This window comes from Actinoplanes sp. GCM10030250 (assembly GCF_042666575.1).
Lineage (GTDB): Bacteria > Actinomycetota > Actinomycetes > Mycobacteriales > Micromonosporaceae > Actinoplanes.
The window spans coordinates 664,741-717,651 of record NZ_JBHTDO010000001.1 but is presented as its reverse complement, the minus strand read 5'-3'; the positions used below and the strand labels follow the sequence as shown (position 1 = coordinate 717,651).

Genomic DNA, 52,911 nt, shown 5'->3' with positions numbered 1-52,911 from the left:
CACGACCAGCGAACGACACTGAGCTTCACTTCGCAGCGCTGATCAACATCGATTCAGCAGATCGTGTTAGGAGCTCTTAGGAATTCGCGGCTTTTTGCAGCATCTGCTGGTGGCGAGCAATCATCGGAGCTGCTTTCTCGGCGAGGTCCTTGACCGCCGGGTCGGCGCCCTTCTGGGTCTGTGTCGAGGTCAAGGCAAGCGCTTCACGGCGAGCCGACAGCTCGTTGGAAATGTAGTACTCGTCGAAGGTGTCGGCCCCGGCGGCCTCGTAGCGCTTGGTAAGCGCCTGTTGCTCGGCGGTAGGCGCACTGGGCAGAACAATCCTGAGTGTGCGAGCCGTCTTGTATAGGTCGGCATCCAAGTGAATGTGGTCACGCATGAAAGTGGCGGCCAGGTTCTTCACTTCCGGATCCGTCGTCTTCCGCCACGCAATCTGGCCGGAGGCGATCTCGGCGAGATTGACTTGATGCGCCGCGCGAATGAACGCGGCGTCCTGGGCGGAGGGGTCCGCCTGTGCAGCAGTGGCGGGAAGACCAGCCAGGGAACTGGCCATGCCGAGCGTCGCAAAGATGCTGCGGAAAAACATCGCTTTCTCCTTTTGATCGGGCAGGCCCAGACTATCCGGGAAACACGAGACGCCTTCTGAAATCCGCAGAATGCCGGCAGCTCGCGAGGCCCGGATGACCGCTGTTTCCGACGGCCGTCAGGTGACACCTCCCAGGTGGCACTCAGCAAACCCTCAGAATCTTCTTTCGCGTTCCAGCCCGCCATATCCATACCATTGGGACTATTGGGTTTCGAGGTCCGCCGACGCGACTTCGGTGGACGATCAGCCGAAACTGAGGGACTTCGATGAGCACTGAACATCACCCACAAGACACCGAACCCGACCCCATGACGCGGACCCGCTGGAGCCGGGGCCGGATTGCCACGGGAACCGCGGGGCTGGCGGCAATCCTGGGGGTCGGCGCCTACCTGGTGACCGACAACGTCGTGAACAACGAACAGAACACCGCAGGCCAGGAAGTCCGGCAAATCGCCCCCGTCGCCACGGATCCCGCAACACCGGCGGCCACCGACGCCAGTCCGACCCCGTCGGCCCAGCCCAGCTCGGCCGGATCATCCTCACCCGTACCGACGGCGGACGCTTCAGGCTCGCCGCTCCCTTCCGAGGTCGTCGAGGAGATCAGAGAGGCGCGGCGGAAGATGGCGGAGGACGGCGTGCCGATCAAGCCGCCGGTCGTTCCGAAGGCAGCCGCGGCAGCCGCGCCCCCGGTGGAGATGACCACGAAGGGCTCGCTCAAGGAGGGCGGAATCATCCGCACTCTGACGGCGCGCGGGGATCTCACCGGGCAACGGGAGCTGGCCTACGTGGCCGGCGGGGTCAAGGAGTACCGGGGGGTTTCGTGCTCGCAGACCTTCCAGTTCAGTACCAACCCCAAGCCGGAGAAGAAGGACAACCTGGTGATGTGCTGGCGGACCAGCGCGAAAAAGAGTGTCGCCGTCATGGTGGTCGACCCGAAGGGAAAGCCATCGAAGGACAAGGCCGTGGACGCCATCGAGAAGAACTGGCGCAGCATGGGTTGAGGTTGCACACGTACAAAGCGGTGGCCCGGAGTCTTCACTCCAGGCCACCGTTGTTTCTTGGATCGCTGAGAGGTACGGATCAGAACGGCGCGACGGTAAAGCTGGAGCCGCTCGACACAATCGAGTAGTCGTAGTCCAGCGTGTTGAGGTCCTCACCCGAGTTGACCACGGTCACCGTGTAGGTGCCCGCCGGCACCTCGGTGCCCGCCGCGATGGTCGGGGCATTGCCGGAGACCGCGGAGATGGAAGCTGTCAGGTCAAGCGTGCAGATGATCTCGGTGTCACTGATCGGCAGAACAGTGTTGCAGTACGTGACTGCCTTCACGACCAGGGCATCAGTGTCGGTGCTGAATGTCTGGGCGTTCCACGTGTTGTCGGTCAGCAGCACATACGCGCGGTTGGCCGCCAGAGCGGAGCCCGAAACAGTGCCGAAGACGAGGGAGCCGAAGCCCGCCCCAGTAATGTCCAGAACCGGCGTGGTGTCGGTCGCCGCGACGTTCGGCGTGACGGTGATGCCGTAGCTGTAGGTGTACGGCGTGTTGGTCGTGCTCTTGGTGCCCGCCGCCGTGGTGACGCTCAGGTTCACTGGACCCGGTGAGTGAGCACTGGTGGTACCGGTGAACTCGGTCGAGCTGATCGCCTTGATGTTGTTGATGGGACTGCCGCCGAGTGAGGCGGACAAGGTCGCACCCGCGGTCATCGGGATACCGGTCACGTCCGAGATGGTGATCGTCGAGCCACCCTGTGCCGGGCCGGAACCCGAGGTCGCCGCCGAGGCGGATCCGACCGCGAACTTCGCGGTGGAAAGGTCCAGCACCGGAGCCACCGAGTAGATCGCGGGAGCGGTGATCATCGTGGCACCCGCGCTGGAGCTGGCGTACGCGCAGAGGTTCCAGTTCGTCGTCACGTCACCGGTACCGACGACGACGGTCTGCGGCATGGTGGCCGCGATCTTCGTGCCGGAAATCTTCGTCACTGCCGCCGCGTAGGGCTCACCGGACAGGCTTACCGGGTACGTGTTCGGGCAGGCGCCGCGGGTGACCAGTGCAGCCGGCGCCGAGCCGGCGAAGACGACGCTCGTGCCGGGGGTCGCAACCGTGACGGTCGTCTCGACTCCGGAGCTACCGCCGGTCGGGTTGATGGAGATGGCCGGCAGCGTCTTGTCAAAGGTGGCGAACGTGGCGGCGCTCCGTGCAAGGAGAGCACTGGTGTTCGTCGTACCCGCGTACGAGCAGATCAGGTAGGGGGTACCCGCCGTGACAGCCGGAACTGTCACGGTCAGGACGCTGGTGGAGGTCTTCGCCGTCGTGGCGACGATGTTGTTGTTCCCAGCCGCGGTGTACGTGGCGGGACATGCCGTCACGCCCGAGACGAACTGCGTGGAGTAGGTGGCTGCCGTGAACGGCGCGCCGCTGTTGGTCAGCGTGATCTTCTCGGCCACCTGGCCATTGTTGGAGTTCAGTGAGCCGTACGGCACGGCCGTCAGGACGGTCGACGATGTCGCGGCGGGAGATCCGAGAGTGGACGCGTAGTCATCCCAAAAGCAGAGCTTCCAGCTGCCCGCCGTCAGTGCCGGGGTGACGAGCGTCGCGCTGTCGTTGTCGACCCGGGTCACGGTTCCTGCGTCGACGGCGGTCGCACTGACCGCGGGAATGGCACCCGAGCAGGTGACGGTGCTGGGAACGAAACGACCCGAGTAAACTTCGGTGTTCGCATTGGTGAAAGCATTGGTACCGGTCACTGTGATCGTCGTGCCGGCAGCCGTCGGCGCCTGGGTCGGCGTGAAGGTGACAGTCACGGTGGTCGCAAAGGCGGGCAGTGCCGTCGCCGCGACGACCGCTGCGGTGGTCACCGCCACGGCTACACCGGCACGCACCGCTGGCATGCCGATTCTCTCCTGGGACTTGCGCTTGCGCATGCGAGGGTCCTCCTACGGTCTTGCGAACCGCGTTCTGGGGTTTGGGTGGGCCCGCGCACTCGCTTGGACGGCGGGCCGTCTCGCGGGAAGCGTAACGTGGCTATTGCGAGGAATTGTCGGAAATGGAGAAGTTGACCAGGGGTCCGGCACTTAACCGGATACACGGCAACGGCCCGGGGCAGACGCCCCGGGCCGTTGTTCTGAGCTGCGATTATTCAGTAATTACGAGGCCGCCAGCGTGAAGGACGAGTTGGCCGACACAGTGCTCTGGCTGTAGCTCGTCAGGGTCGTGTCGACGCCCATGGTGCCGGTCGTGACAAACGTCAGGGTGTACGCCCCCGCCGGAACCCCAATCGGGTCATACAGGTCCACCGTGGGCCCGCCCGTTGTGGTCGCGGCTGCGGAAAGAGTGACGCCAGCACCATTCGCCAGAATCCCCTCGATTGTGGTTCCCGGCGTGATACCGGTACCGGCGATGACCCTTCCGATGTCCGCGCTGGTGAAGGAGTCGCTGGGAGCCGTGAGCGTGACCGTCGACGACACATTGCCGACAACGACGCTCCTCACAGGAGCCGCGCCGATCCGCGCCGTTACCGTGGCGTTGACAGTAGCCGACGCCTGCTTCGAGATGATGGCCTGCGTTGCAGACAGCACGTCCACGATCGTGGAGCCAGCCGGAACCGCATCGGTGCCACCGGTCTGAGTGATCGGCTTGCCCACGTCGTCTGCAGCGAAGGCCGCAGTCGACGCCGAGCTGATCAGGCGGCTGTTCTGAGTAGTCGCGATGTCGGTGGCCGAACGCGCGATCGCGATCTCAGGAGTGATCGTGCCGGCAGCGCTCACCTTCTGGTCCAGGCGCAGGGTACAGATCAGTTCGTTGTCGCTGAGCGGGAGCACGTCGCCGCACTCGGACACCTGACCGTTCACCTTGGCGCCTGCCCCGTTGTTCGCCGGGTTGTAGGTGCCCTTGGTCAGGTAGATGTGCGCCTTGGCAGCGGCGGTGCCCCAGTCGGCAGAAAGGAAGCCGATGCCCTTGACCGCGACGGTGACCGCCTTCATGTCGGTCGAGGCCGCGTTAGGGGTGACCGCGATGGCGTTGAGGAACGAGTACGAGTTCGCCAGCGACTTGCTGCCGGCCGGAGTGTTCACCACGATCGACACGTTGCGCTCCACGCTGTGCATCGGCGTGCGCGCAGTGAAGGTGGTTTCGTTCACAGGCGTGATGTCGGCGAGCGGAAGGCCGCCCAGGGTCGCAGTGATCGATCCCGCACTCGTCGGGAAGGCGCTACCACTGACGGTGATGAGGTTTCCGCCCATCGCGCTTCCGGAAGAAGGACTGACCGCAGTCACGTTCGGCGCGACAGACGCCGTGTACGGCACCGTCGCGATCATCAAGCTGCTTCCGCCGGTGCCGTTGTACACGCAGAGGTTGAACGGGGTGGGAACCGACGGCGCTCCCGAAGCCAGAGCCGGAACGGTGACTGCCAAGCGGTTGTCCGACGCCTTCCGGATCTTCCCGGCAGCGGGATGAACGATGGCGTAGCTGGACGCCGCGGTGAAGGTCCGCGGGCAACGCTCGCTCGAGTTGAACGTCACGCCCGGCGACGAGACACCCAGCAGGAACGGCGAGGTCGAGTCGACCGAGATGCCGTTCCCTCCAGCCCACGGGCCGACCGAACTGCTGACGGTCGCCGGAGGCAGGGTCACCGCATATCCCGTGGACGATGCACCGACCAGGGTGCCGCCGCTCGCAGTACTGCTGTAGAAGCAGGCGAGATAGCTCGTGTTAGGACCGGTGCCGACAGCACCGGCGGGCACCGTCGCGGTCGCCGACGTAGCCGAGGGCCGGGTCAGCGCCGCTGCCAGGTTGCCGGGTGTGCCATAGGTGGCAGCACAACCGATGGCCGGGTCGGTGAACACAAGGCCCACAGCGGTGGAGAAGAGATTGGTGGTGCTCGGGGAGGTGAACGTGATGGTGTTACCGCCGCCGCTGGGACCGTTGGCCGGCGAGAACGTGATTGCCGGAGTGACCGTGAAGGTTCCGCCGCCGGTGTTGTCATTGACCGCGGCAGTGCTGGCGGTCGTGCCGTTGTAGACGCACACCTTCCAGTCCCGGGCGGCACCACTGTTCAGCGTCACCGTGGTGGGAACTGTGAACGTGGCTTCGTCGCTGTCGATCTTCGTCGGGCTGGTCGCGACGACGACGGTCTGCCCTGTGATGGACGTCGTGTAGTTCGGGCAGGTGGTCGTCCCGGCGGCAAATCCGGTGGTGAAGATCGCGGCGGGGTTTCCCGTGTCGAACGGCGTACCAGCCGCGTCAATCTTGATCGTTGTGCCGGCAGGTCCGCCGATCGGCAACAGCGAGTCGAGCGCGGCGGCGAATGCCGCCGGTGCTCCGACAAAAATCGAAGCGCCTAAGGCCCCTGTTGTGGTGAGACCGGCACAAAGCAGCCGGGCTCGGCTTCTTGATGTGCTACTGCGCATGCGAGGTCCTCCTACGGGCCCGAGGGCCGCGTCGCTTGATTGGTAGGGCCCAGGCGCTCGGTAATCCGACGCGGGCCGTCTCGCCGGAAGCGTAACGATTCGCGAGGATTCATCAGGTAATACTCAGAAACCTCCTTATATGTCAGACAGATGGTTCGGACGTAGGTAGCGCTTGACAACAGAAACCACGCGAGCTAAGTTCGCCTCAGTTCGAGTAATACTCATAGCGAGTAAAACTAGAGTCGAGAAGTACTCAGGGCGAGGAGGACCACGGGAATGGACGAGGCGAGTTTTCTGGCGGGGTACGACCCCGGCGCCTACCCGTCGATCGCGGTGACTGTGGACGTTGTCGCCCTGACGATTCGGGAGGGGAAGCTCTGCGTGCTGCTTGTCGAGCGTGGAGCGCGGCCCTACGCCGGGCAGCGGGCACTCCCCGGTGGCTTCGTCAAGCGCGAAACCCTCGACGAGGCCGCCAGGCGGGAGTTCGCCGAGGAGACCGGGCTCAACCCCGGGCAGGGCGACCTCGACCGTGTCCACCTCGAACAGCTCAAGTCCTACGGCACCCCCGACCGCGACCCCAGGATGCGTGTCGTCTCCGTCGCCTACCTGGCGTTCGCTCCGGAGCTGCCTGAGCCCACCGCCGGTTCCGATGCCGCCGGTGCCTACTGGGTGCCGGTCGACGAGGCCAAGGACCTCGCCTTCGACCACGACGAGATCCTCGCGGACGGGCTCGAGCGGGCCCGCTCCAAACTCGAATACACCCCGCTGGCCACCGCCTTCACGCACCCGGACTTCACGATCAGCGAGCTGCGGCAGGTCTACGCCGCGGTCTGGGGCGAGGAGCTGCACGCCGGCAACTTCCATCGCAAGGTGCTGTCGGTGCCGGGCTTCGTGGAGGGGACCGGTGAGACCACGGCACGCGGCGGGGAGCGGGGCGGGCCGCGGGCGAAGCTCTACCGCGCCGGCGACGCGCGGCTGCTGCATCCAGCGCTGCTGAGACCTACACGGGAGGACCGGGTTCGATGAAAGAGCCGCAGGAGGCGCAGGTCAGACCGGCTCACTACCGGGGACGCCACAGGAGAAGGCTGAGGAGGCGACGGAGCCGATGACCTTCGAGGACGCCACCACGAGGATCATGACGGCCACCCGGTTCAGTGATCTGACGGACGAGAACGACCTTACGAAGGCGTACCGGAAATGGGTGCGGCTCGTGCACCCGGACACCGTTACTGCCCAGCGGCGCGCGACCGCGACGCAGGCAATGGCGAAGCTCGCCGATCTCTACAACAACCAGGGGAGCAGGAGCAACCTGTTCGCCTCCGGCGACATCGCCGAGCTCTATCACGGGGACGGCAACACGCTGATCAAGGTTCCGCGGAACCCGGCGGACAACGACCTGATGATCACCGAGGCCGAGGCTTTGCACCAACTGCACCACAAAGGTGACCCGCGGTTCCGCGCCTACGCGCCGCGGCTCGTCGACAGCTTCGTGCACGAGGACAACGAACGAATCCGGCGAAACGTCAATGTGATCAAGCGGCAGCGTGGCATGCGAAGCGTGCACGAACTCAAGCCTGACCTGGTGACGGGCATCTGGATCTGGCGGCGGCTGCTGACGGCGATCGGCTGGGCGCACCGCGCCGGCGTCGTCCACGGTGCCGTGATCGAGAGCCATGTGCTGATCCACCTGCATGATCGCGGTCTGGTTCTTGTCGATTGGTGCTATGCGGGACATCGACCTCAGGCGATAGTGAAAGCAGCAAAGCCTGCTTACCCGCCGGAGGTGCTGAAGGACAAGAGCGCGAGCGCGGCCACCGACATCTACATGGCAACCGGCCTCATGACGCGCCTTCTCGGCGCTCAGATGCCGCAGGCGTTGAGAAATTTCGCCACCGGCTGCTCCTACGACTCACCGAGGATGCGGCCGCAGGACGCCTGGGAGCTCCTGGCCGAGTTCGACGAGATCATTCCCCAGCGGCACCGGAACTGAGGAGAAGGCAATGGGAAGCGGACGATGGTCCACTGACGTCTACACCGCGGCGGCCGACTACCGTGCCGCGTCCGGCAAGAGCGCGTTCGCGTACAGCGACAGCGGTGCTCGCCGGGTGCACGAGGAACTGGACCCCGACGGGGTTTTCATGCGCGAGAGCCGGGACAGTACGGAGCACCCGTTCAGCACGCCGATCGCCGTTCTGTTCGACGTGACCGGCTCGATGGGCAACGTGCCGCGGGTCCTGCAGACCAAGCTGCCGCAGCTGCTGGGCCTGCTGACCAGGAAGAACTACGCGATCGACCCGCAGATCATGTTCGGCGCGATCGGGGACGCGACCTGTGACCGGGCGCCGCTTCAGGTCGGCCAGTTCGAGTCGGACAACCGGATGGACGACGACCTGGCGAAGATCGTCCTGGAGGGCGGTGGCGGCGGGCAGAAGCACGAGTCCTACGAGCTGGCGCTCTACTTCATGGCCCGGCACACGGTCCTGGACTCGATGATCAATCGCGGTCGTCGCGGCTACCTCTTCATCATCGGCGACGAGATGCCCTACCCGAAGGTCAAGCCGCGTGAGGTGAAGGCCGTGATCGGCGACGACCTCCGCGAGCCGATCAGCATCGAGCAGATCCTGCACGAGCTCAAGCGCAAGTACGACGTCTACTACATCCTGCCGACGGCGGCCGGCTGGGGCGGCGACAAGGAGGTGCTCGAGCGCTGGCGTGAGCTGCTCGGGCAGAACGTTCTGGAACTCGACGACCTGGACGCGGTCTGCGAGACCATCGCGCTGACGGTCGGCCTCGGCGAGGACGCGATCGACCTGGACGCGGGCATGTCGGACCTGGCGGACGTCGGTTCGGCGTTCGGCGGATCGGTCGGCCGGGCGCTCGCTCCGCTGCAGCGCACCGCGGTGGTGCGCGACGCACCGTTCGAGATCACCGCCGGCCCGGGCGGAAACCAGCGACTGTGAGCCGGGAGCACGTCGCCGTCGTCGACCTCGGCTACGGCGACGCCGGCAAGGGAACCATCGTCGACGCGCTCTGCGCCTCTGATCAAAAGCGGGCAGTCCTGCGCTTCAACGGTGGCGCGCAGGCCGCCCACAACGTCATCACCGAGGACGGCAGGCACCACACGTTCGCCCAGTTCGGTTCCGGCACGCTGCGCGGGGTGCCGACCCACCTGACCCGCTTCATGGTGGTCGATCCCCTCGCACTGGCGGCCGAGGCGCGGGCACTGGGAGACCCGTTTCACCTGCTCACGGTGGATGGTGACGCACTGCTCGCCACTCCGTGGCATCGTGCCGCGAACCGGCGCCGGGAGAGGGCACGCGGCGGGGATCGGCACGGTTCGTGCGGGATGGGCGTCGGGGAGACCATGGCGTACGCCTTGGAGCACCCCGACGCTCCCAGGGTCGCCGACACCCTGTCCGCCACCCGGCTCCGCGCCCGCCTCTCCGCGGTCCGCGACGACATCGGCGAACCCGGCGACGTAGAACTGAACGACGTGGTCGACGCCTTCACCGCCTTCGCCCGGACCGTCCGCATCGTCGGCACCGAGTTCACCGACCGGCTCCTCGCCGAGGGCCCGTGCGTCTTCGAGGGCGCGCAGGGTGTCCTGCTCGACGAGTGGCGCGGCTGGCACCCGCACACCACCTGGTCGGCCACCACCTTCGACAACGTCGCCGCGCTCTGCCCGTCGTTCCGCCGGCTCGGTGTGGTGCGCACCTACACCACCCGGCACGGCGCTGGCCCGTTCGTCACCGAGGCACCGGAGCTGGACCTGCCGGAGGCGCACAACGGCCGCGACGACTGGCAGGGCACCTTCCGGACCGGCCACTTCGACGCCGTCGCCCACCGGTACGCGGTCGAGGTCGCCGGCGGGATCGACGCGCTCGCGGTGACCCACCTCGACGCGCCCGCGCGCTGCCCCGGCCTCCGCATCTGCCCGTCCTACCGGCTCGGCGGCGAGCCGTGGGACCGGATCGAGCCCGGCCCGCCCCGCGACCTGGTATATCAGCGCCAGCTCACAGAAATGCTGCTCCGGGCCAGTCCGGATGCACTTTACCGGCCGGACGACTGGGCCACCGAAATTGGTGCACTGCTGGGTTCACCGGTATTCCTGGAGTCTTACGGGCCGAGATCATGCGACAAGCGGGAAAGGGCTATCGTGTGAAATGCCAGGCCCGGGACCAGGGAAGACTCACCTAACAAATGGTGAGGGTTGCCTTACCTAATGGTTCGAACGTTTACCGGCGACATCATTTGGATAAGTGGAAACAAGTTCGATGGAGGGTTATGGTCGGCGTGAGGCCATTGATATTCCAGGGAGCTGGTAACCATGACGCAGATGATGAACATGCCGCGAGTGCAGACGTGTACCGTCGCTTCGTGCGGTTACAACCACGACGGGTGTACGGCGTTCGCCATCACCATCGGAAGCATGAGCAGCGCGGAGTGCGACACCTTCATCGGCTCGGGTGAGCAGGGTGGCATGGGCGTGGCAACCGCCCAGGTCGGTGCCTGCAAGCGCGCCGACTGCACCTACAACGAAAACCTCGAGTGCCGCGCCCCGGCGATCACCGTGGGCGCCTCCGCCGAGCGGGCCGACTGCTTGACCTACCAGCAGAGCTGACCCGGCGCGACAACTTATCGGGCCCTTCGCGTCGCTGCATTCCAGCGACCCGGAGGGCTCCTTCGCGTGTACGCCCCCGGGCTTACCTGCGGATACGCTCAATGGCGTATTGCCCACCCGTCGAGCCGGGTCGATGCTTGTGGACATCGGCTCGAAGGGGGAAAGTCCGATGCGCACCGCCTATCGCATCATCGCCATGCTCATTCCGATCTTTGTCCTGGTGCAGCTCACCGTGATCGCCGGAGCGTGGTTCCTGGTTCTCAACGATCTCGACTCCGGGAGCGTCCTGGACAAGAACACCGTGGACAACTGGGCACACGTCGTCCACAGCCAGGTCGGCATGATCGTCATACCGCTGCTCGGCCTGAGCCTGCTGATCGTGTCGTTCTTCGCCCGGGTCCCGGGCGGTATCAAGTGGGCCGCGATCACTCTCGGCGTGATCTTCCTACAGGTCTTCCTGGCCTTCGCCGGCTTCGCGGCACCCCTGGTGGGCCTGCTTCACGGCCTGAACGCCGCGGCGGTCGCCGCGGTCGCCGAGGTCGCTGCTCGCAAGGCGAAGGTCACCACCACGGCGCCGGCCCAGCCGGCCGTCGTCGCCTGAGCCGGTGCGCACCGGCTTCCGGGCCGCCATCGCCTCGGTGGCGGCCCTCGCTGTGCTCGGTCCGCTCGGCTGGTACTGGTACGACAGCCTGGTCCCCGGCACCTACGACATGGCCGCCATGGGTTACGCCGACAACGGCGGCGGCCCGCCCGTGGATCATCGCCACACCGGCGGGCTCAGCGTCGCCGACCTGCGCGGTCCCTCGGGCCGGCCGGACGTCAGCGTCACGCTCGCCGCCCGGCGCGACGGCGGCGCCTACACCCTCAACGGCTCCTCCCCCGGCCCGGAGATCCGCGCCGGGCAGGGCCAGCTGATCGAGGTGACCCTGGTCAACGAGTCGGTACCGGACGGTGTGACCCTGCACTGGCACGGCGTCGACGTGCCGAACGGTGAGGACGGCGTCGCGGGGATCACCCAGGACGCGGTCGGTCCCGGCGACAGCCACGTCTACCGCTTCGTCGCCGAGGACGCCGGCACCTACTGGTACCACTCCCACCAGGTGTCTCACGAGCAGGTGCGCGGCGGCCTGTTCGGGGCGCTCGTCGTGACACCGAAGGGGGGCATCACGGCGAGGGACCCGGTGGTCGCGGTGCACACCTACCAGGGCCGTCGCACGATCAACGGCTCTCCGGGCCGCACTCCCCTCGACGCGGCGCCGGGCGAGACCGTGCGCGCCCGGGTGATCAACACGGATGCCGGTCCGATCCGGGTCTGGGTGAGCGGCACGGCCTACCGGGTGGTCGCCGTCGACGGCCGCGACGTGCACGAACCGGCGGCGATCACCGGCAAGGCCGTGCTGGTCACGGCCGGGGGGCGGGTCGATCTGGAATTCGCCGCGCCCGGCCGGGTGGACACCGGCGGCGGCGCCGCAATCGGATCGGGTGAGGCCTCGGCGGAGCCGCGCGAGCTTGTCGATCTTTTGGCGTACGGGCGGAGCACTCCACTCGGCTTCGACCCGGCCCGGGCCACCCGCGTGTTCGACTACCGCATCGGCAGGCGGTTCGGCTTCCTCGACGGCGTACCCGGTCTGTGGTGGACGGTGAACGGCAAGCTCTTCCCCGACGTCCCGATGTTCATGGTCCGCACCGGTGACGTGGTCCGGATGACTATCAGCAACAACAGCGGCGAAGTCCACCCGATGCACCTGCACGGCCACCACGCGGTGGTGCTCAGCCGCAACGGGACGGCCGCGACGGGCAGTCCGTGGTGGGTCGACTCGCTGGACGTGGGCGACGGGGACAGCTACGAGATCGCGTTCGTCGCCGACAACCCGGGCATCTGGGCGGACCACTGCCACAACCTCGAGCACGTCCCCGAGGGCCTGGTCGCCCACCTGGCCTACGAGAACGTCAGCACGCCGTACCGGGTGGGCGGTGACGCGGGGAACGTCCCGGAGTGACTACAGGTACATGCCGCCGATCTGGGGCTCCTTCTTCGGGACGGTCACCGGTGCCGCACCGGTCCTCAGGGCGTAGAGCTCGGCGAGGGTGGCACCCTCGGGGCCGACACCGGTGGAGGATCCGAGCCAGGCAACGGCTTCCGCGTACGGAAGACGCCCGACCTCGATGCTGGCAAGGCACCGCCCCGGCCGGACCACAGCGGGGTGAAGGGCCGACAGGTCCTCGTTGGTGGTGATCGCGATGAGCGCGTTGCGGCCCTGGCCGAGCAGCCCGTCGGTGAGGTTGAGCAGCCGGGACAGTGCCTGGCCGGCGCTCGCCTTGGCCTCACCACGGATCAGCTCGTCGCAGTCCTCCAGCATCAGCAGCCGCCACGTCTGCGGGCCGTCGTCGCTGCCCAGCGCCACGTTCATCAGGTAGGCCGGGTCGGCGAAGAGGCGCTCCGGGTCGAGCACGCAGTCGACCTGGCACCAGGACCGCCACTGCTGCGCCAGCGCCCGCAGCGCGGTGGTCTTGCCGGTACCCGGCTCGCCGTGCAGCAGCAGGAGCCGGCCGTTGACCGCCGAACCGTCGACGGCCATCAGCCGCTCCAGGGTCTCGGCGACCGGCCGGGCGTAGTTGGGGCGGATCTCGTCCCAGGCGGTGGCGCCGATCTCCCGCTCGGTCCGGCGCGGGCCGTGCGGGCCCTGGTGCCAGAAGCCGATCGGCACGCTCTCGGCGGCGGGCGCCGGTTCGTCGCAGGCGTCCGCGACCGCTTCGGCGAGCACCTGCTCGGCCAGCTCGGCGCTGATCGCGGTGACCGCGACCCGGGCACGGCGGCTCTGCTTCCAGCGGGTGACGTGCAGCGACCAGCCCTCGCCGACGCTGAGCCGGCCGTGACCGTCGTCGTCCTTGGCCTCGCGGACCAGCCGAGCACCCTCGGTGGTCAGCGGCGCCTCGGCGCGAAGGTTCTCCAGGTACTTCGTACGGCCGAAGGGCTCACGCCCGGTCACGAACGCGTCGAGGGCCATCAGGTCGACGACGTCGACCAGGCGATCGTCGTCGTCGACGGAACCGGCGAGGGGAAGGCTGAAGCCGGTCGGACCCGCCGGGCGGGCGGCCGGGGCCCGGTCGACGGGCTGGTGCGGTACGCGCATCAACCCATGATCGGAGGCACCGGCCTTCTCGGCATCCCGTTTTCCCACGGCCTCACCGAGGTGTCAGCAGGAACACCGGGATCAGGCGATCGGTCTTGGTCTGGTAATCCGCGTAGGGCGGGTAGGCGGCGACCGACCGCTCCCACCAGATCTCCCGCTCCTCGCCCTCGAGCTCCCGGACGTCGTAGTCCTTCTTGTCCGGCCCGTCCTGCAGCTCGACGTGCGGGTTCTTGCGGATGTTGTAGACCCAGACCGGGTTCTTCGGGGCGCCGCCCAGCGAGCCGACCACGGCATACTCGCCGTCGTGCTCGACGCGCATCAGGGCGGTCTTGCGAAGCTGGCCGGTCTTGGCGCCGACGCTCGTCAGCACGATGATCGGCCGGTCCATGATGGTGTTGGACTCGGCGCCATCGGTCGCCTCGTATTTCTCGGCCTGCTTGCGAGCCCAGTCGGAGGGGCTCGGTGCGTATTCACCAGTCAGCGGCATGATCGCCAGTTTAAGCCAGTCGCGCTGATTGTTGCGAAGGGAAAGGGGTCAACTCACACCTTTCCACCTCCAACATATAGCAGACTGGGGGGCTTGCGGCAAGACCCGGTTCGTCCCGCAAACTCGCAGGTCGAAGCCTAAATGGGGGTCCAGCAATGCACGGTGTGTTCGCCCTGCCCGCCAACCTCGCCGCCAAGGACGACCCGGCACTCATCGCCGGCGACGAGAAGCATTTCGCCGCGATCGCCGAGAGCCTGCGGCGCTCGATCGCCGAACTGACCGACCGCCTGGAGACCGAGCGCCGGGCACCCGCCGGCAAGGGACGGCAGGCGGTGGACCGGGACGACGCGGTCCGCCGGCTGACCGCCCGACTGCGCACGCTGCGCCGCTTCAGCCTGGACCTGTGCCTGGGCCGCATCGTCGCCGCGGACGGGACCGAGCCGGTGTACATCGGACGGCTGGGGCTCACCGACGACACCGGCCGGCGCCTGCTGGTCGACTGGCGCTCCCCCGCCGCCGAGCCGTTCTTCGCCGCGACACACGCCAACCCGGCCGGGCTGGTGAACCGCCGCCGGTACCGCTGGACCCGCGGCGCGATCACCGACTACTGGGACGAGGTGTTCACGCCGGAGGGGCTCGAGGGGCACGCGGCCCTCGACGACCAGTCCGCCTTCATCGCCAGCCTGGGCAGCACCCGGTCACCGCGGATGCGGGACGTACTCGGCACCATCCAGGCCGATCAGGACGCCATCATCCGGGCCGGCTCGCGGGGCGCTCTGGTGGTCGACGGCGGCCCCGGCACGGGCAAGACCGTTGTCGCCCTGCACCGCACCGCGTACCTGCTCTACTCCGACCCGCGACTCGGTCAGCGCAGCGGTGGTGTGCTCTTCGTCGGGCCGCACGAGCCCTATCTGGCGTACGTCGGTGACGTCCTGCCCAGCCTCGGCGAGGACGACGTGCAAACCTGCACCGTGCGTGACCTGGTCTCCGAGGGAGCGGCCGCGGGGCCCGAGAAGGATCCAGATGTCGCCCGCCTCAAGTCGTCGGCTGACCTGGTGAAGGCCATCGAGGCGGCCGTCGCGTTCTACGAGGAACCACCAGATAGGGCGATGACGATCAACACCCAGGAGACAGAGGTACGCCTGACCGCCGCCGACTGGTCCGAGGCATTCCAGGCAGCCGGGCCCGGCACCCCGCACAACGAAGCCCGCGACGAGGTCTGGGACGAGCTGCTCACGATCCTGCTGGAGAAGTCCGACGGTGACTCCCTCCTGCGCCGGTCCCTGCTCCGAAACCGGGAACTGGTCACCGCGTTCAACCGCGCCTGGCCCCTGCTCGAAGCCGCCGACATCATCGCGGACCTGTGGTCGGTACCCGCCTACCTGCGCAAATGCGCCCCCTGGCTCAGCGCCGACGACGTACGCAAACTCCAGCGCGCCGACCCGCGGGCCTGGACCGTCGCCGACCTGCCGCTGCTGGACGCGGCACGCAGGCGGCTCGGCGACCCGGAGTCGTCCCGCCGCAAGCGCCGCCAGGACGCCGCGCTCGCCGTCCAGCGCGAACGCATGGACACCGTCGTCGACGACCTGATCGCGTCGCAGGCGTACGACGACGGCGAGGGCCTGATGACGATGCTGCGCCAGGAGGACCTGCGGGAGGTCCTCGTCGACGAGGCCGAGGCACCCGCCGCCGACCCCGACCTGCTCGCCGGGCCGTTCGCGCACATCGTCGTCGACGAGGCGCAGGAGCTCACCGACGCGGAGTGGCAGATGCTGCTCCAGCGCTGCCCGTCCCGCAGTTTCACCATCGTCGGCGACCGCGCCCAGGCCCGGCACGGGTTCACCGAGTCGTGGGAGCAACGGCTCGGGCGGATCGGCCTGGAACGGGTCACCATGGCCTCGCTGAGCATCAACTACCGCACGCCGGAGGAGGTCATGGCGGAGGCCGAGCCGGTCATCCGGGCCGTGCTCCCGGACGCCAACGTGCCCACCTCGATCCGCAGCAGCGGCCTCCCGGTCCTGCACCGTCCCGCCTCGGAACTCGACTCGATCCTCGACTCCTGGCTGGCCGAGCACGACGAGGGCGTCGCCTGCGTCATCGCCACCCAGCCCGGGATCACGGCACGGCCCCGGGTCCGGTCACTGACCCCGGAGCTGTCGAAGGGACTGGAGTTCGACCTCGTGGTGCTGATCGACCCGGACACCTTCGACGGCGCTGTCGATCGTTATGTGGCGATGACCCGGGCGACCCGGCAACTGGTGATGCTGACCAGCACCTGAAACGCACCCCGCTTGTCCCCGCTCCGCACTCCGCCGGCCACACCTTTACCGAGGTAGGCGGTTTCAACGAGCGGAGGATCAGTGCGGCGTTTCCTCACCGGCACCATCGCGGCTGCTTTGGGCGCGTTCGCGCTGCCCACGGGCAGTCAGGCGTTCACACCCGTCTCGTACGGGCTGGAGCTCCCGGCGACCGTCTCGGCGGCCCAGCCGGTCCGGGTGGTCACCACCACCCTCGACGCCACCGGCCGCCCGGTGATCAGCGTCCGGGTGGCCACCAGCCGGGCCCGGGCCGCGGACCTGGTCGGCATCGCCACGGCTGCCGGGAACACGGTCGGTGTGGAGATCGACGTCCCGGTACGGGCGCTGGAGGAACCCTCCGACCCGTACCGGGACGAGCAGTGGGATCTCGACGCGATCCGGGTGAGCGAGGCGTGGGAGCAGTCCACCGGCGAGGGGGTGACCGTCGCCGTGATCGACAGCGGGGTGGACGGTGACCACCCCGACCTGGCGGGCCACGTCCTCCCCGGGTACAACACGATCGACGACGTCGAGGGCGGTGCCGCCGACGACAACGGGCACGGCACCCACGTCGCGGGCACGATCGCCGCGGTGACCGGCAACGACGAGGGCGTCGCCGGCATCGCGCCGGACGTGACGATCCTGCCGGTGAAGGCCCTGGACGCCGATGGCAGCGGCTGGATGTCGGACACCGCCGAGGGCATCGTCTGGGCGGCCGACAACGGCGCCCAGGTGATCAACCTGTCGCTGGGCGCCACCGAGCAGTCCGAGGCGGTGACCGAGGCCGTCGGCTACGCCCGCGAGCAGGGGGTCACCGTCGTCGCGGCGGCGGGCAACGAGCGCGAGGAGGGCAGCCCGACCAGCTGGCCGGCCGCCGACGAGGGCGTTCTCGCGGTCGCCGCCACCGACGACCGGGACGAGTACGCCGAATACTCCAACGCCGGCGATTATGTGGACGTCGCCGCGCCGGGCAGTGACATCCTCAGCACCTACCCGGGCGACGGTTACGAGACGATGAGCGGCACCTCGATGGCGGCGCCGCACGTCGCCGCGGTGGCGGCGCTGCTGCTCGGCAAGAACCCGGGTCTTTCCCCCGGCCAGATCGAAAGCATCCTGGAGAGCACTGCTGTCGACCTTGGCGACGAGGGCTTCGACCCCGACTACGGTCACGGGCGGATCGACGCGGCGGCGGCACTCACCGACGGCCTTTCCGCCGAGCCGGAAATCCTCGTCGACGAGCCTCCGGCTCCGGTCGCTTACGGGACCCGGACCGTCACCGGCTTCACCGTGCTGGTCGACGGCGAGCCGATGGCCGACGAGACCGTGCGGGCCTGCCTCTCGGCGGGCGGCGGAGCGTGGAGTTGCAAGGACACCGTGACCGGCGCCGACGGTACGGCCGACGTGCCCCGCACCGCCACCGGCGCCTTCCGGGTCCGGTTGGACGTGCCGGACACCGAGGCCTCCGCCACCGTCGCGTACGCGGTGAAGGCCGTGGTGAAGGTGTCCCGCACCGGCAAGGGCACGATCACGGTGAAGGTCAGCGGCGCCGCCGGGCAGAAGCTCACCGTGCAGCGCTACCAGAACAGGACTTGGAAGACCGTCAAAACGTCCAAGGCCGCGGCCAGCCAGAAGGTGACCGGGCTGGTCAGCGGTGGTTCGTACCGGGTGGTGCTGTCGAGCTCGGCAACGATCACCGGCGTGACCAGCGGCACGGTCAGAGCCTGAACGTGACGGTGGTGAGGTTTACTCGTACCTCATGGGCATCATCTCCCGAGGCTTCGGCGGGCGGCGGCGTGACTCGCCGCCCGACCTGCCGCCCGGCCAGTACCTGACGCACGACTTCCCGGTGCTCTCCGCCGGGCCGACGCCGCGCATCCCGCTCGACCGGTGGCAGTTCACGATCGCCACCGAGACCGGCGAGAAGCACTCCTGGAACTGGGCGGAGTTCACCGCGCTGCCGTCCGAGGAGATCACCGTCGACATCCACTGCGTCACCAAGTGGTCCAAGCTCGGCACCACCTGGAAGGGCGTCTCGCTGGACACCCTGCTGGAGGACGTCGAGTCGGCCGCCGACTACGCGATGGCGCACAGCTTCGGCGGCTACACCACGAACGTGCCGGTCGAGGACCTGCTCGACGGCAAGGCATGGATCGCGTACGAGTACGACGGCGAACCGCTCCACCCCGAACACGGCGGACCGGCCCGGCTCCTGATCCCCCACCTGTACTTCTGGAAGTCCGCGAAGTGGGTCAACGGGCTGCGGATGATGCCCGAGGACGACCCGGGCTTCTGGGAGGCCGCCGGCTACCACATGTACGGAGACCCATGGTCAGAGCAGCGGTACCACGGCGACTGAACTGGCGTGTCGCGACGGTCTCGGACGCCCGCTGGGAGACCGGATCGGCGCGCACGCTGGCACTTGACATCCCCGACTGGCCGGGACACCTGCCGGGGCAGCACATCGACATCAAGCTGACCGCCGAGGACGGGTACTCCGCCCAGCGCAGCTACTCGATCGCCTCGGCGTGGAACGGTTCGGGCCCGGTCGAGCTGACCGTGCAGCGGCTGGACGACGGTGAGGTCTCGCCCTATCTCACCGACGTGGTGAGCGAAGGCGATCAGATCGAGGTTCGCGGTCCGGTCGGCGGCTGGTTCATCTGGCGCGACACCCAGACGGCGCCGGTCCTTCTGGTGGCCGGCGGCTCGGGGGTGGTGCCGCTGATGGCGATGATCCGTGCCCGGGGGCTGGCGCGCGGGCGTCAGCCGTTCCGGCTGATCTATTCGGTGCGCACGCCGGAGGACGCCTGTTACGCCGACGAGCTGCACCGCCGGGTACGCGAGGACGCCGGCCTGGATGTGCGGTTCGTCTACACCCGGAAGGCTCCGGAAGGCTGGCCTGCGCCGCCGAAGCGGATCGACGTGGCGACCGTCAACACGTACGGGTGGCCGCCCGACCTCGAGCCGGACTGCTTCGTCTGCGGGCCGGACGGGTTCGTCGAGACCGCCGCGAACATGCTTGTCGCCCTTGGTCACGACCCCAAGAAGATCCGCACCGAGCGCTTCGGCGGCGCCTAGGGCGTGGTTCACAAGGGGGGTCGGAGCCGCAGCCCGGCCATCCCTTGTGAATCACGTCCTAGACCGTTTCAGGTGGTGGGTGAATCCAGCTTTGCGGCCAGTTCCATACAGCGCAGGCGGGCCGGGGAGAAGTCGTAGGGCATCTTGGCGATGGCTTCGAACGCGCTCATGGAGCCGGCCTCCCGCCTGCCGGAGCTGAGGTCGGCCTCGTCCTCGGCGGGGGCAGGGTGCAAAGTGTCCCAGGCGTCGAAGAGGGCATCGTCGTCCTTGTCCAGGCCGGACTCCTCGATGGCGGCCTGCAGGGCGTTTTCGAAGGCGTGCCGCTCGGCGGCCACTTGAGCCACCCGTGGATCATCGACGGCGACGCTGTCATCGAGTGCCTCCTCGGCGTCGTCGATGCGGTCGGAAGCCGCCCGCAGGGTGGGATGCGTGGCCAGGGCGACGAAGCGGGTGGCTTGGACGGCCGCGCCGAGAGGGCCGAAGATCCGCTCGGTGACCAGCAGACTGTCCAGGTCCGCCTGGCGCAGGGAGCCTTCGGGCAGGCCTTTGAGGCGTGCGGTGACGAAGTCGGAGAGCAGGCCCATCCGGCTGCCTTCGGTGCGCATCCGCTGCACGGCGGCCCGTTGCCGCCGCAATTCCGCCTCCTGTTCGGCGAGGGTTTCCGCCAGCCGCTCCAGGATGCCCGCGATACCGTCTCCGCTGTCCGCACCGGCTCCGCTGTCCGCACCGGCTCCGCTGTCCGCGCCGGCGGAAGCCATGCCGGTGGTGAAGGCGTCACGGATGTCGTCCAGGGCGATCCCGGCGTCGGCCATCTTGCGAATCCACAGCAGGCGGATCATGTCCTCGTACCCGTAGCGGCGGCGGTTGTCACCGCCTCGCTCAGGCTCGGGGAGCAGGCCGATCTCGTGGTAGTGGCGAATCGCCCGTGGCGTGCTGCCGGCGAAGGCCGCCGCGTCACCGATCTTGACCTGGCGGGGTGGCCAGAAAGACAAATGCATGAGCAGGGACCTCTCCTGATCGGGACGTGGGACCACTGGATCACATGCCGCTACGGAAGGTGCAACCTTGCGATCTCGGGCTGCCGCGTGCCCCACCCTCGACTACGGAGGAAGCGAATTGGTTTTGGCATGATCCACCGCTGACACTTCGGGGGCGGAGTGGGCGACAATTGTTTGTATGAGACAGGGGTCATTCTTCAGCCGGGGGCAAATAGCGGAGATGCGCGATCGGACCCTGTCTCGGAACTATTCTGCCGCGCGTGAAGAATTTCGGCGTGAGCATGAGCGGCATCGCGAGTGGGGGTTGCGGCGGCGTCATGCTGAGAAGTTGCGGCGTCTTCGTGAGGGGGGATCCGGAGCTGCCACCGCACCCGTTGCGGTGCAGCCAGCGGCGCCCACCCCAGGTCCTGTGATGCCTGCCGTGAGCGCTGTAACACCCACTCCGCCTGCTGCGACGCGGCGTTCAGTTACGCCGTCGACGGTCCCCGCACGGCAGGCGTCCGTCGTGCGTCGGCCGGTCACTCTGCCGTCGCAAGGTCACGGTAAGGGTTTCATGAATTTGGGTGGTCGTTGCGGGATTGTGGTTGGGGTGACACTCGATGTTTTCGGATTTGCGCGGGTGCGTTGTGGTCACCATGTTGTGGTCCAGGAAAAGCCTGGTTCTTATTTTAAGGGTTCTTTTTCTTTGCTTCGGGTGGCTTCTGGAAAGGGTGCCGGAGTCGGGCTTTCCGTTATGTCACGGCCAGGAGTAAGGCCTGTTCTGGGGTTAAGAGTGGGGCGGGTAGGCCTGCCTCTGCCAAGGTTCGGCCGGGGAGCGTTACTGAACCGTTTGCCAGCCACGGGGGTGGGGTGTCCTGGAGGACGCGGGGTGGGGTTCCGATGGGGCGGACTGTGTAGGAGCGGTCCGGGTCGAGGCCGGGGAAGCGGATCGGTGGGGGTAGTGCCGCCGCTGGAGAGCCGGTTGCTACCAGGGCATACAGCGCTTCCGTACGGTCCTGCGCCACGACGCCGTGCAGGTGCAGGGCTGGATCTGCTGCGTCGGCGTGGACCACCGTGCCGGTGTGCAGCAGGGGGCGCAGCCGCTTGTATTCGGCTGTCCAGGCGGCTATTGCGGCGCGCTCGGGTGGCGATGTGCTGGTCAGGTTCCATTCGATTCCGGCGCTGCCGAAGAGGGCGGTGGCCAGGCGGAAGCCAAGGGCCGAGGTGCGGCCGGTTACGTGTGTGGTTGCGGCGCCCAGGTGGCCACCCAGGTATTCGGGCGGGATCAGGAGGCTGGTCCAGCGCTGGATTTGCTGGCGGTCCAGGGGGTCGTTGGTGTCCGAGGTCCAGAAGCGGTCTACCAGGGCCAGAATGCCCAGGTCGATGCGGGCGCCGCCGGAGGCGCAGCTTTCGATCTCGACGTTGGGAAATGCCGCGCGTAGGTCCGTGAGCAGGCGGTACAGGGCGGTGGTCTGGCGGTGGGAGGAACCGGGGAGTAGGAGGTCGCGGTTGTGGTCCCACTTGAGATAAGCGATCGGGTATTCGGTCAGCAGGGCTGCCAGTTGTTCCCTGATGTGGGCGTAGGCGTCTGGGTTGCCGAGGTCCAGGACTCGCTGCCAGCGCCAAGTTAGAGGGCTGTCGAGGATCCAATCGGGGTGGTTGCGTGCCAGGGCGGAGTCGGGGCTGACCATTTCGGGTTCTACCCAGAGGCCGAAGTCCATGTCGCGGGCGTGTACGCGTTTGATCAGGGGGTGAAGGCCGTCCGGCCAGACGGTGGGGTCCACGGTCCAGTCGCCGAGGGCTCGTTTGTCGTCGCGGCGGCCGGAGAACCAGCCGTCGTCGAGGACGAAGCGTTCCACGCCTACCTCGGCTGCGGCATCCACCAAATCGCTCAGGGCCGGGAGGTTCTGGTCGAAGTAGACGGCCTCCCAGGTGTTGAGTACGACCGGGCGGGGCAGGCGGAGGGTCTGGCGGGAACGGATCCATGGATGGAGGCGGTCGGAGAGGCCATCGAGTCCTACGTCTGAGAAGACGGCTACCAGCCAGGGTGTCTCGTAGGAGTCGCCCGGCGACAGAATGATCTCGCCGGGGGTGAGCAGCTCGCCGGCGCCCAGGACGCCGGGGCCCAGGGCGGTTCGCTCGGCCCAGATCTGCTTGTCGCCGCTCCAGGCCAGGTGGGTGGCCCAGACCCGGCCGTGCCGGAAGCCGAAGCCGGGCCGACCGGCGATCATCAGGAAGGCGTCGTCGTGACCGGGACGGCCGTGGCGGCTCTCCCGGCTCCAGACGCCGTGCCGCATCGGTGCTCGTTGCGGGGTGCGTTCGTGCGCCCAGAGGCCGGTGAAATCGAGCAGCTCGGCGGCCTCGGCGGGGATCGGCAGGACCACATCCAGGCCGGCGGGTGTGAAGTCGGTGGGACCGTGATTGTCCAGGCGGTGCCGTACCCGGAGAACACCCTGCGTGGACAGCTCGAGTTCGGTTGTCACTGTCAGGGAATCGTCGGTGCTCGCGCAGCGTACCGAAGCGGTGTTGTCCTGAGAGTGGGCACTGACCAGGCGAAACGGCCCGGCTGGGTGACCGTGCAGCGCCGGCCTGCCGGTCCATCCCTCTGCGGCCGACGGCAAGAGCGACAAACGCAGGGGTACGTCGATCGAGCTCGGCGGCACGGCCGGCACCACCGCGTCGGCCAGCGTCGTCGGGTCGACATCGCCCAGGTCGGGGCCCCAGTGGACGATCGTGGGAACGGCAGCGCCGCGGGCGTCCAGCACAAGGCTGGTGCCCGCGGCGCGCAGATGGAGCACCGTCACTCGGCGACCGGAATTGATTGCGATTTCAGGTTCTCGATGGTCGAGGTCTGCGCCCCGGCGAGCGCGTCAGTGATGGTGCCGCTGCCGGAGACGGCCTTCTTGAAGCCGTCGGAGGCGGTGGCGTAGGTGGAGGTCATCGTCGGTCCCCAGACGAAGTCGGCGGCGACCTGGGTGGAGGCCTGCGCGAAAACATCGTAGATCTTCTGGCCGCCGTAGAACTCCACTCCCTCGGAAAGGGCGGGGAGCGACGCGCCGGCCTTGGTCGCCGGGTAGAGCTGCGCCTCTTTGTTCAGCAGGGTGAGCGCCTCCTCGGAGGTGTTCAGCCACAGTGCGAACTTGGCCGCCTCGTACGGGTGCTTCGAGCCCTTGAAGACCGCGGTGGCCGAGCCGCCCCAGTTACCGGCGACGGTGCCGCCCGAGGTCCACTGCGGCATCGGGGCGACCGCCCACTTGCCCGAGGTGTCCGGCGCGCCCGACATGATCGAGTTGGCCCCCCAAACCGCGGAGACCCAGGTCCACGCCTTGCTGGTGTTGTAGGCGTTGTCCCACTCGGTGGTCCACGGCGGCACGGCCGAGACCAGCTTCTTGTCGAGCAGGCCCTGCCAGTAGTCGGCGACCTTCTTGGTGTTCTCGTCGGTCATGCTCACGGTCCACTTGCTGCCGTCGTTGGCGAACCAGCGGCCGCCCGCCTGCCAGGCGAGACCCGCGAACTGGTTGATGTCGCTCTGCGAGAAGTTGGTGATGAAACCGCCGGCGGTCTTCACCTTCTCCGCCGCCGCGGCGTACTCCTCCCAGGTGGTGGGCACCGGGATGTTGTTCTTCTCGAACAGGTCCTTGCGGTAGAACAGGGCCATCGGGCCCGCGTCCTGCGGCACGCCGAAGACCGAGTTCTCCTCACCGAAGGTGACCTGGCCCCAGGTCCAGTCGACGAACTGGTCCTTCGCGGCGGTGACCTCGGAGCAGGCGGCCAGGTTCTCCAGGCCGTCCTGGACGCGGAAGCTGGGCAGCGCGTCGTACTCGATGTGGCCCAGGTCGGGCGCGTTGCCGGCCTTCAGCTGGTTGAAGAAGTTCTGGTAGGTGCCGCCGTTGCCGTTCGGGCCGGTCTGCACCTTGACCTGGATGTTCGGGTTCTTGTCGTTCCATGCCTTCACCACGGTCTCGATACCGGGGATCCAGGTGGTGTAGTTCAGCGTGACCGGGCCCGAGGAGGGCGCGCAGCTTGCGGCGCCGGCCGGCGTGGTGGCCTCGTCGTCGCCGCCGGAGGAGCAGGCGGTCAGAGCAAGCGCGGAAGTCAGCACAATGCTGAGCGAGCGCATCGGAAAACGCATTTCCATCCTCACTTCTGTGAAATTTCGGGGGTTACTTGACGGCGCCGGCGCCGAGGCCGTTGCGCCAGAAGCGCTGCAGGAGCAGGAAGGCGATCACCAGGGGCACGATCGAGACGAGCGCGCCGGTGAGCACCAGCATCCGCAGCTCAGGAAGCTGGTTGACCTGGGTGTTCCAGGAGTAGAGGCCGAGGGTGACGGGGAACAGCCGCTCGTTGCCGAGCATGATCAGCGGGAGCAGGAAGTTGTTCCAGACCGCGACGAAGTGGAACAGGAAGATCGTCACCAGGGCCGGGAACATCAGCCTGCTGGAGACCGTGAAGAACGTCCGGACCTCGCCGGAGCCGTCCAGCCGGGCCGCTTCGAGCAGCTCGTCAGGCACGCCGGCGGTGGCGTAGATCCGGGCCAGGTAGACGCCGAACGGGTTGACCAGGCTCGGCAGGAACACCGACCAGAACGTGTTGGTGGCGTTCAGCTCGCTGAAGATCAGGAAGAGCGGGAGAGCGAGCGCGGTGGCCGGCACCAGGACGCCGCTGAGCACCACGTTGAAGATCGCCTCCCGGCCGGGGAAGCGGTACTTGGCCAGCGCGTACCCGCACATGGCGGCCAGCACAGTGCCGAGCAGCGCGGCACCGCCGGTGTAGAGGATGCTGTTTCCGAGCCAGCGCAGGAACACACCGTCCCGGTACGCGAACAGCTCCTTCACGTTGTCGATCAGGGCGAAGTCGGCGAACCAGAGCCCGCCGGTGCTGGAGAACTGGCTCCGGGTCTTGGACGCGGCGACCACCAGCCACCAGATCGGCACCAGGAAGTAGAGCGTGCCCATTCCCATGATCAGCATGGGCAGAACGCGGTTCTTCACAGCTCACTCCCCCGCCGCTGGGTCAACTTGAGGAAGCCGAAGGAGAGCGCGCAGGTGGCGAGCGCCAGCACCACCGAGAACGCGGCGGCCAGGTTGAAGTTCGGGATGGACGAGGTGGAGTAGACGGTCAGGTTCGGCGTGTACGTGCTGGAGACGGCCGAGCTGAACGTCCGGAAGACCTGCGGCTCGGCCAGCAGCTGAAGGGTTCCGATGATTGAGAAGACGGTGGTCAGCACGATCGCCGGCATCACCAGCGGGATCTTGATCGACCACGCCGTACGGATCGCACCGGCGCCGTCGAGGCGGGCGGCCTCGTAGGTCTCCTGCGGGATCGCCAGCAGCGACGAGTAGATGATCAGCATGTTGTAGCCGACGTAGACCCAGGTCACGACGTTCGCCATGGCCCAGAGCACCAGGTCGGCGGAGAGCAGGTCCCAGTTGCTCGTCACCGCGGTGAACGGCGACAGGTTCGGCGAGTAGAGGAAGCCCCACATGATCGCGGCGACCACACCGGGCACCGCGTACGGGACGAAGAACGCCAGCCGGAAGAACCGCCGGCCCCGGACCAGTCCGGAGTCCAGCAGCAGCGCCAGCAGCAGCGCGATGCCGAGCATCACCGGCACCTGCACGATGCCGAAGATCAGCACCCGGCCGATCGACTCCCAGAACGGGCCGTCGGAGAAGACCCGCTGATACTGGGCCAGTCCGCCGAAGACCTCACGCGCCGGGCCGAAGGTGCCGGTGCGCTCCACCCGGTAGAGCGACTGCTTGATCGCGTAGCCGATCGGCACCAGATAGAAGGCGGCGAACAGCAGACCGAAAGGGACTATGAAAAAGAGCAGGGCTCTCTTGTGGTGAACAGGTTGCCTCTTCACGCGGGCTCCTCTCGCACGACGCCGACACCGCCGCCCTCGACGCGGAGCAACCCGCGCACCGGCTCACCGGTGACGAGGTCGCACCCGGTCGTGTTGATCTCGACGGGTTCGGCACCGTGATTGACGACGAAGAGGTAACTGCGCCCGTCACCGCGGCGGCGGACCACCTCGACCTCCCCGTCACCCGCCGGGCCGGCTTTCGTCGCGCCGGCCGTTTCCACGGCTTCGTCGACGAGTGCGCGGAGGCCGTGCGGGTCGAGTTCGGTGGCGACATACCAGGAGTTGCCGTCGCCGTACCGGTTGTGGGTGATCGCCGGGACGCCGGGTAGCGGTCCGTCGACGTAGGTGGCCAGCGTCGTCGCCGTGGTCGTACGCAGCCGCTCGGTCCAGAGCGTGCCCGTCGCGCCGTTGCTCAGCGCCACCTCATGCCCGGGCAGCAGCGGCGCGAACTCCTCGGCCAGCACGCCCAGCACGTCCCGGAACGCGCCCGGGTAGCCGCCCAGCCGGATCCGGTCCCGCTCGTCGACGATGCCGCTGAAGAAGGTGACGACCAGGTTCCCGCCGTTGCTCACGTAGTCGGCGATCCGCTCGGCGGCCGGGTTGGACACCATGTAGAGGCACGGCACCACGACCAGCCGGTAACCGCTCAGGTCCGCGTCCGGGGAGACCACGTCGCAGGTCACTCCGAGTTGCCGCAGCGCCCGGTGCGCGGCGTGAACCTGGTCCAGGTAGCGCACCGCCTGTGACGGCCGGGCCTCACCCTCCGCGGACCACCACGAGTCCCAGCTGAAGAGCAGGGCCACGTCGGCGGTCACCTGGGTGCCGGCCACCTCCTCGATCCGGTCGAGGGTCTCGGAGAGCCGCAGCACCTCCCGCCACGCGACGGTATCGGTACCGGCGTGCGGCAGCAGCGCCGAGTGGAACTTCTCGGCACCCTGCGCCGAGGCCCGCCACTGGAAGAAGCAGACCGAGTCGGCACCCCGGGCGACGTGGGTCAGCGAGTTGCGCAGCATCTCGCCGGGCGCCTTGGTGAGGTTGTGCGGCTGCCAGTTGACCGCGCCGGCCGACTGCTCCATCAGCATCCAGGGCCGGCCGCCGGCCAGGCCGCGGGTGAGGTCGGCGGCGAAGGCGAGCTCGGCGACCGGATCACCGAGCCGGTGGTCCAGGTAGTGGTCGTTCGCCACCACGTCCATCTCCGGCGCCCAGGACCAGTAGTCCAGGTTGCGGATGTGCGCGGTGACCATGAAGTTCGTGGTCACCGGGATCTCCGAGTGCCGGCGCAGCACCTCCGCCTCGGCGCGGTAGTAGCCGAGCAACTCGTCGGAGCTGAACCTGTGGAAGTCGACGATCTGGGCCGGGTTACGCAGGGACAGGGCGAGCCGGGGCGGCTGGATCTCGGACCAGTCGCCGTACCGCTGACTCCAGAACGACGTACCCCATGCCTCGTTCAGCGTCTCGATCTTCCGGTACCGGCTGCGCAGCCAGGTGCGGAACGCCTCGGCGCTGGTCTCGCAGTAGCAGAGCGCGTTGTGGCAGCCCAGCTCGTTGGAGACGTGCCAGAGCGCCACACCGGGGTGCTTGCCGTAGCGGTGGGCCACCCGCGACACCAGGTCCAGGGCCCGGTCCCGGAAGACCGGGGAGCTGGGGCACCAGGCCTGCCGGCCGCCCGGGAACCGGGTCGTGCCGTCGGCCGCGGCCGGGAGGATCTCCGGGTAGAGCGTGCTCAGCCACGGCGGCGGCGAGGACGTGCCGGTGCCCAGGTTGATCCGGATCCCGTTGGCGTGCAGCAGCTCGATGACCTCGTCCAGGTCATCGAAGTGATAGCCGCCGGGGCTGGGCTCGAGGTTCGACCAGCCGAAGATGTTGACGGCCACCAGGTCGACACCGGCCCGGCGCATCAGCGCGACGTCCTCGCGCCAGACGTCGGGCGACCACTGCTCCGGGTTGTAATCACAGCCGAGGCTGATTCCCGGAAGGGGGAACGTGTTCATAAAACTCCTGGTCACGGGTGTGTGCACGTGCACACATTTCCGCCGGAAGTGACGCCGGTTACGGATGTGTGAACGTGCACACAGTAGGACTGCCCTGGCGCTCGGTCAATAGCGGCGGCGTTATCGTGATCGCATGACCCGGCCGAAACCGCAGAAGCGCGCCACGGTGCACGACATCGCGGCCGCCGCCGGCGTCTCCCGCGGCACCGTCAGCCGCGTCCTGAACGGCGGATACGTCTCCGCCGAGGCCCGCGCGGCGATCGAGGCCGCCATCACCGAAGTCGGTTACGTACCGAACAACGCGGCAAGAGCCCTGAAGATGCGCAGGTCACAAGCCGTCGCCTTCGTCGCGCTCGAACCGCACTCACTGTTCCTCGACGACCCCAACATCGGCTCGATCATGCTGGGCGCCAACGCGGCCCTCTCCCTCGCCGACCACCAGATGGTCAGCCTCGTCGTCGAGTCGGCCCGCGACACCGCACGCGTCGCCCGCTACCTGAGCGGCGGATTCGTGGACGGCGCCATCGTCGTGTCCGCACGCACCCGGGACCCGATCATCAAAGTGATCACCGACCTGGCACTGCCGGCGGCCTTCGTCGGCCACCCACCCGACCTCGACCAGAGCATCCCGTTCGTCGGCATAGACAACGCCGGCTCCGCCCGGGCCATCACCCAGCGCCTGCGCGAAGGCGGCCGGCGGCGCATCGGCATGATCGCGGCCGCGCTCGACCGTGACTCCGGCATAGACCGCCTGTCCGGCTTCCGGGACGCTTTGGGGCAGGCGTACGACGAAGAGCTAGTCATCGACGTACCCCACTACGACTACAACTCCGGCATCAAGGGCATGCGCGAGCTGCTCCAACGCGATCCCACCGTCGACGGTGTCTTCGCCGCGTCGGACGCGATCGCGGCCGGCGCCCTGGAGGCCCTGCGCGAAGCCGGCCGCAGCGTGCCGTCGGACGTGGGCGTGGTCGGGTTCGACGACAGCACGTGGGCGGTGCGGTGCCAGCCACCCCTGTCGACGGTGCATCAGCCGGCCAAGGAACTGGGGTCCTACGCCGCCCAGCTAGTCCTCCGCCAGCTCGACGGGGAGCACGTCGCGGGCGGTCAGCTCCTGACCACGCCCATCGTCTGGCGCGACTCCGCCTGAGCCCCTGGAGTTCCGCACTTCGCACTTCGCACTCCGCACACTCCGCAATCCGCGCACTCCGCACTCCGCACTCCGCACTCCGCACTTCGCACTCCGCACTTCGCACTCCGCACTCCGCACTCCGCACGAGGGAGAGCTGTCGGCCTGGACCGGGCAGTTCAGCCCGGCGGGCGCGTTGCGGCCTGGAGTGGGCAGTGGGTCGCGTGTGCGGGCGGGACACGTAGTTGGGTTTTGGGAGCCGACTCTCGTACCAGATAAGAATTGACCGTGACCTGCGCACCCGCAGCTTGGTCAGGTGGCGCGGAAGCTGCGGAGGCGTTGGGCCAGGGTGGGTGGCGGAGGTGGTGGGACCGGGCGGCGGACCGCGGGTGGGGCGGAGCGGCCGATGGGCTGGTCGTAGTCGGCGGTGGCGATAGCCTCGATGATCTCGTCCTCGCCGAAGTCCTCGGAGCCGGCGATGGAGGGGACGAAGCCGACCAGGACGCCGTTGCGCATGACCTGCGCCTCGAGACCGGCGGTGCCGTCGTTGTCCCAGATCGCCTCACGGCCGTCGGGCAGGACGACGCGGATCCCATACTGGGTGATGCCGGCTCGCGGAAGTTTCAGGTGGGCGAACACGTTGCGGGTGCGCAACTTCTCGACGACCCGCCGGGCTCGGTTCTCGTCCATGAGCTGACGATAATCCGCCGATCTGAAAACACGCTGAAGGTCGACTCGACGGCTGTTGAGAGGTCACAGCGCTCTGCACACGTAACATGACCGGTCGTGATAAGCCCTGGTCACATCGATGCATGTTACTACGTCGTAATAGGATTGTCACTGGATTCCATTTCAGGAGAGCTTGACTTACTGTTCGGTAACCGAAGCGCTTCGGCCCCAGATCCCCACGCGGATATCGGAGGCCATCGATGAGAACGGCCAACGTCCTAGCCACTCTCGTCACCTCGACCGTCCTGAGCCTCGCCCTCGCCGCACCCGCCCAGGCGGCGAGCATCGACTACGTCGCCCTCGGCGACTCGTACTCCAGCGGCGTCGGTGCGCCCGGCCAGTCCGGGACCTGCCTGCGCAGCAACTCCAGCTACGCGGCGCAGTGGGCCGGCCGGAACAGCCCGTCGTCCTTCCAGTTCCTGGCATGCGGCGGCGCCAAGACCGACGACGTGCTCAAGACCCAGGTACCGGCGATCAAGAGCGGCGCCGACCTGATCAGCATCACCATCGGTGGCAACGACGCCGGCTTCGCGCCGACCGTCCTCACCTGCCTGACCTCCAGCGACTCGGCCTGCGCGACGAAGGTGGCGCAGGGCAGGACGTACGTGGCCAACACCCTCCCCGGCAAACTCGACGCGACCTACAAGGCGATCCGGGGGAAGGCCCCTGACGCCCGGGTGGTCGTCCTCTCCTATCCGCTGATCTTCGACACGTCGTCGCTGCTCTGCGAGATGAGCGTCGCCAAGCGGCGGTCCCTGAACAGCGGCGCCGACGCCCTCGACGCGATGATCAAGCAGCGTGCGGAGGCGGCGGGGTTCGTGTTCTCCGATGTGCGTGACGAGTTCGCGGGGCATGGGGTGTGCTCGTCGCGGCCCTATCTGAACGGGCTCACGATCATCCCGCCCCAGAACTCGTATCACCCGAACACCAGCGGCTACACGAACGGTTATCTGCCCGCCTTCAGCGGGTCGGCAAGCTGATTCGAGGCACGGGGTCCGGTTCCGGCCGGACCCCGTGCCCTTTGCTCCGCTTCTGCTGATCTTCCGCGCCTCGCCGGTCACGACTTCCGCGATCTTGGGCACTTGAGCCGGCCCGGTGGACCGGAAGTTCACAAGATCGCGCGTGGGAGGGCGGGCGCGCCGCGCTCCCCCTCTGCCGCGATCTTGTGGAGTTGACCGGGAGCGGTGGGCCGGAGGTTCACAAGATCGCGGTCCGGCACGGCGCGCTGCTGAGCCGCGTCTTGGTGCTGGCCGTGCTCTGCCGCGATCTTGTGGAGTTGGCCGGAGGGCGGGGCGGCGGAGGGCGGGGCGGCGGAGGGCGAGGGGCGGGGGGTGCAACCGGAGCGCAACGGGGTGGGACCGGGATGGAGGCTTGGGGCCGACAGGATTGCTCCCCATGGCCCGATTGAACACGCTGCTTTTCCTCATTGTCGTCGCGCTCAGCGTGGTGGCGTTGATCGACTGCCTGCTCACCGACCGTTCGCGGCTCCGAGCGTTCCCGCGGGGCGCCTGGGTGGTCCTCGTACTGCTCTGCCCCATCGCCGGCCCCATCGCCTGGTTCCGTGCCGGTCGTGCCACCTCGGCCGCCGACGTTCACGTCACGCCGGCGCCGCGCGGACCCATCGGCCCCGACGACGACCCCGAGTTCGTCCGGATGCTGGCCGAGAGCATCCGCAACCGCTGACGCCCTGGGACTACCAGGTGAAGGGGTTGCCTCGGGTGGTGCTGGCGGCGGTGTGGCCGTTGCGGACGTAGCGGTAGGACATCACGACGGCGTACATGCGCCCGCGCTGAGGTGAGACTCCCACCGGCCCGCACTCCTTCGTGAACGACTCCTTCGTGAACGTCAGGTCGGCGCACGCTGTCGGTCCCGCCACGACCCGGCCCGTGCCGGCGTCCTGGAGCAGCACCTCGATCCGCCCGCGGCCGCCGGCCGGCGCTGTCAGGGAGGCCTGGAACTGGACGTCCCGTCCCACCGAGTGGCACGGGCGCGGTCCCAGCGGCGTTCGGGACGGAAGGTCGAAGACGAAGCCCTGGGCACACTGCCACGGCCCGTTGGGCTTGCGCTCCGGCACCGGAGACGACGTGGCTTTGCGGGTGGAGGCGCGCGGTTCAGCCCGTACGGCTGCATGGGGCTTGGACGCCGGAAGCGCGACGCCCCTCGCGGTCTTGCCATTTTTCGCGGGCCGGGTGCTCTGCGGCTGCCTGGTGGTGCGCCGCGGCGGCGCGCTCACGGTGACCAGCGGCGCGCTCGGGGCGACGATCACCGTGGGTGACTCGCTGCCGGAACCACCGGAGCGGCCCAGATGCCAGGCCGTGGTCGCGATGCCGGAAGCCAGGATGGTGCCCGCGACCAGGGCGGCCGTCGCACCGGGACGGACCCAGCGGTTGGGCGGCGCGTCGTTGCGGGGCCGGCGGCGCGGCGCGGAGCGACGGGACTGCGACGAGCGCGGCGCGGGGACGTGGGAGATCGGGGCGATAAAGGCGGATGGTGCCTCCAGCGCCGGAACGCCGGCCAGGAGATCGGCGAGTCCGCGCAGGTCGGCGACGAGTTCGGCGGCGCTGGGGCGCAGGCGCGGCTTGCCGGCCAGGCACAGCATGATGATCCGCCAGAGCGGGTCGGGGATGCCGGGGCGGCGTTTCGGGTCGCCGTCGGCGTGCATGCGCATGAGCTCTTCGATGGCGTCGCTGCGGTACGGCGGACGGCCCGAGACCAGCTCGTACAGGAGCACACCGAGTGCGTACACGTCGGTGGCCGGACTCGGTGTGACGCCGTGGAACGCCTCGGGCGCCATGTAGTGCGGGGTGCCGACGACCGCGTTGGGTGTGGTCATGCTCGGCAGGTTGAGGATCCGCGCGATGCCGAAGTCGGTCAGCCGCGTCTGCAGTACGCCGTTCTCATTGCAGAGCAGGATGTTGTCGGGCTTGAGGTCGCGGTGGATGATGCCCAGTTCGTGCGCCTCGGCCAGCGCGGCCGCCACCTGCCCGGCGAGCCGGACGGCCTCGGCGGGCGGCACCGTACCGTGCCGGTTGAGGTGGTCGCGGAGGCTGCCGCCGTCCACCAGGTCCATCACCAGGCCGAGGGTCTCCCCCACGCTGAACAGGTCGCGCACCCGCACCACGTGCCGGTGCCGCAGCATGAGCAGGATGGTTCGCTCCTGAACGAAGCGGGTGACCAGCCGTGGCTGCCGCAGCAGGCTCTCGTGCAGCAGCTTGATCGCCACCGGCTTTCCGCTGGCGCGGTCCTCACCTCGCCAGACGGTGCCGGTGGCGCCCTGCCCTATTGGCCTGACCAAAAGGTACGAATTCCCGACACACCGCCCGGCCAGTTGCGCATCCGAGCCGCTATCCGTGGGATCCTGGGTCACTCCGCGGTCCTTCCGATGACGGCAATGCCCCGGAATACTGCGGTTTGTCCGTATCAACTGGCAAGCTTCGGCGCCCGAGTTCGCACCCTCCGGTACGAGTCAGCCCCTCCCCGTCACCGCGTTCGGCTCCCGTCGTTCGGGAGTTGCGAACCGCCGTTCGGGAGTTGCGAACCGCCGTTCACCGGCTGCGGGCCGCACAGGGACCGGATGGCGCCCAGCAGCGTGGACCGCGTGAACGGCTTCTCCAGCAGCATGCTGTTCTCGTCCAGATGCAGCTGCGGCCCGAGCGACGCCGCCGTGTAGCCGGACATGAACAGCACCGGCAGGTCCGGCTGGTGGATACGCAACGCGCCGGCCAGCTCCGGCCCGGTCATCGTCGGCATCACCACGTCGGTGATCAGCAGGTCCGGCCGCGCACCCGAGGCCACCTCGGTGACCGCCGTCAGCGCGTCGGTCGCCACGGTGATCTCGTACCCGGCGGGCGCGATCAGCCGCTGGACCAACTGGGCCACGTCCGGCTGGTCCTCGACGATCAGGACCCGGCCGATCACCGCCCCCTTCTCCCTGCGATCACCGGACGGCGACTTCTGCTGTTCGGCGGCGGGCAGGTAGATGTGCACGGTCGTACCGAGGCGCGGCTGCGACTCCAGCTCGATGAACCCGCCCAGGTTCTGCACGATGCCCGCCGTGGTGGCCAGGCCGAGGCCGGCGGCGGTGGGCCGGGTGGTGAAGAACGGCTCCAGGGCCCGGCGGCGGGTCTCGTCGTCCATACCCGCGCCGGTGTCGGTGACCACCAGGTGCACCAGCTTGCCGGTGGGAGCGCCCTCGGCGAGCTGGCCGGGCGCGACCACCTCGTTGGTGGCGGCGACCCGGACCATGCCGCCGTGCAGCATCGCGTCCCGGGCGTTCGCCGCGAGGTTGACGAGCGCCTGCTCCAGCGGGCCCCGCTCGGCCTTGACCGGCCAGATGTCCGCGCCGAACGTCAGGTCGAGGCCGATGTGCTCGCCGAGCGTACGGCTGAACAGCGTCTGCACGTCGGTGAGCAGGTCCGGGATCGGGATCACCTCGGGGCGGTTGCCCTCGCTGCGGCCGAACGCCAGCAGCTGGTGGGTGAGCGTACGGCCCATCCCCACCGCGTCCAGGATGTCCTTGGCGAGCTGCTCGTGCGGCGAGCCCTCCTCGGAGCTGCCCAGGATCATGTCGGCGGAGCCGGCCACCACCGTCATCAGGTTGTTGAAGTCGTGCGACAGGCCGCCGATCAGCTGGCCCAGGCTGTCCAGCCGGCGCAAGTGGTCGAGCTGCCGCTTGAGGCCGCGGGCGTCGATGTGATCGGTCGTGTCGGTGATCATGCAGAGCACGCCGCCGAACTCGCTGTTGTCGTCGCGTACCGGCATCATGCTGATCCGCACGCTGCGCCGCGACCCGTCCGCCCGCATCAGCCGGGTGGCACCGACAGTGGACCGGCCCGTCTGGCACTCGGCGATCCGCCGGTCCAGCTCCTTCTGCCCCACGTTGTCGAGGAAGCCGCGCAGCGACACCCCGATCAGCTCGGCCCGGGGCATGCCCAGCACCACGCCGATCGGCTCGTTCGCGTAGGTGGCGACACCCTCGGGGTCGAGCTGGAGCACACCCTCGGGGATGGTCTCCAGCACACGCCGGTACCGCTCCTCGGAGGCACGCAGACGCTCCTGCGCGCGGGCCGACGCGACGGCGAGCGACACCTCACCGGCGATGTCCCGGGCCAGTTCCACCTCGGGAGTCGAGTAGAACGCGTCCGGGGTGTGCCGGGTCAGGATCAGATAGCCCGAGAACGTGTTGTCGACGATCACCGGGCACAGGACGGCGGCGGTGATGCTCAGCTCCGGGGCACCCAGACCGGCGGCCGTGTCAGCAGCCAGCACTATCGGCCGGCGGCTGGCCGCGAGCGTGGTCGAGTACTCGTCGTCCGGGGACTTTCCGGCCCGGTCCAGTGCCCGGGCCAGCGGGGCGGACTGTTCGTTGTCGAGATGGTGGTACGAGATGTGCTCGTACCGTCCGTCGTCGCGGAGAAGTTGCACGCCCGCGCCGTCACCGATCATGTCGGCGGCGACGCGGGCGGCCGTGGAACGTACCTCAGCGGGCTCAGCCGACGCGCGGCTGAGTGCGAGGGCCAGGTCGGCGAGCGCGTACCGGAGGGGGTAAGCCATGACACCCATGCGCACATGATTCGCGTTTGGTGAGGCTCATGAGGTCGGAATCGACTTTTCTCAGAAGTTTCTTTTTTCAGGAGAAAAGGGCACTGACCGACTCGCCGTTGTGGATCCGGCGCATCGCCTCCGCGAGCGGCTTGGCGACCGACAGGATGGTCAGCTTGTCGGTGCGCTTGTCCAGCGGAATCGGCACCGTGTTCGTGCAGACGATCTCCTCGATCTCCTTCTCCGCGGAGAGCCGCTGCACCGCGTCGTTGCTGAACAGGCCGTGCGTACAGGCGACCCGGACGCTGCGCACGTTGCGCTCCCGCAGCCGGGCCAGCAGCTCGAAGACCGTGCTGCCCTTGGCGATCTCGTCGTCCAGCACGATCACGTCCCGGTCGGCGACCTCACCGATCACCGAGCTGATCACCACCTTGTCGTCGGCGAACCGCTGCTTGGCACCGGCGGCCACCTCGACGCCGAGCAGCCGGGCGAACGCCGCCGCCTCCTTGGCGTTGCCCAGGTCGGGTGAGACCACCACGGTGTTGCTCAGGTCGTAGCCGCGGAAGTGGTGGGCCAGCTCGCGCAGCGCGTGCAGATGGTCGACGGGGATGTTGAAGAACCCGTGCACCTGCGGCGAGTGCAGCGTCATCGCCAGCACCCGGTCGGCGCCGGCGGTCGTCAGTAGATCAGCCACCAGGCGGCCGCCGATCGAGATGCGCGGGGCGTCCTTCTTGTCGGAGCGGGCATAGGCGTAGTGCGGCAGAACCACGGTGATCCGGCCGGCCGACGCGCCCCTGGCGGCGTTCAGCATGAAGAGCAGCTCGGCGAGATTCTCCTGGGTCGGAGGGACCAGCGGCTGGATCACGAACACGTCCCGCCCCCGGCAGTTCCCCTGCAGCTGCACCTCGATGCAGTCGTTGGCGAACCGGGAGATTCGGGTGGGCATCAGCGGCACCGCGAGGTGCTCGCAGATCTCGGCGGCCAGCTCGGGATGGGCAGATCCAGTGAAAACGGCGATGTCACGCACGGGCACCACCCTAGAATGCCGCCTCGTGGGGTCGTCAGGACGGTCCAGGCTTCGCTAGCTTGTCAGACATGAACGGGCTTGCCGTGGCGTGCCGCCGAGTCGTCCACATCTACCGCGCCGAGGCCGGTGACGTGGTCGCCCTCGCCGGCGTCGACCTGTCCATCGCCCCCGGCGAGACCCTCGCCCTCGTCGGCCCCTCCGGCTCGGGCAAATCAACCCTGATCGCCCTGCTCGCGGGCCTGATGCGGCCCTCCGCGGGCCGGATCAACGTCGGCACCTACGACATGGGCAAGCTCTCCGACGGCGAGATCTCCCGGCTCCGCGGCACCGAGATCGGCGTCGTCCTCCAGGGCGCCGCCCGCAACCTGCTGCCCTACGCGTCACTGCACCGCAACATCTGGCTGGCCCAGCGCCGCGCCGCACACACCCGCGGCATCAAACTCGACGACCCCGACCGCATCCTCGACCTCGTCGGCCTCCCCGGCCAGGGCCGCCGCAAACTCGCCGACCTCACCCCCGGCGGCCGCCAGCGAGCGGCCCTCGCGGTGGGCATCGCCGCAGGTCCAGGCCTTCTGCTCGTCGACGAGCCGACCAGCCGCCTGGACACCGCGGGCCGCGACGAGGTCCTCGACGCACTCGAAACGGTGAACTCCGAACGCCACACCACGATCGTGGTCGTCACCCACGACAACGACGTCGGCGCCCGCCTCGGCCGCGCCGTCACCATCCGCGACGGCCGCGTCGGCGCCGAGGGCCGCGACGGCCAGGACTTCGCCGTGGTCGCCGGCGACGGAACGGTCCAGCTGCCGCCAGAGGTGCTGGGGTCGTATCCACCGGGCACCCTGTTCACCGTCCAGCACGTCGACGGCGAAGTCACGCTAGTCCCGGGCGGCGCCGAAACACCCCTTTGAGGCTTCCGCCGAGCCCTTTGAGGTGAGAACGCTGGTTCTTGTTGAGGGTGAGAACGCTGGTTCTTGTTGAGGGTGAGAACGCTGGTTCTTGCCACCCTTGGTCACGCTTTGGATTGAGGGCGCCGGGATAACCCTTTGAGGGTACGGTCGGACGCCGTTCCGCCATATTTCGTCCGTTCACGGGATTCGGCGCGATCCAGCTGCCGGTTCAGGGCCGCAACGCGCGCATCCGGCGCGAAGACTTGGGTCGCGCCTCAGCGCCCAAACCCCACGTCCCCGGAGTCCCAGCCGCACACGTTGACGCTTCCGTGTGCGGCTACCCACCCCCGCAGCGTGTGCAGTTGCTCCGCCGCGTCCCGTCCCGCTCCGCCGCGTCCCGTCCGGCCCCGCCGCGTCCGCTCGTCTGGTTGCGGGCTGATCGCCGGGTGGGGTTAGGGGCGGGGCCAGGTGGCTTGGCCGTCGGCGAGGTGGAGTTCGCGGTCGCAGGCGGCGGCTGCTTCCGGGTCGTGGGTGGCGAAGACGACCGCCGCGCCTCGGGCTGCCTCCGCGCGGAGCAGGTCGAGCACGCGCTGGCGGTTGGCGGCGTCGAGTTCACTGGTTACCTCGTCGGCGAGTACTACGTCGCCGTGCAGGGCCAGCCCCCGTGCCAGAGCCGTCCGCTGCTGCTGGCCGCCGGAGAGTTCGTCGATCAGCTGGTTCGCTTGGCCGGAGAGGCCGAGCGCGTCCAGCGACTCCGCGGTCCGGCGACGGGCGTCCGCGGGTGAGCCACCGGTCGCGATCACGGCCACTGCCACGTTTTCGGCAGCCGTGAGGATCGCTGCCAGCCCGTTGTCCTGCGGTATCAGCACCACACCGAGAGATACCGCGTGATCCCGTCCGGAGAGCGGGGCGCCGTCCACCGCGATCTTGCCGGCACGCGCGGGTAGCAGCCCCGCCATCGCGTTGAGCAGAGTGGTCTTGCCCGCTCCCGAAGTGCCGGTGACGGCCAGCACCTCCCCCGGCCGGGCGTTCACGGTGATTCCGCTCAGCACGGGCGCATCGTCACCGTAGGCAAGCTCAGCCGCCTCGACCGTAAGCGTCACCATCGCTCTCCCTTCAACGCTCATCGGTCCCCGTCCCCCGGTCCTCGACCCGATCATGCGCATCCCGGCCGCCGCCGCCCCGGCCGCCGCCGCCCCGGCCGTCTCCGCCCAGGCTCTGCCCGACCCGACCGTTGCCACCCGAACGGCCATCCGAGCCCCGACCGTTCAAGCCCCGATCATCCGAGCCCCGCCCATCCGAACCCCGGCCGTTTGACGCCCGGCCGTTTGACGCCCGGCCGTTCGGATCGCTGCCGTTCGGGACGCGGCGGCTCTCCACCCGGCGGCGCAGATCACGACCCCCCAGCACAGCCACGAAGAGCTGCACAGCAAGAACCACACCCCCCGCCGCACACACCACACTCACCCGCGGCCACACGGGCAGCGGCAGATCGGGCGGAGCCAGCCCCGCCAGCGGCAGCGCCCACCCCGTCATCCACCAGACTGCCATCGCCACCAGCAGCCCGACCACCGTAGCGATCGCCACCAGCACCGGATATGTCCACAGCGTCGCCTGCCCGGCCGGCCGCGACCGCAGACCCTGGTTACGCAGCGCTGTCAGATCCTCGGTACGCCGTACCCGATCCACAGCGACCGTCAACGCCAGCGCACCCGCCCCGAGCAGCACCGCCAGCCCCGCGCTGAGCAGATAGAACCAGAGCGCGACAGCCGGCCCCTGCCGGTCGAGATTTTCCCGCACCTGGGCCGCCGACACGTCCGACACGACCCGCAGCCCCTGCGCCTGAAGCCGCTCCACAGCATCGGCCGGCGCCGCCGCGCTGAGCCACACCTGCGGTTCCGACACCTGTTTGACGTCGACGGCGAGCAGGTCCGCGTACTCCAGGTCGATCATGATCGACTGGCGTCCCAGTCCGGGAATCGCCGGCATTTCCGCGGCGGCGGCGGCCGGCACCGAGTCGAAGCTCAGACCGTTGATGGCCCCGTCCAGCGGCACCTTTCCCGCCCACGCCATCGGCACCGGGACGGGCGACGTGACCGGCTGGATCCAGCCGGACTCCGCCACGCTGGCGGACACCGTGACGTCGGCCTGGAGTCCCTCCGCCGCCGCCGACAGCCGCACCTGCTCGGACCCGCGCCACCGCGCCGGGTCGGTCAGCGGAGCCGGCGCCGCCGTGTTCAGCTCGCGGATCACCACCCGGCCGGTGATGTCGGCCGCCGTGCCCGCCCCCGAGATCCGAATCCCGTTGAGCCGGCAGCCACGCTCGCACATCGGCACGTCCTCGCGGTACGTGTGGACGCCCTGCCGCAGGTCACCGAGTTCCACGATGGCGTTGCCGAGCCCCGACGTCGACGTCAGCGACACTGCGAGCCGCAGGCTGCGGGCGGAGCTGTCCGCCTCGACGGAGATCTCCTCGCCGGCGAACTTGACCGGCTCGGGGGCCGGTGGGTGCAGGAGCCGGTTCACCTCGGCCGGTGCGGGCGCCCCGGCCGGCCAGGCGGCGACCGCCGCCAGGCGTTCGGTGTCCACGGCGAGCCCCGGCACCGTGCTGGTCCCGCCGCCCGGGAGCGTCACGACCGCCATCGCGAACGCCTTCTGCGGGTCGACGGCCCGGACCACGTCGAGCAGCCGCTGCCGGGTGGTCGACTCGACGGTGAGGACCCGGTCGGCCCCGGTGCCCAGGTGCGCCTGGACGCCCCGGCCACCGGCCGCGGTGTCCACCGCGCTCGCCGAATATCCGGCGACCGCGGCGGCGGCGACCAGCAGGGCGAAGAGCTGGCCGGCACCGGGACGGCGGGAGAGCTGCATGCCGGCCAGCGCGACACCGAGCCGGCCCCGGCGCAGTGCCCGGCCGGCATAGGTGTTGACGAGGGGGAGCAGTGCCCGGGCGGTGAGCAGGGCGAGGGCCAGGATGAGCAGCGCCGGCGCGAACAGCCCGATGCCGGTGAGTTCCCCGTCGGAGAGGGCGAACTGGACTCCGGCGACCACGGCGAGGACGGCCACCACCGCTTCGGTGGCCGCTAGCCGGCGACGGTCCGCCGCGGGTGCCCGCCGCAGCAGGCCGGCGACCGGGCTCACCAACTGCCGGCGCTGCGCCACCACCGCGGCGACCAGGGCGGCGATGGCGGCCACCGGCGCGTACTCGAGGCTGGTGAAGGCCGGGTCGGCACCGACGCCGGGGAACAGGACAGCGGTCACCACGTTGACCAGCAGCTGCCCGGTCAGGCAGCCGACGACGGCACCGGCCAGGACCGCGGTGAGGCTCTCGCCTGTCGCCAGCCACCAGCGGGTCCACCAGCGGGCACCGCGCAGCGCGACGACGGCGAGCTCGCTCTGCCGGCCCTGAGCGCCGTAACCGACGGTCAGATAGATGGTGAAGCAGGCGAGCAGCACCAGCGGTACGGCGACGACCGGCACCAGCAGGCGGGCCGCGGCACGCCCCTCGTCGATGCGGTCCAGCAGCCGGGGTATCCCGCTGTCGAAGATCAGCGACCCCTCGATCTGGCTCGCCGTACGGTTCAGCTCCGCCAGGTCAGCCCGCAGTTCGTCGAGCCGGTCGATGTCGAGGGTGCCGGGCCGGGCCACGCCGTCGATCGCCATCACGGTGACCGTGCGGCTCATCGTGTCCAGCGTGACCGCGTTGGTGAAGACCGGTTCGCCGGCACCGATGTCGGGGCCGGCGACGAAGTATCCGTGCAACCCCCAGTACGCGCCGGTGGGGTCGATCGGCCGGTAGGTGCCCGCAACGGTGAACGTCTTGGCCGGAGCGTCCGGGTACCAGATGATCGGCTGGCTGGTGTCGTCTTGCCGGGCCGCCCGCATGACGATCGGGTCGCCGGCGGCCAGCCCGAGCCGCTCGGCGGTCTTCTCGCCGAGCAGCACGTCGCCCTCGGCGGCCACGCAGCGTCCGGCGACGATTTGCACGTGTGCGCAGATCTCCTGGCGGAACACCAGGTGGGAGGGGTACAGGTTGGTCTTCTCGAGGCCGATCGTGGAGACCTCGGCGGAGTGGTAGTAGGTGAACCCGTCGAGGTTGAGCAGGACCCGCCCGACGTCCGGGAACTTGATCGGGCCGCCGGAGCCGGGTGGTTCCTCGCGGATGTCGTGGCTGCGGCGGGCCACCAGGCTCAGCTCGCTCGTGGACGCGGTGGCGATCTGGCCGTCGGCGGTGGCCCGCTCGGCGGCGATCAGGTAGGCGGGTGCCGCGACGGCGCAGGAGACCGCCAGCATGGCCAGCAGGGCGAGGGTGACCGCCTGTCCGCGCCTCGTCCAGACCATCGCCAGGACCAGGGAGATCATCGGTTACCTCCGCTCGCCCCGGTGGTGCGTTCCGCGCGCAGGCCCCGGATCAGCGGCGACAGCGCCAGCCAGGCGACCAGGCCGAGCAGGAGCAGCGAGCCGAGCGCCGCGAGGGCGACCGCGCCGGCATCCAGCGGGGCCGGCGGCGCCAGCACCGCCCAGCCGTCGGTGAAGGGTGGCACGGTCCGGCCGGTGACCGCGATCGCCAGGAGACCGGCCAGGACCCCGGTGACCAGGCCGGCCAGGACCAGCGCGACGGTTCCCGCGTATCCGGTGCTGACCGCGACCCGATGTGTCAGGCCCTGCAGGCGCAGCGCCGCGAGCTGCTCGGCGAGCGAGCGGCGGTCGACAGTGATGGCGACGGCGAGCGTGGCCGCCGCGAGCAGGAGCGCCGCCAGACCGGCGACCAGGGCGAAGCGGACCACCACGGCTGGTCCCTGGGTACCGAGCCGGTCGGCGTAACCGGCTGCCGTCGCGTCGCGGGTCACGATCAGTCCCGCGGCGGCCAGGTCGGCGACGATCCCCGGCCGGGCGTCCGGCGCGAGCCACACCTGGTACTCCCCGCCCGGGTCGGACTCGGCGGCGAACCGCCGGGCCGAGTCCAGGTCGATCATCAGGCCGTTGCGTCCGAGGACGGGCAGCGCGGCCGTCGTGCCGAGGACGCGCAGCGGTGCCGGTTCACCGTACGCCGCGAGGATCGGCTCGGCGTCCAGCCACTCCTCGGGGGCGGGGCCGGCGAGCAGAGCGGGCAGGGGCAGCGCGTCGGACGTCCACGCGGCGACACCCTGCGGCTCCTCCCCGGTGGCGTTGGGGTCGCCGGCAAGCCGCAGCGCCCCGTCGGCGGCGACGACGTCCAGAGCCGCGCCCCTGGTGTCGGCCCGCCACCGGCTGATGTCGCCGAGCACGGCGGCGTCGAGGATCCCGTTCTCCGCCCCGCCCTGGGCGAGCCCCAGCACGCTGACCGAGGCATCCGGGGGCGGCGGGTCGACCCGCCCGTCCTCGTCCGGTGCGGTGGTCAACTCCCAGCGCACGATCCGGCAGCCGGGCGCGGTGGTGCACCCGGACACCGGCACGGTGACGGTGTGCTCACCGGCGGGCAGGGCGCCGAACCCGACGGTCACCGGCAGGCCGGTGCCCTCGTGCTGGAGGCGGAGGCCGAGCGCCACAGCGGACCCGTCGCGCCGGACCCGCAGGGTGAGGCGGTCGCCGGTGACCAGCGGTATCGGTGGCCGGGTGGACGCGGCCACGGCATCCGGGAGGGCGGCTGCCGCGCCGTACTCGGGGCGCCAGCTGGCCACCGCGGAGAGCCGGGTGGTGTCCACCTCGAGCACCTCCTGCTGGCCACCGCGGTTGCGGACCGCGGCCATCGCCTGCCGGCCGCCGGGATCGGCGGTGCGGACCGCATGCAGGAGGGCGGTGCGGTTGATCGCCTCGACGCTCAGGACACGCTCGGCGCCAAGGTCGGCGACACTGCGGGCGTCGCGGGACCCGCTTTCCGCGCTCCATCCGCCGGCCGCCGTGACGAACAGCGCGACCGCCACCACGACCAGCGTGAACACCCGGTCCATCCCGGGCGAGCGGGACATCCGCAGGGCGGTGAGCGCGGTGCGCATCCGCCCGGCTCGCAGGGCGGCGCCGCCGCCCCGGCCGGCCAGCCGGCTCAGCAGGCGGGCCGCGAGCAGGCCGCCGGCCATGGCGACGAGCGCCGGCGCGGCGGGACCGAGCCCGTCGGCGGTGCCGATCGTCTGCGCCTGGTAGACCGCGGCCGCGGCGACGGCCAGCAGGAGCAGGTCGACGAGGGCAGGCCGCCAGGCGCCGCGGGTGGACCCGGATCGGCTGAGCAGGGCGGTCACCGGCCGGCCGAGCACCGCCGCCTCGACCGCGGCGAGCACGGCGAGGCTGCCGAACAGGACCGCCGCCACGGCCACCGCGCAGAACACGATTGCCGATTCGCGGTCCGGCGCGACGCTGACCGGACCGGCCAGGCCGCGCGCCAGGAGGTAGCCGATCGGGGCGCCGGCGAGCACGCCGAGCAGAAGGGGCACCAGGTGCTGTCCCCAGGCCAGCCGGAGCATCCCGAGCCGGCTGACCCCGCGCAGCTTGAGCAGGGCGGCGTCGGCCCGCCGGTCGCGCAGGGTGAACCAGCCGGCCAGCCCGACGGCGAACCAGGTGAGGATCAGCATCTGACCGCCGGCGGTCAGCACGCCGGTCAGGATGGTGTCCCGGTCGCGCACGATGGCCAGGTGGAGCGGCCGGGCCAGGGTGCCCATCCGCAGCTGCGACTGGCCGAGCCGGACGTCGGCCGCGTTGATCTCGGCGACGAAGTCGAACCCGCCGTCGCCGCGCAGCATGGAGTCCGGCAGCACGACGTCGTACGCCATGGTCGGTGTTCGCAGCTCCCGGTGCTCGAACGTGTCGATCGGGGTGAACGCCGGGTCGAGGGTGGCCTCGGGCCGGAACAGCCGGTTGCTCCAGTAGGACCCGGCCGGGTCGGCGAGCGTGTAGAGCGCCACCACGCGCAGGTTGAGCGGCCCGCTCGACGTGGAGGTCAGGATGGACAGGACGTCGCCGTGCTCGGCGCCGAGCCGCTGGGCGGCCTCGTGACTGATCGCCACCTCGCCGCGGGCGGCGGGGCAGCTCCCGGTGAGGCGGACGTGGGTGCAGAAGTCCTCCCGGTACGCCATCCCCATGCTCGTGCTGGCCACCCCGGTGCGCACGCTGATCGGCCGCACCATGCCGCTGAAGCCGTCGTCCAGCCCGTCCGGCAGCCCGTCCACGACCTGGTTCGTGAACCGGGTCAACTCGCCCTCGGGGTCGCCGGCGAGGTCGACCCGGCTCACCACGGAGACCGTGCGCTGGCTCGGCGGAGCACTGTCGAGATACGTGGTGGCGGCCTCGCCGACGGCGGCGAACCCATACCACGGGCCGGCCGCGGCGACGGCTGCCGCGAGCGCGGTCAGCACCAGAATCGTCAGCACCTGCGCGGCCCGAGTCCGCACCGCGCCGAGGACGAGCGCGAGCATTTCCCCTCCCCCGGTTTGGGGCGAGGTTACGCGATCCGCGGCCTGCTGGGGACCCCGTTCCGGTGGCGCTTACTTAACCGGTTCACAATCAGAGCCAGCCGCGCCGCTTCAGGTAGGCGTACAGCCCGCAGGCACACACGACGATCAGGGCGGTGCTGAACAGAAAGCCCCACCATGTCTCATATCCGGGGTAGGGCAGGTTCTGCCCGAAGTAACCGGTCAGCGCGGTCGGCACGGCGATGATCGCGGCCCAGGCGGCGAGCTTGCGGGTGACCTCGTTGAGTACGTTGCCCTGCTCGGCGAGGTCCGCGTCGAGCAGTTCGGTGATCCGGACGTAGGAGTGCTGGATGACCTCGAGGGCGCGGCGGGCGTGGTCCTCCACGTCCCGGTAATACGGCCGCAAGTGATCATTGATCAGCTCGATCTCGGCCCGATTGACCTGATCGACCACGTCGGCCATCGGCGCCACCGGCCGCCGCAGCGCCGCGGCCGCCCTACGCAGCGCGAAGGCGTAACGCCGGACATCGCGGGGCGCTCCACCCTCACCGAGCATCTGGTCCTCGGTCGCGTCCATCGCCTCGTCGATCGCCCGCGCCGCGTCGTACTGGCTGTCCACGACCACATCGAGCAAGCCGTACACCAGGTAATTCACCCCGCCGAGAGCGGCCAGACCGGCATCCGAGTCCCAGCGGGCCAAGACCTTTTCAAGATCAAAATCACTCTTCCGTACGGTGATCAGCGCCCGCCTCGTGATGAACGCATTGATCTCCCACTTACGGACCTCACCGCCCCGGAACTCCACGGCATAGAGGCTGAGGAACAGGTGATCGGCATATCGATCGAGCTTGGGCCGCTGATGGTCGTGCACGGCGTCCTCGACGGCGAGCGGGTGCAGCCCGAAATCGATCGCCACGGCCTCCAGGTCGGCCAGGACGGGGTCGTGCAGGTCGAGCCATACCACCGCGTCCGGGTGATCGCGGAGCAGCGATGCCGTCTCACCGGCGTCGAAGTCCTCCGCGATCACCCGCCCGCTCTCGTAGAGCCGGCTGCGAACGGGGCAGGAGGGTGCGGTCACCGCACCACAGTAGGGTCAGACCGCCTCGAGCACCCGCTCCTCGTCCGCCGGCTCCGCGGCCCGCACCCGGCGCAGCATGTAGAGGCTCACCGGCACACCGACCGCCACCAGGACGGCCGCGACGACGAGCGAGGACTGGTAGCCCTCGAGGAACCGGTGCATCTCGGTGCCGCTCGCGGCGTTCGACCGGTTGGTCAGGATGGCGCCGAGCACGGTGACGCCGAGCAGGCCGAACACCTCGCGGGAGACGTTGAGCATTCCGGACGCGATCCCGGCCCGGCCGGGCGGCAGCGCGTCGACCACCACGGTGCTGAGCGGGATGAGCAGGCCGCCGCCGATGCCGTAGAGCGCGAACCAGGGCAGCAGGTCGGCGTAACCGGTGCCCTCGCCGTACTGTGCGATGCCGGCGATAGCGGCCGCCATCACGGCCAGGCCGAACGCCGTCACCCGGGCCACACCGAAGCGCAGTTCCAGGCGCGGGGCGAGCACCGCGCCGACCGCCGTGATGATCGCCATCGGGATGAACGCGGCGCCCGCGCCGGTCGGCGAGAAGCCGAGCACGTTCTGCAGGTAGATGGCCATGTAGAAGTAGATCCCGAAGACGCCGAACGCCCACAGGCCCATCGCCAGCAGGCCACCGGTGAACATCCGCGAGCGGAAGAACCTCAGATCCACCATGGAGTCGGCGTTGCGGCTCTGCACGACGACGAAGGCGATGGCGGCCGCGGCGGCCACCCCGAACGATCCGAGGATCAGCGGCGACGTCCAGCCCTCTCCGTCGCCCTCGATCAAGGCGTACGTCAGAGCGAAGAGTGACAGCGACGATGTGATCAGCCCCGCCGGGTCCAGGCGTCGCAAGACGCGGGTGACGCCCGCTGCCCGATCGGCGACCCGCTTCGCCGCGTCATGGCCGGCCGGCACGCTGAACAGCGTCAGGCCGATCGTCGCCAGGCCGATCGGCAGGTTGATCAGGAAGATCCAGCCCCAGGAGACGTGCTCGCTCAGCACGCCGCCGGTGAACGGCCCGACCGCGAGCGCGAGCGCGCCCACCCCGCCCCAGACGCCGATCGCGGTGCCGCGCTCCCGCGGGTCCGGGAACAGCTCCTGGAGCAGCGCGAGCGAGGCCGGAGCCAGCAGGGCCGCACCGATGCCCTGTACCGCGCGTGCCCCGATCAGCAGGCTCTGGCTGTCGGCCAGGCCGGCGGCGACCGACGCCACGGTGAAGACCGCCAGGCCGGAGAGGAACGCGATCCGGGTGCCGAGCACGTCCGCGATGCGGCCACCGGCCAGGAGCAGGCCGGCGAAGACCAGGATGTACGCGCTGGTGATCCACTCGAGTCCGGCGATGCTCAGCCCGAGGTCCCGCTGAATGCTCGGTAGAGCCACGTTGACGACGTTGTTGTCCAGATACGTCATGAAGGTGCCGAGCGCCACCGCGACGAGCGCCCACCACCGGCGATTCTTCTCCATCAGTCCCCCTGAAGCGCATTCATGTACGGCACTCTCATATACAGCGTCCATGTACAGTGTCCATGTACAACGTACATGTACACCGTACATCAGACCTGTACGTTGTATGGTTGTCAAGTGACGGGTGAACGACTGAGCAAGGCGGCGGTGGCCGATCGCGCCCTGCGGCTGGCCGACGAGGAAGGCCTGGAGGCGGTCACCATCCGTCGCCTCGCCAAGGAGCTGGGCGTCACCCCGATGGCTCTCTATTGGCACTTCAAGAACAAGGACGAGCTGCTGCTGGGCATCGCCGACCACGCACTGGCGGACGTTCGCGCCGACCAGACCGCGGGCGACCCCTGGCAGAAGAGATTACGTACGGTGATCGAAACGGTGGTCCGCGTCTTCCAGGAGCACCCGTCCCTGCCCGGCCTGCTGCACGCGGTGGACAAGGGGCAGACGGAGAGCTTCAACCGCGCGACCAACGACACCCTCGCGCTGCTGACCGACGCCGGGTTCACCGTCGAAGAGGGTTACTGGGTCGCGATGTACCTTCTGAACGGCTGCATCGGCATGGTCAGCGCCCAGCCCGGCTGCCCGCCGGGGATGTCCGCCGACCGGGAACCGGAATGGCGGCGGCAGAAGCGCCTGCAGCTCGAGGCCATGCCCGCCGACCGCTTCCCGATGATGATCGAGCTGGCCGCGTCCTACCGGGTGGAGCCCGACCTCGACCACTACTACACGTTCTACGTGGATCTGCTGATCGCCGGCGTCGAGGCGATGGCAGCCTCCCGCTAACCGTCCACACCCGAGTCTCCGCAAGCCCGTCCCCGGACGGGCTTTTCGGCGTGCTGGATCTTTTTGCAAGAAGACGTCATGTGCTTCCAGAACCTGAAAGAACTTGCTACGGTCCCGTCAATGTGAACGCGAGATTTCCTCCTCGCTACCGCATCCCATCCCCGTAACACCCCCGCAGTCCCCATCTGCAGCGCCGTCCCCCTGGAGGCCACCCGTGTCTCGCATTCTCCGCAGAGTGCTGGCCGCACTCTGTGCCGTCCCGCTCCTGATGACCGCTTCGCCGGGCGCCGCGCGGGCCGCCGACCAGGCCACCGTCTACTACAAGGCACCCGCCGCCTGGTCCACGATCAACATCCACTACGCGCCGAACGGCGGCTCCTGGACCGCCGTTCCCGGTGTGGCGATGACCGCCGCCGGATGCGCCGGCTGGTATCGCAAGGACATCGACCTCGGCACCGCCACCGGCCTGCAGGTCGTCTTCAACAACGGCTCGGGCACCTGGGACAACAACTCCGGCCGTAACTACTCGCTGGGCACCGGCGTGATCACCGTCAACGCCGGTGTGGTGACCGCGAACGCGAGCAACCCGTGCGGTGTCACGCCGACCCCGACGCCGACCACGCCCGGCCCGTCACCCACCACTGCGCCGACCACGCCGCCGACGACTCCGGCGACGAGGGGCGAGATGCTGGGCGGCGACCCCCGCAAGGACAGCATCTACTTCGTGCTGACCGCACGTTTCTACGACGGCGACAGCGCCAACAACCGGGGCGGCAGCCAGCACGTGAAGTCGGGCAACGCGGCCGGCAACGACCCGATGTTCCGCGGTGACTTCAAGGGCCTGGTTGACAAGATCGACTACATCAAGGCGCTCGGCTTCTCCGCCATCTGGATCACCCCGGTGGTGCTGAACCGGTCCGACTACGACTATCACGGTTACCACGGGTGGGACTTCTACGAGGTGGACCCTCGGCTGGAATCGGGCGGGGCGTCGTACCAGAATCTGATCGACGCCGCCCATGCCAAAGGTCTCAAGATTTACCAGGACGTGGTTTTCAACCACACCTCCCGGTGGGGCGCCAAGAACCTTTTCACCCCGACCGTCTACGGCGTCCGCGACAGCCAGTGGAGCTGGTATTACAGCGAGAAGGTGGCCGGAAAGCAGTACAACCCGCTGGAGGAGAACGCCGCGGGCCAGACCTACAACGGCGACCTCTGGAACGGCACCGCGCCGGCCGGCAACACCTGCCCCAACTACGGTCAGCCGACCGGCGGCCGGAGCCCGGAAGGTTATGCGCTCTACAACTGCCAATGGCCGTCGCCGACAGCGAAGATGTTCTCCTCGAACCTCTTCCACCAATGCTGGATCGGCAACTGGGAGGGTGAGGACGCCCGCTCCTGCTGGCTGCACGAGGACCTGGCCGACCTGAACACCGAGAACACCGCCGTGCAGGACTACCTGATCGGCGCGTACCAGAAATACATCGACATGGGCGTGGACGGTTTCCGGATCGACACCGCCGTGCACATCCCGCGGGTCACCTGGAACCGCCGCTTCCTCCCGGCCCTCCAGCAGCACCTCACCGCGAAATACGGCGCCGCCAAAGCCAAGGACTTCTACATCTTCGGCGAGGTCGCGGCGTTCGTGAACGACAAGTGGAACCGCGGCTCGGTCAACCACTCCGCCCAGTTCTTCACCTGGAAGGAACGGAATACCTACTCGGCTGACGACACCGCCGCCGCACTCGAACAATTCAACTACGAAAACAATTTGGGTACGGGGAACCAGCCCACCAGCACCAACGCGTTCCTGTCCGGCAACTCCTACCACGCACCGGACCACTCCCAGTTCTCCGGCATGAACATCATCGACATGCGGATGCACATGAACTTCGGCGACGCGCCGAACGCCTTCCACAACGGCAAGGACTCCGACGACTCGGTGAACGACGCCACCTACAACGTCGTCTACGTCGACTCGCACGACTACGGCCCGAACAAGTCCTCGGTCCGCTACTCCGGCGGCACCGACGCCTGGGCCGAGAACATGACGCTGATGTGGACGTTCCGCGGCATCCCGACCCTTTACTACGGCTCGGAGATCGAGTTCAAGGCCGGCCAGCGCATCGACTGCGGCCCGTCCTGCCCGCTCGAGACCACCGGCCGCGCCTACTACGGCAACCACCTGGCCGGCACCGTCACCGCCGGCGACTACGGCGTGGTCGGCTCGGCCTCCGGCACCGTGGCCACCACCCTGTCCCAGCCCCTGGTCAAGCACCTGCAAAAGCTCAACCAGATCCGCCGCGCCGTGCCCGCACTGCAGATGGGCCAGTATTCGACCGACGGCGTCAGCGGCAACATGGCCTACAAGCGCCGCTACACCTCCGGCAGCGTCGACAGCTTCGCCCTGGTCACCGTCTCCGGCGGCGCCACCTTCACCGGCATACCCAACGGCACCTACGTCGACGCCGTCACCGGCGACACCAGAACCGTGACCGGCGGATCCCTCACCGTCTCCCTCAACGACAAGGGCAACCTCCGCGCCTACGTCCTCTCCCAGCCCGGCAACCCGGCCCCCGGCAAGGTCGGCGCCACCACCACCTACCTGAAGTAGCCCCGAACCGCCCCGCCGGCCGGCCTTCCACCCCGGCCGGCGGGGCCCGGCTACCCCAGCTTGGGCAGATCCTCGACCTGCGGCAAAACTCTGCGCCTGACCGCAGCGGCGAACTCCCGCGCTCCGGCACTGCCGAGATAGTCAAGGATCTGATGGACGGTCAACGGCACGCCTCGACGACCGGTGCTGTTTGCCTGTTCGCCGAGAACCCTGAGCAGAGTTCGTGGCTCGCGAGCCCATAGATCCAGCAGAACCACATCGGGATGTTCGGCGACCACGCCATGGGGCCGGCAGGCGGCCGGAGAAAAGTCTCGCAGGTTGCACGTGATGATTGAATCCGCCCCGGCGGTCACCGCCGCCGCGAGGACGTGCCGGTCCTTGGGATCGTTGTCCATCTGGCCGATCAGCGACTCATATCCGGTGACCAGCGCGTCCTCGAACGCGGCGTTCATGCACGCGATCCGTCGTTCGATCGCCGCGGGCGAAACCGGTACGTGCCGTCTGACCTCGTCAAGGATGGCCGGCGACCAGCGGGGTTGGTAAAGCTCCTCTTCGGCCAGCCGAAGCAGGAGATCACACAGCGCGTTGGGTATCAGAACGTTGGCGTCCAGTACCGCGATCATCGTCACGCGTCAGGCCGCGTCGTCCGTCTCGGATGGTGCCGGGTCGCCGTACATTCCCATCTCGACGGCGTCGGCGGTCAGGTCGTCGAGGATGGCGCGCCGGGTCTGAGCGCGACGATCCCGGTAGGCCAGCACCTGCTCCAGTGGAATGCGACGCGACGAACTCGGCCGGATGTAGCCGATTTCGCCAGCCTCGAGCAACTTGATGAGCGTCGGGCGCGACACCCCGAGCAGCGCTGCCGCCTCGGTGGTCGTCAGCTCCCGATCGACGGGAACGATCGCCACACCTCGGCCGGAGGCCAGAACATCAGCGATCCTGGTGAGCACCTCGCGCGCGGAGAGCGGAACGTCGACCTGGGCGCCGCCCCGGCTGATCACCAAATCGCCTGTGCCGTCGTGGAGCAGCCCGGCCAACTCGGCCAGCAAGGGACGTTCCGCATCCCTCGGCATCGTCGCTTCCGTCGCCACGCTCCACCTCGCCTTCCGGCCCTACCCCACCACCCATCTTCCCTCAAAGTGAAAAAAGTGCAACCACCTTGCCGTCAACGGGAATGGGGCTGGTTCTCGGCGGCTTCGGGGAAGGAGACCTGGACGCGGAGGCCGTCGCGGCCGGTGGAGGAGGCGGTGATGAGGCCCTCGTGTGCCTGGGTGATCGAACGGGCGATGGACAGGCCCAGACCCGCGCCGCCGCTGTGGTCGATGCGGGAGGCGGACCGGCGGCGGAACGGCTCGAACAGGGCGCCGACCTCGTCGGCGGGCACGTCGTCGCCGGTGTTGACGACGACCAGGGCCGGGTCGTCGCCGACCTGGACGTCGAGGGTGCCGTCCGGCCGGTTGTACTTGAGCGCGTTCTGCACCAGGTTGCCGACCAGCCGTTCCAGCAGGACCTGTTCACCGAGCACGACCCGCGGCTGGAGGCGGCTGGTGATCGTCACGCCGGCTTCCGCGGCCCGCGCCCGGTACGCCTCCAGCACCCCCGCCGTGATCTCGTCGAGCCGCAGCGGCGACCGGGTCACCAGCCCGCGATCGCTCTCGCTCAGCACCAGCAGCCCCTCGATCAGCCGCTCGTTGCGTTCGTTGGTGGCCAGCAGCTGCGCCGTGAGCAGCTGCAACTGGTCCGGGGTGAGGTCGCCGCCGGTCATACCGACCTCGATCAGCGTCCGCTGGACGGCGAGCGGGGTGCGCAGCTCGTGCGAGGCGTCCGCGGCGAAACGGCG

At 69.0% G+C, this 52,911-nt stretch carries 41 protein-coding genes (1 of these 41 only partly in view); 18 read left to right on the top strand and 23 right to left on the bottom strand.

From position 1 onward, the window contains the following. Positions 1-76: 76 nt before the first annotated feature. Positions 77-586 (bottom strand): DUF4142 domain-containing protein, encoded by a 510-nt coding sequence (locus tag ACFQV6_RS03145; RefSeq protein ID WP_378025739.1) that lies wholly within the window; start codon positions 584-586, stop codon positions 77-79. Between the two features lie 308 nt (positions 587-894). On the opposite strand from ACFQV6_RS03145, the gene ACFQV6_RS03140 reads away from it, so the two are divergent. Continuing rightward, positions 895-1,587, top strand: a complete 693-nt coding sequence (locus ACFQV6_RS03140) for a hypothetical protein (RefSeq protein WP_378025738.1) — start codon at positions 895-897, stop codon at positions 1,585-1,587. A gap of 79 nt (positions 1,588-1,666) precedes the next feature. Here ACFQV6_RS03140 and ACFQV6_RS03135 read toward each other — a convergent pair whose 3' ends face one another. Continuing rightward, a complete protein-coding gene (locus ACFQV6_RS03135; RefSeq protein ID WP_378025737.1) occupies positions 1,667-3,505 on the bottom strand; it encodes an IPT/TIG domain-containing protein in 1,839 nt (612 codons plus the stop codon). A gap of 222 nt (positions 3,506-3,727) precedes the next feature. Further along, positions 3,728-5,989, bottom strand: a complete 2,262-nt coding sequence (locus ACFQV6_RS03130) for an IPT/TIG domain-containing protein (RefSeq protein ID WP_378025736.1) — start codon at positions 5,987-5,989, stop codon at positions 3,728-3,730. Positions 5,990-6,265: 276 nt separating this feature from the next. Here ACFQV6_RS03130 and ACFQV6_RS03125 point away from each other — a divergent pair, with 276 nt between their 5' ends. From ACFQV6_RS03125 to ACFQV6_RS03095, 7 genes are all read left to right on the top strand, one after another. Continuing rightward, positions 6,266-7,015 (top strand): NUDIX domain-containing protein, encoded by a 750-nt coding sequence (locus tag ACFQV6_RS03125; protein ID WP_378025735.1) that lies wholly within the window; start codon positions 6,266-6,268, stop codon positions 7,013-7,015. 109 nt (positions 7,016-7,124) lie between these two features. Beyond that, positions 7,125-7,979 (top strand): molecular chaperone DnaJ, encoded by an 855-nt coding sequence (locus tag ACFQV6_RS03120; protein WP_378025734.1) that lies wholly within the window; start codon positions 7,125-7,127, stop codon positions 7,977-7,979. Positions 7,980-7,989: 10 nt separating this feature from the next. Beyond that, positions 7,990-8,949: a hypothetical protein gene (locus ACFQV6_RS03115; protein WP_378025733.1), complete on the top strand. Its 960-nt coding sequence runs from the start codon at positions 7,990-7,992 to the stop codon at positions 8,947-8,949. Then, positions 8,946-10,151 carry an adenylosuccinate synthetase gene (locus ACFQV6_RS03110; RefSeq protein ID WP_378025732.1) on the top strand — a complete coding sequence of 402 codons (1,206 nt, stop codon included), beginning with the start codon at positions 8,946-8,948 and terminating at the stop codon, positions 10,149-10,151. The genes ACFQV6_RS03115 and ACFQV6_RS03110 overlap by 4 nt, the downstream gene beginning before the upstream one ends. Positions 10,152-10,316: 165 nt before the next feature. Continuing rightward, positions 10,317-10,610, top strand: a complete 294-nt coding sequence (locus ACFQV6_RS03105) for a DUF1540 domain-containing protein (RefSeq protein WP_378025731.1) — start codon at positions 10,317-10,319, stop codon at positions 10,608-10,610. A gap of 169 nt (positions 10,611-10,779) precedes the next feature. After that, positions 10,780-11,211, top strand: coding sequence for a hypothetical protein (locus ACFQV6_RS03100; RefSeq protein WP_378025730.1), 432 nt, complete (start codon positions 10,780-10,782; stop codon positions 11,209-11,211). Positions 11,212-11,215: 4 nt separating this feature from the next. Beyond that, complete coding sequence (locus tag ACFQV6_RS03095; RefSeq protein ID WP_378025729.1) at positions 11,216-12,610, top strand: multicopper oxidase family protein; 1,395 nt, start codon at positions 11,216-11,218, stop codon at positions 12,608-12,610. On the opposite strand, the gene ACFQV6_RS03090 is transcribed toward ACFQV6_RS03095, so the two are convergent. Together ACFQV6_RS03090 and ACFQV6_RS03085 are read right to left on the bottom strand one after the other, a co-directional pair. Continuing rightward, positions 12,611-13,744: a DUF5925 domain-containing protein gene (locus ACFQV6_RS03090; protein ID WP_378025728.1), complete on the bottom strand. Its 1,134-nt coding sequence runs from the start codon at positions 13,742-13,744 to the stop codon at positions 12,611-12,613. A gap of 52 nt (positions 13,745-13,796) precedes the next feature. Next, complete coding sequence (locus ACFQV6_RS03085; protein WP_378025727.1) at positions 13,797-14,231, bottom strand: nitroreductase family deazaflavin-dependent oxidoreductase; 435 nt, start codon at positions 14,229-14,231, stop codon at positions 13,797-13,799. Between the two features lie 155 nt (positions 14,232-14,386). Between ACFQV6_RS03085 and helR the strand changes: the two genes are divergently transcribed. The 4 genes from helR (at position 14,387) to ACFQV6_RS03065 (ending at position 19,603) form a co-directional block, all read left to right on the top strand. Beyond that, entirely contained in the window at positions 14,387-16,510 is a 2,124-nt protein-coding gene (gene helR / locus ACFQV6_RS03080; protein ID WP_378025726.1) for an RNA polymerase recycling motor ATPase HelR, read from the top strand. Between the two features lie 81 nt (positions 16,511-16,591). Next, a complete protein-coding gene (locus ACFQV6_RS03075; RefSeq protein WP_378025725.1) occupies positions 16,592-18,253 on the top strand; it encodes a S8 family peptidase in 1,662 nt (553 codons plus the stop codon). Between the two features lie 31 nt (positions 18,254-18,284). After that, a complete protein-coding gene (locus ACFQV6_RS03070) occupies positions 18,285-18,884 on the top strand; it encodes a sulfite oxidase-like oxidoreductase (protein WP_378025724.1) in 600 nt (199 codons plus the stop codon). After that, a complete protein-coding gene (locus ACFQV6_RS03065) occupies positions 18,854-19,603 on the top strand; it encodes a ferredoxin reductase (protein ID WP_378025723.1) in 750 nt (249 codons plus the stop codon). Before ACFQV6_RS03070 ends, ACFQV6_RS03065 begins: the two co-directional genes overlap by 31 nt. 68 nt (positions 19,604-19,671) lie before the next feature. On the opposite strand, the gene ACFQV6_RS03060 is transcribed toward ACFQV6_RS03065, so the two are convergent. The 6 genes from ACFQV6_RS03060 to ACFQV6_RS03035 form a co-directional block, all read right to left on the bottom strand. Next, positions 19,672-20,601, bottom strand: coding sequence for a MerR family transcriptional regulator (locus tag ACFQV6_RS03060; protein ID WP_378025722.1), 930 nt, complete (start codon positions 20,599-20,601; stop codon positions 19,672-19,674). 731 nt (positions 20,602-21,332) lie between these two features. Further along, positions 21,333-23,384: an alpha-galactosidase gene (locus ACFQV6_RS03055; protein WP_378025721.1), complete on the bottom strand. Its 2,052-nt coding sequence runs from the start codon at positions 23,382-23,384 to the stop codon at positions 21,333-21,335. Then, positions 23,381-24,712, bottom strand: coding sequence for an ABC transporter substrate-binding protein (locus ACFQV6_RS03050; RefSeq protein WP_378025720.1), 1,332 nt, complete (start codon positions 24,710-24,712; stop codon positions 23,381-23,383). The genes ACFQV6_RS03055 and ACFQV6_RS03050 overlap by 4 nt, the downstream gene beginning before the upstream one ends. 31 nt (positions 24,713-24,743) lie before the next feature. After that, positions 24,744-25,571 carry a carbohydrate ABC transporter permease gene (locus ACFQV6_RS03045; RefSeq protein WP_378025719.1) on the bottom strand — a complete coding sequence of 276 codons (828 nt, stop codon included), beginning with the start codon at positions 25,569-25,571 and terminating at the stop codon, positions 24,744-24,746. Then, positions 25,568-26,446, bottom strand: a complete 879-nt coding sequence (locus ACFQV6_RS03040) for a carbohydrate ABC transporter permease (RefSeq protein WP_378025718.1) — start codon at positions 26,444-26,446, stop codon at positions 25,568-25,570. Before ACFQV6_RS03040 ends, ACFQV6_RS03045 begins: the two co-directional genes overlap by 4 nt. Next, a complete protein-coding gene (locus ACFQV6_RS03035) occupies positions 26,443-28,437 on the bottom strand; it encodes a beta-galactosidase (RefSeq protein WP_378025717.1) in 1,995 nt (664 codons plus the stop codon). Before ACFQV6_RS03035 ends, ACFQV6_RS03040 begins: the two co-directional genes overlap by 4 nt. Positions 28,438-28,570: 133 nt before the next feature. On the opposite strand from ACFQV6_RS03035, the gene ACFQV6_RS03030 reads away from it, so the two are divergent. After that, the gene (locus ACFQV6_RS03030; protein ID WP_378025716.1) at positions 28,571-29,587 is read left to right on the top strand and encodes a LacI family DNA-binding transcriptional regulator; all 1,017 of its coding nucleotides are present in this window, start codon (positions 28,571-28,573) and stop codon (positions 29,585-29,587) included. Positions 29,588-29,878: 291 nt separating this feature from the next. Here ACFQV6_RS03030 and ACFQV6_RS03025 read toward each other — a convergent pair whose 3' ends face one another. Further along, positions 29,879-30,256, bottom strand: a complete 378-nt coding sequence (locus tag ACFQV6_RS03025) for a hypothetical protein (protein WP_378025715.1) — start codon at positions 30,254-30,256, stop codon at positions 29,879-29,881. A 239-nt stretch (positions 30,257-30,495) separates the two neighbouring features. Between ACFQV6_RS03025 and ACFQV6_RS03020 the strand changes: the two genes are divergently transcribed. Both ACFQV6_RS03020 and ACFQV6_RS03015 read left to right on the top strand, forming a co-directional pair. Further along, the gene (locus ACFQV6_RS03020) at positions 30,496-31,275 is read left to right on the top strand and encodes an SGNH/GDSL hydrolase family protein (protein ID WP_378025714.1); all 780 of its coding nucleotides are present in this window, start codon (positions 30,496-30,498) and stop codon (positions 31,273-31,275) included. Positions 31,276-31,690: 415 nt separating this feature from the next. Continuing rightward, a complete protein-coding gene (locus ACFQV6_RS03015; RefSeq protein ID WP_378025713.1) occupies positions 31,691-31,978 on the top strand; it encodes a PLD nuclease N-terminal domain-containing protein in 288 nt (95 codons plus the stop codon). 10 nt (positions 31,979-31,988) lie between these two features. Here the strand turns inward: ACFQV6_RS03015 and ACFQV6_RS03010 are convergent, their stop codons facing one another. The 3 genes from ACFQV6_RS03010 to ACFQV6_RS03000 all read right to left on the bottom strand — a co-directional run bounded on the left by ACFQV6_RS03010 (position 31,989) and on the right by ACFQV6_RS03000 (position 36,863). Next, a complete protein-coding gene (locus tag ACFQV6_RS03010; protein WP_378025712.1) occupies positions 31,989-33,662 on the bottom strand; it encodes a serine/threonine-protein kinase in 1,674 nt (557 codons plus the stop codon). Between the two features lie 113 nt (positions 33,663-33,775). Continuing rightward, positions 33,776-35,857, bottom strand: a complete 2,082-nt coding sequence (locus ACFQV6_RS03005) for a response regulator (protein WP_378025711.1) — start codon at positions 35,855-35,857, stop codon at positions 33,776-33,778. A gap of 67 nt (positions 35,858-35,924) precedes the next feature. After that, complete coding sequence (locus ACFQV6_RS03000) at positions 35,925-36,863, bottom strand: ribose-phosphate diphosphokinase (RefSeq protein ID WP_378025710.1); 939 nt, start codon at positions 36,861-36,863, stop codon at positions 35,925-35,927. A 68-nt stretch (positions 36,864-36,931) separates the two neighbouring features. On the opposite strand from ACFQV6_RS03000, the gene ACFQV6_RS02995 reads away from it, so the two are divergent. Further along, complete coding sequence (locus ACFQV6_RS02995; RefSeq protein ID WP_378025709.1) at positions 36,932-37,774, top strand: ABC transporter ATP-binding protein; 843 nt, start codon at positions 36,932-36,934, stop codon at positions 37,772-37,774. A gap of 431 nt (positions 37,775-38,205) precedes the next feature. Here the strand turns inward: ACFQV6_RS02995 and ACFQV6_RS02990 are convergent, their stop codons facing one another. From ACFQV6_RS02990 to ACFQV6_RS02970, 5 genes are all read right to left on the bottom strand, one after another. Further along, positions 38,206-38,859 (bottom strand): ABC transporter ATP-binding protein, encoded by a 654-nt coding sequence (locus ACFQV6_RS02990; RefSeq protein WP_378025708.1) that lies wholly within the window; start codon positions 38,857-38,859, stop codon positions 38,206-38,208. A 10-nt stretch (positions 38,860-38,869) separates the two neighbouring features. After that, positions 38,870-42,112 carry an FtsX-like permease family protein gene (locus ACFQV6_RS02985; protein WP_378025707.1) on the bottom strand — a complete coding sequence of 1,081 codons (3,243 nt, stop codon included), beginning with the start codon at positions 42,110-42,112 and terminating at the stop codon, positions 38,870-38,872. Continuing rightward, positions 42,109-45,135, bottom strand: coding sequence for an FtsX-like permease family protein (locus tag ACFQV6_RS02980; RefSeq protein WP_378025706.1), 3,027 nt, complete (start codon positions 45,133-45,135; stop codon positions 42,109-42,111). Before ACFQV6_RS02980 ends, ACFQV6_RS02985 begins: the two co-directional genes overlap by 4 nt. An 88-nt stretch (positions 45,136-45,223) precedes the next feature. After that, positions 45,224-46,210: a magnesium transporter CorA family protein gene (locus tag ACFQV6_RS02975; protein ID WP_378025705.1), complete on the bottom strand. Its 987-nt coding sequence runs from the start codon at positions 46,208-46,210 to the stop codon at positions 45,224-45,226. Between the two features lie 15 nt (positions 46,211-46,225). Then, positions 46,226-47,680 (bottom strand): MFS transporter, encoded by a 1,455-nt coding sequence (locus ACFQV6_RS02970; RefSeq protein ID WP_378025704.1) that lies wholly within the window; start codon positions 47,678-47,680, stop codon positions 46,226-46,228. A gap of 117 nt (positions 47,681-47,797) precedes the next feature. Here ACFQV6_RS02970 and ACFQV6_RS02965 point away from each other — a divergent pair, with 117 nt between their 5' ends. Together ACFQV6_RS02965 and ACFQV6_RS02960 are read left to right on the top strand one after the other, a co-directional pair. Continuing rightward, on the top strand, positions 47,798-48,457 hold the full coding sequence (locus tag ACFQV6_RS02965) for a TetR/AcrR family transcriptional regulator (protein ID WP_378025703.1): 660 nt from the start codon (positions 47,798-47,800) through the stop codon (positions 48,455-48,457). Between the two features lie 214 nt (positions 48,458-48,671). Next, entirely contained in the window at positions 48,672-51,071 is a 2,400-nt protein-coding gene (locus ACFQV6_RS02960) for an alpha-amylase family glycosyl hydrolase (RefSeq protein WP_378025702.1), read from the top strand. A 50-nt stretch (positions 51,072-51,121) separates the two neighbouring features. Here the strand turns inward: ACFQV6_RS02960 and ACFQV6_RS02955 are convergent, their stop codons facing one another. The 3 genes from ACFQV6_RS02955 to ACFQV6_RS02945 form a co-directional block, all read right to left on the bottom strand. Then, on the bottom strand, positions 51,122-51,694 hold the full coding sequence (locus tag ACFQV6_RS02955; protein ID WP_378025701.1) for a PIN domain-containing protein: 573 nt from the start codon (positions 51,692-51,694) through the stop codon (positions 51,122-51,124). A gap of 9 nt (positions 51,695-51,703) precedes the next feature. Then, complete coding sequence (locus tag ACFQV6_RS02950) at positions 51,704-52,162, bottom strand: excisionase family DNA-binding protein (protein WP_378025700.1); 459 nt, start codon at positions 52,160-52,162, stop codon at positions 51,704-51,706. Positions 52,163-52,236: 74 nt separating this feature from the next. Next, positions 52,237-52,911, bottom strand: partial view of an ATP-binding protein gene (locus tag ACFQV6_RS02945; RefSeq protein WP_378025699.1) — the 3' portion only. 435 nt of this gene lie beyond the right edge of the window; 675 of the gene's 1,110 nt are visible here — the last part of the coding sequence; the start codon falls outside the window, past its right edge — the gene reads right to left on this strand; its stop codon occupies positions 52,237-52,239.

What these genes read in the sequence shown, in the direction of transcription:
- ACFQV6_RS03135 (WP_378025737.1), bottom strand. Translation starts at nt 3,505, where the DNA reads ATGCGCAAGCGCAAGTCCCAGGAGAGAATCGGCATGCCAGCGGTGCGT.
- ACFQV6_RS03030 (WP_378025716.1), top strand. Translation starts at nt 28,571, where the DNA reads ATGACCCGGCCGAAACCGCAGAAGCGCGCCACGGTGCACGACATCGCG.
- ACFQV6_RS03120 (WP_378025734.1), top strand. Translation starts at nt 7,125, where the DNA reads ATGACGGCCACCCGGTTCAGTGATCTGACGGACGAGAACGACCTTACG.
- ACFQV6_RS03100 (WP_378025730.1), top strand. Translation starts at nt 10,780, where the DNA reads ATGCGCACCGCCTATCGCATCATCGCCATGCTCATTCCGATCTTTGTC.
- ACFQV6_RS03065 (WP_378025723.1), top strand. Translation starts at nt 18,854, where the DNA reads ATGGTCAGAGCAGCGGTACCACGGCGACTGAACTGGCGTGTCGCGACG.
- ACFQV6_RS03090 (WP_378025728.1), bottom strand. Translation starts at nt 13,744, where the DNA reads ATGCGCGTACCGCACCAGCCCGTCGACCGGGCCCCGGCCGCCCGCCCG.
- ACFQV6_RS03145 (WP_378025739.1), bottom strand. Translation starts at nt 586, where the DNA reads ATGTTTTTCCGCAGCATCTTTGCGACGCTCGGCATGGCCAGTTCCCTG.
- ACFQV6_RS03035 (WP_378025717.1), bottom strand. Translation starts at nt 28,437, where the DNA reads ATGAACACGTTCCCCCTTCCGGGAATCAGCCTCGGCTGTGATTACAAC.
- ACFQV6_RS03060 (WP_378025722.1), bottom strand. Translation starts at nt 20,601, where the DNA reads ATGCATTTGTCTTTCTGGCCACCCCGCCAGGTCAAGATCGGTGACGCG.
- ACFQV6_RS03125 (WP_378025735.1), top strand. Translation starts at nt 6,266, where the DNA reads ATGGACGAGGCGAGTTTTCTGGCGGGGTACGACCCCGGCGCCTACCCG.
- ACFQV6_RS02980 (WP_378025706.1), bottom strand. Translation starts at nt 45,135, where the DNA reads ATGCTCGCGCTCGTCCTCGGCGCGGTGCGGACTCGGGCCGCGCAGGTG.
- ACFQV6_RS03115 (WP_378025733.1), top strand. Translation starts at nt 7,990, where the DNA reads ATGGGAAGCGGACGATGGTCCACTGACGTCTACACCGCGGCGGCCGAC.
- ACFQV6_RS03005 (WP_378025711.1), bottom strand. Translation starts at nt 35,857, where the DNA reads ATGGGTGTCATGGCTTACCCCCTCCGGTACGCGCTCGCCGACCTGGCC.
- ACFQV6_RS03050 (WP_378025720.1), bottom strand. Translation starts at nt 24,712, where the DNA reads ATGCGTTTTCCGATGCGCTCGCTCAGCATTGTGCTGACTTCCGCGCTT.
- ACFQV6_RS03105 (WP_378025731.1), top strand. Translation starts at nt 10,317, where the DNA reads ATGACGCAGATGATGAACATGCCGCGAGTGCAGACGTGTACCGTCGCT.
- ACFQV6_RS02985 (WP_378025707.1), bottom strand. Translation starts at nt 42,112, where the DNA reads ATGATCTCCCTGGTCCTGGCGATGGTCTGGACGAGGCGCGGACAGGCG.
- ACFQV6_RS03015 (WP_378025713.1), top strand. Translation starts at nt 31,691, where the DNA reads ATGGCCCGATTGAACACGCTGCTTTTCCTCATTGTCGTCGCGCTCAGC.
- ACFQV6_RS03020 (WP_378025714.1), top strand. Translation starts at nt 30,496, where the DNA reads ATGAGAACGGCCAACGTCCTAGCCACTCTCGTCACCTCGACCGTCCTG.
- ACFQV6_RS03025 (WP_378025715.1), bottom strand. Translation starts at nt 30,256, where the DNA reads ATGGACGAGAACCGAGCCCGGCGGGTCGTCGAGAAGTTGCGCACCCGC.
- ACFQV6_RS02955 (WP_378025701.1), bottom strand. Translation starts at nt 51,694, where the DNA reads ATGATCGCGGTACTGGACGCCAACGTTCTGATACCCAACGCGCTGTGT.
- helR (WP_378025726.1), top strand. Translation starts at nt 14,387, where the DNA reads ATGCACGGTGTGTTCGCCCTGCCCGCCAACCTCGCCGCCAAGGACGAC.
- ACFQV6_RS03085 (WP_378025727.1), bottom strand. Translation starts at nt 14,231, where the DNA reads ATGCCGCTGACTGGTGAATACGCACCGAGCCCCTCCGACTGGGCTCGC.
- ACFQV6_RS03130 (WP_378025736.1), bottom strand. Translation starts at nt 5,989, where the DNA reads ATGCGCAGTAGCACATCAAGAAGCCGAGCCCGGCTGCTTTGTGCCGGT.
- ACFQV6_RS02970 (WP_378025704.1), bottom strand. Translation starts at nt 47,680, where the DNA reads ATGGAGAAGAATCGCCGGTGGTGGGCGCTCGTCGCGGTGGCGCTCGGC.
- ACFQV6_RS03070 (WP_378025724.1), top strand. Translation starts at nt 18,285, where the DNA reads ATGGGCATCATCTCCCGAGGCTTCGGCGGGCGGCGGCGTGACTCGCCG.
- ACFQV6_RS03140 (WP_378025738.1), top strand. Translation starts at nt 895, where the DNA reads ATGACGCGGACCCGCTGGAGCCGGGGCCGGATTGCCACGGGAACCGCG.
- ACFQV6_RS02990 (WP_378025708.1), bottom strand. Translation starts at nt 38,859, where the DNA reads ATGGTGACGCTTACGGTCGAGGCGGCTGAGCTTGCCTACGGTGACGAT.
- ACFQV6_RS02995 (WP_378025709.1), top strand. Translation starts at nt 36,932, where the DNA reads ATGAACGGGCTTGCCGTGGCGTGCCGCCGAGTCGTCCACATCTACCGC.